This window comes from Pseudomonas sp. FG35 (genome assembly GCF_057809295.1).
Genome location: NZ_JBMDJR010000008.1, coordinates 57672 through 113192, shown reverse-complemented (window position 1 = coordinate 113192; position 55521 = coordinate 57672). Strand labels below are relative to the sequence as shown.

The following is a 55521-nucleotide window of genomic DNA, read 5'->3' as shown; positions in this document are numbered from 1 at the left end:
CGCCGTGGCGCAGTTTCAAACTGCGTAAAGGGCAGACCTTGACGTTCACCCAGCCGTTGCTGGGGGCTCGGGCCTATCTGGCTGCGCCTGGCGGTTTCAGCGCGCCGCCAGTGTTGGGCAGCAGTGCCACGGTAGTGCGCGAAGAACTCGGCGGGCTCGATGGTTTTGGCCTGCCGCTGGCCAAGGGCGCTTCGCTGAGTTATCAGGGCGAAACCTTGCTGGTGCGCGAGGTGCCGGCGGAGCATCGACCGGATCTGCGCCTTGACGCACCGCTCGATCTGGTGCTCGGCGCGCAGATCGGTCAGTTCAGCGGGCAGAGCCTGTTCGATGCATTCAACAGTGCCTGGACGCTGGACAGTCGTGCCGATCGCATGGGTATTCGTCTGTTGGGCACGGCGTTGCAATATCAGGGTAAACCGATGATTTCCGAGGGCATTCCGCTGGGGGCGGTGCAGGTGCCGCCGGACGGGCAGCCGATCGTGTTGCTCAATGATCGGCAGACCATTGGCGGCTATCCGCGATTGGGAGCGTTGACACCGTTGGCGTTGGCCCGCCTGGCACAGTATCTGCCGGGGGCGAAGGTCAGGTTGCGCCCGGTGGTGCAGGAAGTGGCACACCGGGAACACATCGAATATCTGAAGCGCTTTTGATTGTTCTCCCGCCGCTGGCGGGGGAGCCGTTGCGGACTACTTGGACAGAAACCGCATCCCTTCTTCCAGCCCGCGCAACGTCAACGGATACATCTGATCCTCGATCAAATCCCGCACGATATTCGTCGATGAGGTGTAGCCCCACGTATCTTTCGGGTACGGATTGATCCAGATGAGCTTCTTGTACTTCTCCATGAAGCGCTGCATCCACACGTAACCCGGCTCTTCGTTCCAGTGCTCGACGCTGCCGCCGGCCTGGGTGATTTCATAAGGCGCCATGGCGGCGTCACCGATGAAGATCACTTTGTAGTCGGCGCCGTACTTGTGCAGCAGGTCCTGGGTCGAGGTGCGCTCGGAGGTGCGGCGCATGTTGTTCTTCCACACCGACTCATAAATGAAGTTGTGGAAATAGAAGTACTCCAGATGCTTGAACTCGGTCTTGCAGGCCGAGAACAGCTCCTCGCAGATCTTCACGTGGGCGTCCATCGAACCGCCGATGTCGAACAGCAGCAACAGCTTCACCGTGTTGCGCCGTTCCGGGCGCATCTGGATGTTCAGCAAGCCTGCATCCTTGGCGGTGTGGTCGATGGTGCCGTCGATGTCCAGCTCTTCCGCCGCGCCCTGACGCGCGAATTTGCGCAGGCGGCGCAGGGCGACCTTGATGTTGCGGGTGCCCAGTTCCACGGAATCATCGAGGTTCTTGTACTCGCGTTGATCCCAGACTTTCACCGCTTTGCCCTGGCGTTTGCCGGCGTCGCCGACCCGAATGCCTTCCGGGTTGAAACCGCCGGAGCCGAACGGGCTGGTGCCGCCGGTGCCGATCCACTTGTTGCCGCCGGCGTGGCGTTCCTTCTGTTCTTCCAGGCGTTTCTTGAACTCCTCGATCAGCTTGTCCAGGCCGCCGAGGGACTGGATCTGCGCGCGTTCCTCGTCGCTCAGCGAACGCTCGAATTCCTTGCGCAGCCAGTCTTCGGGGATCAGCGCCTGCAAGTGATCATCGAGCTTTTCCAGGCCATTGAAGTAGGCGCCGAACGCACGGTCGAACTTGTCAAAATGCCGTTCGTCCTTCACCAGAATCGCCCGCGACAAGTAGTAGAACTCGTCCATGTCGGCGAAGGTCACGCGCTGTTTCAGCGCGTTGATCAGGTCGAGCAGCTCGCGCACCGACACCGGTACCTTGGCTGCACGCATTTCATTGAACAGGTTGAGCAACATGGCGTCAGCCTCTTAGCGGGTGCCGCGACGGCTCATGAACGCCAGGCGCTCAAGCAGTTGCACGTCCTGTTCGTTCTTCACCAGTGCACCGGCCAGCGGCGGGATGGCTTTGGTCGGATCGCGTTCGCGCAGCACTGCTTCGCCGATGTTGTCGGCCATCAGCAGTTTCAGCCAGTCCACCAGTTCGGAGGTCGAAGGCTTCTTCTTCAGGCCCGGCACCTTGCGCACGTCGAAGAACACGTCCAGCGCTTCGCTGACCAGGTCTTTCTTGATGTCCGGGTAGTGAACATCGACGATCTTCTGCAGGGTGGTGCGGTCGGGGAAGGCGATGTAGTGGAAGAAGCAGCGGCGCAGGAAGGCGTCCGGCAGCTCTTTCTCGTTGTTGGAAGTAATGATGATGATCGGACGCTTTTTGGCCTTGATGGTCTCGTCGATCTCGTAAACGTAGAACTCCATCTTGTCGAGTTCTTGCAGCAGGTCGTTGGGAAACTCGATGTCGGCCTTGTCGATTTCGTCGATCAGCAGAATGACCCGCTCTTCGGACTCGAACGCTTCCCAGAGCTTGCCCTTCTTCAGGTAGTTGCGCACGTCGTGGACTTTTTCATTGCCCAGTTGCGAGTCGCGCAGACGGCTGACCGCATCGTACTCGTACAGGCCTTGATGGGCCTTGGTGGTGGACTTGATGTGCCAGGTGATCAGCTTGGCGCCGAACGATTCGGCCAGTTGCTCGGCGAGCATGGTCTTGCCGGTGCCCGGTTCGCCCTTGACCAGCAGCGGCCGCTCCAGAGTGATGGCGGCGTTGACCGCCAGCTTCAGGTCATCGGTGGCGACGTAGGCCTGGGTGCCTTCGAACTTCATCTGCTAATCCTCGAACGGTAACGCCGACCTGAACGGGCAGGGCGGGGGCGAAATAATCGGATGCCCGACTATAACGCGCGGCCCGGTCGACTGTGAACGCAGACGGCTTATTCAGTCTCTGAATGGGGCGTCACATGTTGACTCAGTTTCGGCACGAGGCCAGTATTTCAGGTATCGCCGATTTGGCGATAGCCTTCGGGCATGACTACCAAATACCGATTTCGCGAAAAATACCGCATTCAGTTGCGCGAGAAGGATCACCCGCCACCCCATGTTCACCTGACCGGTGGTGGAATGGATGTGATGCTTAGCCTGGAAACCGTCGAGGTCATGATGGGCAAGGCACCGCCACTGATCATCAAGGAAGCGTTGGCGTGGGTTTCGGCCCATCAGACGCAATTGCTGGAGGACTGGAAACGATGTTACCCATGAAGCGGCCACGATTGGCCGCAGTGCAGGCTGCTGGCGATGCTTGCCTGTCGCTGACCTTTATTGATGGCCAACGGCTGAACCTGGATTTGAGCCGCGATCTGCAAACCTATCCTGGGCTCGCTCCGCTACTGGACGCTGAAGTGTTCGCAAGCGCTGAGTTGGGTGACGACGGCTGGAGCGTGGAGTGGCTGGAGCCGGATATCCAGATTGGTGCCGATACCTTGTACCGGGACGCGCTCGCGCAAAATGCGCCCGACGAAAACACACGGATTTTCATGGATTGGCGCGCTCGCACCGGTCTACCGTTGAATGAGGCGGCCGAAGCGTTGGGTGTCAGCGCCCGCAGCATCAGTCGCTACAGTAATGGTCGGGAAGCGGTGCCGCGATCATTGGCCCTGGCCTGTCTGGGTTGGGATTCGTTGCAGGAGAAGCCTGCACTGATCGCGGCAGAGGATACCGGGCACTACATCGTCAACCGAAAAACTTAGCCCGCATCCGGCTTCGGCCGTTCATACCGGGCATTGAAGGCCTGGATGAACCCATTGCGCAAAATCTGCAAAAACGCTTCGAACGCGTTGATATCTTGCTGGTGCATGCTGCCGCTGAGTTCGACCCGGGTGGCAAACTGGTTTTTGCCCTGGTTTTTCAGCACGGTTTCGGTGCCCCCGACCAGCGCTTCCCAGATCGAGCGGAAGATCCCCTTGTTCTTGTTCTCGACATCCTGGTGCCAGTTGAAGACGTCGACGTCGCGCAGCAGCGGTTTGATGTAGCCCTTGAGCTGGCCCTTGTTGGCGGCGGCTTCGATGACCACGTCGCCGCGGCCGGCGTTGAAGTCGAATTTGCCGTAGGCCGAGGCGAAGTCGTTCATGCGCTTGAGTTCAATGTCGCGGGCCCGCAGGCGAAATTCGAAGTCTTCGAAATTGCTCAAGGGGTCGAAGGTGGCTGTGGTTTCCAGCGGGGCATGCCCCAGCAGCAGAGCCTTGCCTTCGAAGCGAGCGTCGCGTTTGCCCTCCTTGTCGACCACGTTGGTCAGGTTATAAATGCTGGCGTCGACGTTGGTTGCATTCATGTTTACCGGTGGTTTGGAGTTGAAGTTGCGAAAGCTGATCCGCCCATCGCTGATCTGCACTTCGTCGAGCGTGATAGGCAACAGTTTGCCCAGTTGCTCACGCCAGTCGGTGCCCTGACCGGTCTGGGAGTTCTGCTTGTTGGCACCACCATCGACGAAGTTTACCTGAGGTTTCAAGAATTTCACCTGTGCCACGACAGCATGGTCGTACCAAAGCGAGTGCCAACTGACAGACAGGTCGATAACCGGCGCATCGACGAATGGCACCGGCACCTTCCCGTCGGCCTTGACGATTTTCAGGCCATTGATCTTGTAGGCCCCGCGCCAGAGCGCCAGGTCCACGTCGGTGATCTGGCCGCGGTAATCGCCCATGTTGGCCAGTTTGTCATTCAGATAGTCGCGCACCAGATAGGGCAGGGCGATGTGCAGGGCGATCAGCAGAACAACGGCAGTGGCAATAGTCCACAATGGCCAGCGGTAGCGACGCTTCATGGCAATAGATCCCGAACGGTATAAGGCGGTTGACTGCCGCCTGCCGCAGACGTTCGACCGAACTGGACTGAAAAAGGCAACAGGCTTACCTTGGAGAGCTGAATTCAACGCTGCACAAGGACCCAGCCATGAGCCGTATTTTTGCTGACAACGCCCATTCCATCGGCAACACGCCGCTGGTGCAGATCAACCGCATTGCGCCCCGTGGCGTGACCATTCTGGCCAAGATCGAGGGTCGCAACCCGGGCTACTCGGTCAAGTGCCGGATTGGCGCCAACATGATCTGGGACGCCGAAAGCAGCGGCAAACTCAAGCCGGGCATGACCATCGTCGAGCCGACCTCCGGCAACACCGGCATCGGTCTGGCCTTCGTGGCGGCCGCTCGCGGTTACAAATTGCTGCTGACCATGCCGGCCTCGATGAGCATCGAGCGGCGCAAGGTGCTCAAGGCGCTGGGTGCCGAGCTGGTGCTGACCGAACCAGCCAAAGGCATGAAAGGCGCTATCGAAAAGGCCAACGAAATCGTAGCCAGTGACGCGGGCAAATACTTCATGCCGGCCCAGTTCGATAATCCGGCCAACCCAGCCATTCATGAAAAGACCACCGGCCCGGAAATCTGGAATGACACCGATGGCGCCATCGATGTGCTGGTGGCGGGCGTCGGGACCGGCGGAACCATCACCGGCGTGTCGCGGTATATCAAGAATACGGCAGGCAAACCGATTCTGTCGGTGGCGGTGGAACCGGTGTCTTCGCCGGTGATTACCCAGGCGCTGGCAGGTCAAGAAATCAAGCCGAGCCCGCACAAGATTCAGGGCATCGGTGCCGGGTTCGTGCCGAAGAACCTTGATCTGTCGATGGTTGACCGGGTCGAGTTGGTGACGGATGACGAGTCCAAAGCCATGGCCCTGCGCCTGATGCAGGAGGAAGGGATCCTGTGCGGTATTTCCTGCGGTGCGGCCATGTCGGTGGCGGTGCGTCTGGCGGAGACGCCGGAAATGCAGGGCAAGACCATTGTGGTGGTGCTGCCCGACTCCGGTGAGCGTTATCTGTCGAGCATGCTGTTCAGTGATCTGTTCACCGATCAGGAGAACCAGCAGTAAGTGGCGTGTTGATTCAGGTCAGCCAGGGTTCAGGATCGTTATGTTAATAAGTGCTTTGTTGCGCAATTCTTAACACTGAATCTTGAGTCGGGCGGGTTTTTCCCGGAGCCGGTAGTGTTTATCATGGCCGGCCGCCATCTCGGGCAAATGACATGGCGTGGCGTTGTCTTATTTCAAGGAGTTGTTGATGACCTTTTCGTTAGCCGCCAAGGTGTCGGTGTTGCTGCTGTTTGTGGGCAGCATCCTCTACGTGCATTTGCGCGGCAAGGCGCGTTTGCCGGTGCTGCGGCAGTTCGTCAACCACTCGGCGCTGTTCGCCCCGTATAACGCCTTGATGTACCTGTTCTCGGGCGTGCCGTCCAAGCCGTATCTGGATCGCAGCAAGTTTCCGGAACTGGACGTTCTGCGCGATAACTGGGAAACCATTCGTGACGAAGCCATGCACCTGTTCGACGAGGGTTATATTCGCGCCGCCGAGAAAAACAACGACGCCGGTTTCGGCTCGTTCTTCAAGAAAGGCTGGAAGCGTTTCTACCTCAAGTGGTACGACAAACCGCTGCCTTCGGCCGAAACTCTGTGCCCGAAAACCGTGGCGTTGGTCAGTGCCATTCCCAACGTCAAAGGCGCGATGTTCGCGCTGTTGCCGGGTGGCAGTCATTTGAACCCGCACCGCGATCCGTTCGCCGGTTCCCTACGTTATCACCTGGGCCTTTCGACGCCGAACTCCGACGACTGCCGGATTTTCGTCGACGGTCAGGTCTACGCCTGGCGCGACGGTGAAGACGTCATGTTCGACGAAACTTACGTGCACTGGGTGAAGAACGAGACTGACAAGACCCGCGTCATCTTGTTCTGCGACATCGAGCGGCCGTTGAGCAACCGCCTGATGACCCGCATCAACCGCTTCATCAGCGCCTGGCTGGGCCGTGCCACGGCACCGCAGAACCTCGACGACGAACGTGTTGGCGGGATCAACCAGGCTTATGCGTGGAGCAAGAACTTCAGCGACAAGTTCAGTGGTGCGGTCAAACAGTGGAAACGCCGCAATCCGAAGGCCTACCGCGTAATGCGGCCGGTGCTGGCGGTGGTGGTGTTGACGTTGCTGGGGTATTGGCTATTTGGTTGAGGCTGGATTTAAAAGCATAAAAAACCGCTCTTTTGAGCGGTTTTTTATGCGGGGAAGGTAAAGGATGCGCCGGCGAGAACACCTCCCGGCTCCTCCGCTGCTGGATTAGCCAATGCCTCTCTGATTCGGAGTAACTCCTTTTCAGATAATTCTCCAGCAGAGCGCTTTCCTTTGGCCCTGGTCAATTTGGCGCCTGGCGCTTTGTTCTCAGCAACAGCTTTCATGGCGTCTCCGGCGTTGATCATTTAATGAACAGTGATCCGATACTAGACTTAGTCAATGGGCTTCACAAGACGACCTTCCGAGTCCAACTCAAACCCCAGTTGCCGATAAAGCGGTATTACTCCGGGAACAGGCTCCTGAATTTCGATTTGCTTGCTGCCTACGATTCGCGCGAAGTGCGTCACGGCGGTCAATGCAAATGTTGCGATTCGGCTCTTGAGCGGGTGATCGTTTCCCGGCTTTCCTTCCAGGCGCACGATTTTTACTCTCAATCGGCTCTGGTTCGGATTCGCAAAGCAAAGTCCGCATAGCTCATGATCAAACCAGATTGCTAAATCGAATCCCAGTGGTTCTCTGGCCTTCCACCTGACAACTTCCTGCCAGGAGAAATAAGGGTTCAGCCATTGTTCATAGGCATTCAGTGCCAAAGCGTCGATAGCTTCGAAACGAACTCTGGAGTGATCGACATCTACGATCCCTTTTTGCTTCAGGTCTTCCTGCAGCTTTGCGAAGGTGATGCCCGCGTACTTCCTGGCTTGCGATTTGTACAACTGATACCGCAGATGATTACGTTCCCTTGGCATATGATCTCGCGCATTCCATGTCCCCCATCAATGGTCGTTGCAATTGCAAACGAGCCTATGCGCCTGCCTCCTGCCTGTCGCTACTGGCCCTTTGTCCAATTCATTGCAATCCATGTCGCGGGCTGGTTATAGTCGGCGCTCGTGAGTCCCACGACTCACCTTTCAACCCTTCAAAAAAGATCAGCCCAGATGCCTGCATCCCTCATCAACGCGGTAGTCGATTCAGCGGTCAACGCTGGCGTCGTGCCGTGCGGGAATCAGCAGCCTGTGCAGATCAGTCATTACCCTCCACCTGTCAGTAGCACGCCGGTGTGCGCAGTCGTATCACCGCCGGGCGTTGGTGTTTCGGGCTGATCAGCGTTTCCTGCTGACCCCTGTGCCCGCCTGAAAAAAAACCTACTGAATTTCAGCTTCGGCTGAGTTGGCTATTTGCCTGACTACAGGTGGTATTCATGTTTGTCCTTTCGAAAAAGTCCGCGCTCGCGGCGGCGTCCACGAGCCTGTTCGTTCTACTGTGGAGCAGCGGGGCGATCTTCTCCAAGTGGGGGCTGGCCCACGCTTCGCCCTTTGCCTTTTTGCTGATCCGTTTTGTCATTGCCCTGTGCGGGCTGGTGCTGCTGGTGCCGTTGCTCAAGCTGAAACTGCCCAAGGGCGGCAAGCCGATGCTGTATGCGATGGCCACCGGCGTGGTGCTGTTGGGGGCTTATCAGATCTTCTATCTGCTGGCGCTGGATCTGAAAGTCACGCCCGGAGTGATGGCGACCATCATGGGCGTGCAGCCGATCCTCACGGTGGTGATCATGGAGCGGCAGCGCTCGGCGAGCCGGATGTTTGGTCTGGCGTTGGGATTGGCCGGTCTGATCATGGTGGTTTACCAGGGCATCGGTCTGGCCGGGATGTCGCTGGCGGGGATGCTGTTCGGGCTGCTGGCGCTGGCGAGCATGACCTTCGGCTCGATCATGCAGAAACGCATCACCGACAATCCCCTCGGCACGCTGCCGGTGCAGTATCTGGCCGGTCTGCTGCTGTGCGGGATTTTCGTGCCGTTCCAGCCGTTTAACTTCGAGCACAGCGCCGGTTTCATCGTGCCGGTGTTGTGGATGGGGCTGGTGGTTTCCGTGCTGGCGACGTTGCTGCTGTATCGACTGATCGCGCGGGGCAATCTGGTAAATGTCACCAGTCTGTTCTATCTGGTGCCGGCCGTGACGGCGGTGATGGACTACCTGATCTTCGGCAATCGCCTGGCGGCGTTGAGCGTGCTGGGGATGCTGTTGATCATCGTCGGTCTGGTGTTCGTGTTCCGTAAATCGGCGTAACCGCCGCGCATGAAAAGGCCCGGGAGGAAACTCCCGGGCCTTCGTGCATCTGCAAATCAGCGAGTGGCGATTTCTGCCGGTTTCACCGCCGCCGGTTTCAACACCAGCCACAGCGCAATGGCGATCAACACCCCGCCATACACGTGGGCCATCGACAGCGGCTCATCGAGAAACAGCGCCCCCCACAACACGCCGAACGGCGGAATCATAAAGGTCACGGTCATCGACTTCACCGGCCCGATGGAGCTCAGCAGGCGGAAGTAAATGATGTAGGCAAACGCGGTGCAGCCCAGCCCTAGGCCCAGCAGCGACAACCAGACACTCCAGCCGCCCCAGCTCACCGGCGGCGCAGTGATGACGCTGTAACCGAACAGCGGCAACAGAAACAGGGTTGCTCCGAGCATGCTGCCCAGCGCCGACAGACGGCTGTCGAGCCCGCCGGCCTGATCCAGCCAGCGTCGGGCGAGGAACCCGGCGAAGCCGTAGCAGGTGGTTGCGAGCAGACAGGCAACCGCACCCATCAGCAGCTGCAGATCGAAGGCGACCGGGCCGGCGCGAGTCAGCACGCCCACCCCGAGCAGACCGAGGAACACCCCGGCGAGTTTGGCCAGCGTGAGTTTTTCACTGAAAAACAAACCGCCGATCAACACACCCATCAATGGTGTGGTGGCATTGAAGATCGCCGAATAACCGGCGGGCAGCACCTGGGCGGCGACGGAGTACAGCGTCGCCGGCACGCCGGAGTTGATCACGCCCAGCAGCATCACGGTCTTGAGCTTGCCTTTGAAATCCCAGCTGATGCGCATCAGCCCGAGGATCACCAGCAGGCCGACAGCGGCAATCGAAACGCGGAAGAAACCGGTCGGAATCGTACCGATCGCCGGAGCGATGATGCGCATGAACAGGAAGCTCGCGCCCCAGATGGCGGCCAGCGACAACATGCGGAATATATCGACAGGGCTCACGGGCCACTCCTTCCTTGATCGGGACGAGAGTGTTGCCGAGGGCCCCGGCGATGGCAACCGTTAATCGGGCATTTAATTTTCTGATCAGATCACGAAGCGCGTCACCAGCCCGTTGAGGTCTACGGCCAGTCGCGACAGTTCCTGGCTGGCGGCAGACGTCTGGGTGGCGCCGGCAGCGGTCTGGGTCGACAGGTCGCGGATGGTCACCAGATTCTGATCGACTTCCCGCGCCACCAGCGCCTGCTGCTCGGCGGCTCTGGCGATCATCAGGTTGCGCTGGTTGATCTGCGAGATCGACGCGGTGATTTTCTCCAGGGCCTGGCCGGCGCTGTTGGCCCGGCGCAGGGTGTGGCTGGCCTGCTCGGCGCTGGATTGCAAAGCGCCGACGGTGGCGCTGGTGCCTTGCTGAATGCTGCTGATCATCAGCTCGATTTCTTCGGTGGAGTTCTGCGTGCGCTGGGCCAGCGAGCGGACTTCATCGGCGACCACCGCAAACCCTCGTCCGGCCTCGCCGGCCCGCGCCGCTTCAATGGCGGCGTTGAGTGCCAGCAGGTTGGTCTGCCCGGCGATGCCGCGAATCACCTCCAGTACCTTGCTGATGTCCTGGGCCTGAGTCGCCAGGCCCTCGGCCTGTTCGGACGCACCCAGCACTGCGCTGACCAATTCCTGAATCGAACTGATGGTCTCGCTGACCTGCACATGCCCGTGCTTGCTGTCCTCGTTCGAGGCTTCGGAGGCTTCGGCACTGGACACCGCATTGGCGGCCACCTCATCGACCGCCGTGCTCATCTCGGTGACCGCCGTGGCAGCCTGTTCGATCTGGTCATTCTGCTGTTGCAGGCCGCGGGTGCTCTGTTCCATCACCGAACTCATTTCCTCGGCGGCGGAGGCCAGTTGCTGGGCCGACTCGCTGATGCCGCGAATGGTCGAGCGCAGATTGCTCTGCATCTCGGCCAGAGCGATCAGCAACTGCGCCGCTTCATCCTTGCCGTTGCTGTCGATGCGACCGCTGAGGTCTCCCGAAGCAATCCGTCGTGCCACGTTCAGCGCCTGATTGATCGGCGCGGTGATGCTGCGGGTCAGCAACCAGGCCAGCAGCAACGTGGCAATCAGCGCAATGACGATGATCATCGCGACGATCCACAGCGCCTGCTGGTACATCGCCGCCGCGGACTTGGCGGCGGTATCCGCGCCTTGTTGGTTGAGCGTGATCATTTGCTCCAGCGTTTTGTCGAGCACCGTGCCCTGGGGCGCCAGTTCATTGGTCAGGCGCGCGTAGGCCTGATCGTTTTGTCCGGCGTCGATCTGTTTGATGATCTGGTCAAGGATGCTCAGGTACTTGGCGGTGTCCGCGCTCAGTCCTTCCAGCATCGCCTGTTCCTGATCGTTGGCGATCAGGGCTTTGTGATCGTCGAGGCGCTTGAGCAACTCCTGGCGTTGCACCGTGAGAAGGCCTTTGCTGCGTTCGCGCACGGCAGCCTGGGTGCTGGTGATCAGGCGCAGGGATTCGAGACGGATGCTGGCGATGTTCGCCGCTGTGTCATGGATGCTTTCGATGCTGGGCATCCATGCTTCCTCGATCACCGCCGCGCTCTCGCGCAGGGTTTTCATCTGGCCCAGACCGAACAGGCCGACCACCACCAGCAGACTGGCCAGAACGGCAAAACACAAACTGGCGCGCAAACCGATGCGCAGATTCCGGATAGTCATCAATGTGCTCCTTGGGCATTTGGGGAGAGGTCGTCCTCGTGAGCCGAGGATCTTGTTGTGAGGCGGGTGATGGCGGGCTGTATATCAAAGTGCCACTATCTTGGTAAGACCAGTCATTGGCTATTGGCAGATGGAATGGACAGGAATGAACAAGCCGGGCAAAAGTGCAAGCTAGAGATGTCGCCGTTGAATTGGATCCGAAACCCAGAGAAATCACGGGCTGGCGCCCGGCGCTGGGGAGCACCTGAGGGGATGTTTATTGACCGAACGGTCGATTAAAAAAACTTTGATAAAAAACTGTGTCGTTGTACAACCCGCAAGAGGATTTGGCCGAAATTGCGCTTCTCCTGCAGCCGCTTCCGTGGCTAAGCTCAGGCCTTCGAGCACAGATTCTCCAATTCCCGCAGAGGTCTCATCTATGCCGCAGCAATGGCCAGCCACCGACATCGCCCGCCTGATCCTCGATGGGTTTGACGATTACCGCGAGCATTTCCGGCGGATCACCGACGGCGCCCGGGAGCGCTTCGAGCAGGCCCGCTGGCAGGACACGCAAACCGCGTCGGCGGCCCGGATCAACCTCTACGAAGAAAAGGTCGGTGAAACCGTCGCCCGCCTGCGCGAGTATTTCGAGCCGGACACCTTGATGGATGTCACCTGCTGGCCGCTGGTGAAAAGTGCCTACATCAGCATCATCGACCTGCGCTTCGACGATGAACTGTCCGAGACCTGGTACAACTCGATTTTCTGCAGCCTGTTCAGCCACGACCTGATCAGCGACGGCTGCATGTTCATCCACACCACGCGCCCGAGCCTGCGCCGAGCGCGGGCCGCACAGACCCGCACCTACAAGCCCCATGGACAGATCTCGAGCATGCTCGCGAGCATCTTTGCCGATTATCGCTTCAGCGAGGCCTACGCCGATTTGCCCGGCGACTTGCAACGCCTGGAAGCGCAACTGCGCGAGAACCTGCCGGACTGGGTGTGCAAGGATCCGGAGTTGAGTGTCGAGCTGTTTTCCTCGGTGCTCTACCGTAACAAGGGCGCATACCTGGTCGGGCGCATCTACACCAACGACGATCAATGGCCGCTGGTGATTCCATTGCTGCACCGCGAAGGGCGGGGGATTCAGATCGACGCGTTGATCACCGACGAAGCGGAGGTGTCGATCATCTTCTCCTTCACCCGTTCGTATTTCATGGTGGATGTGCCGGTGCCGGCGGAGTTTATCGGCTTCCTCAAGCGCATCCTGCCGGGCAAGCACATTGCCGAGCTGTACACCTCGATCGGCTTCTACAAGCACGGCAAATCCGAGTTCTATCGCGCGCTGATCAACCATCTGGCCAGCACCGACGACCAGTTCATCATGGCCCCGGGCGTGCGCGGCATGGTCATGAGCGTGTTCACGCTGCCGGGTTTCAACACCGTATTCAAGATCATCAAGGACCGGTTCTCGCCGTCGAAAAACGTCGACCGCGCCACGGTGATCGAGAAGTATCGACTGGTAAAAAGCGTCGACCGGGTCGGACGTATGGCCGATACCCAGGAATTCGCCGACTTCCGTTTTCCGTTGAGCAAATTCGAGCCAGCCTGCCTGGCGGAACTGCTGGAAGTCGCGCCGTCCACGGTGTCGCTGGAAGGCGAAACCGTGCTGATCCGCCACTGCTGGACCGAGCGCCGGATGACCCCGCTCAACCTGTATCTGGATAACGCCAACGAAGCCCAGGTGCGCGAAGCGCTGGAGGATTACGGGCTGGCGATCAAGCAACTGGCGGCGGCCAACATCTTCCCCGGCGACATGCTGCTGAAGAACTTCGGCGTCACCCGCCATGGCCGGGTGGTGTTCTACGACTACGACGAGATCTGTTTCCTCACCGAAGCCAACTTCCGCCACATCCCGGCACCGCGCACGCCGGAGGACGAAATGGCCTCCGAGCCTTGGTACTCGATCGGTCCGCTGGATGTGTTCCCCGAGGAGTTTCCGCCGTTCCTGTTTGCCGATTCGGCGCAGCGCAAATTGTTCGATCAGTTGCATGGCGAGTTGTACAACGCTGATTACTGGAAGGGATTACAGGAGGCGATTCGGGCGGGGAAAGTGATTGATGTTTTCCCGTATCGGCGCAAGGGCCTAGATAACGAATAACCCGTTAATGATCGTTCCCATGCTCTGCGTGGGAATGCCTCACCGGACGCTCCGCGTCCGCTTTTGGGACGCGGAGCGTCCTTGGCTGCATTCCCACGCAGAGCATGGGAACGATCACAGTCAGGCGTAAATCTGCGACAATCGCGTCCTTGCGCCACTAGACGACCGAATTGCGTACCCGATGACCGACGAATCGCCCTCCATCGACAAACTGCTGAAAAACCTCGATCACGCCATGCTCGCCGACCGCCACCGGCTGCGGCGGCAGTTGCTTGAGCTGCGCAAGAAACCCGACGAGGCCAAGCTGGCCCAGTGGGTGGCGCGCATGCAGGCTTCCTGCGATCAGGTGCTGGCGCGCAAGGCCAGCCTGCCAGTGATCCGTTACGACGACAGCCTGCCGATTGCGGCCAAGCGTGACGAAATCATGAAGGCCCTGGAAAAGCACCAGGTGCTGATCATCGCGGGCGAAACCGGATCGGGTAAAACCACCCAGTTGCCGAAAATCTGTCTGGAGATCGGTCGCGGCCAGCATGGTCTGATCGGCCACACCCAGCCTCGGCGAATTGCCGCGCGCAGCGTGGCCAGTCGGGTTGCCGAAGAACTCGGCACGCCGCTGGGTGCACTGGTCGGCTATCAGGTTCGATTCGAGGATCAGAGCGATTCCAATACGCTGATCAAACTGATGACCGACGGCATCCTGCTGGCGGAAACCCAGAACGACCGGTACCTCGAGCGCTACGACACGATCATCGTCGACGAAGCCCACGAACGCAGCCTCAACATCGACTTCCTGCTCGGTTACCTGAAAACCCTGCTGCCGCGTCGTCCGGACCTGAAAGTCATCATCACGTCGGCGACCATCGATCTGGAGCGTTTCTCCAAGCATTTCGATGACGCGCCGATTGTCGAGGTTTCCGGCCGTACCTTCCCGGTGGAAACCTGGTATCGCCCGCTGACGCTTGAGCAGGACGAAGAGGGCAACCGTGTCGAAGACGACCTGACCGTGGATCAGGCGATCCTCGCCACCCTCGACGAAATCGCCGCCTATGAGCGCAGCGAACGGCGCAGTCCTGGTGACGTGCTGGTGTTCCTGCCGGGCGAGCGTGAGATCCGCGACGCCGCCGACATGCTGCGCAAGGCCCAGCTCAAACACACCGAAATCCTGCCGTTGTACGCGCGCCTGTCGCCGGCTGAACAGCAGCGGATTTTCCAGTCGCATCCGGGCCGTCGCGTGGTGCTGGCAACCAACGTCGCCGAAACCTCGCTGACCGTGCCGGGCATCCGTTACGTGATCGACAGCGGCACCGCGCGCATCAGTCGCTACAGCTACCGCGCCAAGGTCCAGCGGTTGCCGATCGAAGCGATTTCCCAGGCCAGCGCCAACCAGCGTAAAGGTCGCTGCGGTCGGGTCGAGCCGGGTATCTGCGTGCGCTTGTACAGCGAGGAGGATTTCCTCGGTCGCCCGGAATTTACCGATCCGGAAATCCTGCGTACCAACCTCGCGGCGGTGATTTTGCAGATGCTCCATCTGCGCCTCGGCGAGATCACCGATTTCCCGTTCATCGAGCCGCCGGACGGCAAGGCGATCAGCGACGGTTTCAACCTGCTGCAAGAACTCTCGGCAGTGGATCGCAACAGTCAGCTGACCCCGCTCGGCCGCCAGTTGGCGCGCCTGCCGGTGGATCCGCGCATGGGCCGCATGCTGCTGGAAGCCGCCAAGCTCGGCAGCCTGCAGGAAGTACTGATCGTCGCCAGCGCCATGTCGATTCAGGACCCGCGCGAGCGTCCGCCGGAGCGTCAGCAGGCCGCTGACCAGGCCCACGCTCAGTGGAAGGACGCCGATTCGGACTTCGCTGCGCTGGTCAATCTGTGGCGTGGCTTCGAAGAACAGCGCCAAGCGTTGACCGCCAGTCCGCTGCGCAACTGGTGCCGGAAGAATTTCCTCAATTATCTGCGCCTGCGCGAGTGGCGCGATTCCCATCGCCAGTTGAGTCTGATCTGCCGATACTTGCAGCTGAGCCTGAACAAAGAGCCGGCGGACTATCCGAAGCTGCACAAAGCGGTGCTGGTCGGCCTGCTCAGCCAGATCGGTCAGAAAACCGAGGACGGCGATTACCTTGGCGCCCGTCAGCGGCGGTTCTGGATTCACCCGTCGTCGGGCATCGGCAAGAAGCGCCCACAGTGGGTGATGACCGCCGAACTGGTGGAAACCACCAAGCTCTACGCGCGGATGGTGGCGAAGATCGACGCCGACTGGATCGAACCGCTGGCCGGGCACCTGATCAAGAAAAACCACTTCGAACCGCACTGGGAGAAAAAGCGCGGCCAGGTCGTGGCGTTCGAACAGATCACCCTGTTCGGCCTGATCGTGGTCGGTCGTCGACCGGTGCATTACGGGCCGGTGGACCCGGTGGTCTCGCGAGAACTGTTCATCCGCGAAGGTCTGGTGCGCGGCGAGATTCAGTCCCGGGCCAAATGCCTGACTGCCAACAAGCAATTGCTCGAACAACTCGACGAACTGGAAGCCAAGGCTCGTCGTCGGGACATTCTGGCCGACGAGGAAACCCTCTACGCGTTCTACGACGCGCGACTGCCGGCGGAGATCCACCAGACCGCGACGTTCGACAGCTGGTATCGGGTCAACAGCCAGAAAGATCCGCAACTGCTGATCATGCGCGAGGAAGACGTGCTGGCCCGCGAAGCCAGCGAAGTCACCGCCCAGCATTATCCTGACACGCTGCACATCGGCGATCTGGAACTGGCCCTGAGTTACCACTTCGAACCGAATCACCCGCGCGACGGTGTGACCCTGCGTGTGCCGGCGCCGCTGTTGCCGATGCTGCCGCCGGAACGCCTGGAATGGCTGGTGCCGGGACTGATCGAGGCCAAGTGCATCGCGCTGGTGCGCAACCTGCCCAAGGCTTTGCGAAAAAACTTCGTGCCGGTGCCGGACTTCATCAAGGCCGCGCTGCAACGCATGACCTTCGCCGAAGGTTCGTTGCCGCAAGCGCTGGGTCGCGAACTGCTGCGCATGACCGGCGCGCGGGTCAGCGATGAAGCCTGGGCCGAAGCGGCGCAGCAGGTCGAAAGCCACCTGCGGATGAACCTGGAAATCGTCGACGGCCAGGGCAAGTTCCTTGGCGAAGGCCGGGATCTGGCCGAACTCACTGCACGTTTCGCCGAAGCCAGCCAGGCCGCACTGGCGGTGCCGCAAAGTGCGAAAAGCCAGCAACCGGTGGAGGCCAAGGTCTTCGCGCCGGTGGCGGAAAAGACTCAGCAGAAGATTGCCGGGCTGTCGATGACGGTCTATCCGGCGCTGGTGGAGGAGGGCGGCACGGTCAAGGAAGGTCGTTTCTCGACACCGGCCGAAGCCGAGTTCCAGCACCGTCGCGCCTTGCAGCGCCTGCTGATGCAGCAACTGGCGGAACCGGCGAAGTTCCTGCGCGGCAAGTTGCCGGGCCTGACCGAACTGGGCCTGCTGTACCGCGAACTGGGGCGGGTCGATGCGCTGGTGGAAGACATTCTGTTGGCCAGCCTCGACAGCTGCATTCTCGACGGCGAAGACCCGTTGCCGCGTGACGGCGCAGGGCTGGCGGCACTCGCCGAGCGCAAGCGCGGCAGCTGGACCGAGCACGCCGAGCGCGTGGCACGCCTGACGCTGGAAATCCTCAAGCTCTGGCACGGTCTGCAAAAACGCTTCAAGGGCAAGATCGATCTGGCTCAGGCCGTGGCGCTCAACGACATCAAGCAGCAGCTCAGCCATCTGGTGTATCCGGGCTTCGTCCGCGAAACGCCGATGCTCTGGCTCAAGGAGTTACCGCGCTATCTGAAAGCGGTCGAGCAGCGTTTCGAGAAGCTGGGCGCGCAGGTGCAGAAGGATCGGGTCTGGAGCGGCGAACTTGCCGGCCTTTGGACGCAATACCAGACCCGCGCCGCCAAACATGCTCAGGAAGGCAAACGCGATCCGCAGCTCGAGCTGTATCGCTGGTGGCTGGAGGAGTATCGGGTTTCGCTGTTCGCCCAGCAGTTGGGCACGAAAGTGCCGATCTCCGACAAGCGCCTGAACAAACAATGGACGCAGGTCGAGGCATGACCTTGGGGGGACGAAATTCCCCTTGTGGGAGCAAGCGCGCTCCCACATTGGTCAGGCGTTGTACTTGAGAATGGGGCCAAAACCTTGGGTTTATGGCAAACTTCGCCACCATAAATGCCGTTTTCGCGTCCCAGAGCCTTTGCCGGGCCGCGCAGCGGAATAAAGCGATGCCTGGTTTTTGCGTCCCTTGATACGGGAATGGACCCTTTGCGTGTTGGCACGTCGGTGCCAGCACTTTCTGCCTGAACAGATTAGAGAAACGACCATGCATAACGTCGTCATCAGCGGCACCGGCCTGTACACCCCGGCCAACAGCATCTCCAACGAAGAGCTGGTGCAGTCTTTCAATACCTACGTCGCCCAGTTCAATGCGGACAACGCCGAAGCCATCGCCAGCGGCGAAGTCCAGGCCCTGACCGAGTCCAGCGCCGCGTTCATCGAAAAAGCTTCCGGCATCAAGAGCCGCTTTGTCATGGACAAGGATGGCATCCTCGACCCTGCGCGCATGGCGCCACGCCTGCCGGAGCGTTCCAACGACGAATGGTCGGTGCTTTGCCAGATGGCCATCGGCGCTGCCGAACAAGCCCTGCAACGTGCCGGCAAGACTGCCGCCGACATCGACGGCGTGATCGTCGCCTGCTCCAACCTGCAGCGTGCCTACCCGGCCATCGCCATCGAAGTCCAGGAAGCGCTGGGCATCCAGGGGTTCGGTTTCGACATGAACGTTGCCTGCTCGTCGGCGACCTTCGGCATCCAGCAAGCGGCCAACACCGTGCAACTGGGCCAGGCCCGGGCGATCCTGATGGTCAACCCGGAAGTCTGCACCGGTCACCTGAACTTCCGCGACCGCGACAGCCACTTCATCTTCGGTGACGCGGCCACCGCCGTGATTATCGAGCGCGCCGATCTGGCAACCTCCAAGCACCAGTTCGATGTGGTCAGCACCAAACTGCTGACCAAGTTCTCCAACAACATCCGCAACAACTTCGGCTTCCTCAACCGCGCAGCGGAAGAGGGCATCGGCGCCCGCGACAAACTGTTCGTGCAGGAAGGCCGCAAGGTGTTCAAGGATGTTTGCCCGATGGTGGCCGAACTGATTGGCGAGCATCTGGAAGAGAACAAGCTCAATGTCGGTGACGTAAAACGCTTCTGGCTGCACCAGGCCAACCTGAGCATGAACCACCTGATCGTGCGCAAGCTGCTGGGCCGCGAAGCCACCGAAGAAGAAGCCCCGGTGATTCTCGACACCTACGCCAACACCAGCTCCGCCGGTTCCGTGATTGCGTTCCACAAATATCAGGACGATCTGGCGGCCGGTTCGCTGGCGGTGCTGAGTTCGTTCGGTGCCGGTTACTCGATTGGTAGCGTGATTCTGCGTAAACGCTAACAGCGGGTTCATTTCCTCTTAATCGCGCTGACGTTTCCTACATCCGAATCGGCGCGAACGCTGTAATTTTCGAAAGTGGCGGCAGGCGAAGTCCTGCCGCTATCATTTTCGAAGTCAGGAACAGGGGATTGATGGATGGCAGTTGACGACACCCGATTGCTTGAGCGGCTGCTCGCCGGTGAGCAGAAGGCTTTCAAGGAGCTGGTCAGCACCTATCAAAGCCCCATGCGCGCGGTGGCCTACGCGATTGTCGGCCAGCGCCATGTCGAAGAAGTGGTGCAGGACGCCTGGCTGTCGGTGGTGCGGAATATCAGTCGCTTCGAGGGGCGCTCCAGCCTCAAGACCTGGCTGCTGACCATCACCGCCAACTCGGCCAAGAGCCGCTACAAACTCAATCGTCGCGAAGTGCTGCTGGATGATCTGCCGTCCCCCCACGGCACCATCGATGACGATCGTTTTTCTCCCGGCGACGGCCATTGGCTGGTAGCACCGTTCGCCTGGCACCAGGACACACCCGAGGCATTGCTGACCGAAGGCGAGCTGCGTGAATGCCTGGAGCATACGTTGCTCAGCCTCTCCGAACTTCAGAGCAGTGTGCTCACGCTGCGCGAGCGCCAGGGCCTGGAGCTGGAGGAGATCTGTAATCTTCTGGAGATCTCGCTCTCCAATGTCCGCGTGCTGCTGCACAGGGCACGTTTGAAGGTCTTTGCGACCGTGGAGCATTTTGAGGAGACGGGAGAATGTTGACCTGCAAGGAGCAAGTGGCGCGATCCAGCGATTATCTCGATGGCCAGTTGAGCTTTCGCGAAAAACTGATGGTGCGTCATCACCTGATGTTCTGCCGCAATTGCCGGCGTTTCATTCGCCAGATGCGTTTGATGCAGGCGACGCTGCGGGCGATGCCGCAAAAGCCTGAAGAGGGCGTGGACGCGTTGGCCGAGCAGTTGGCAGAGCTGCGGCGCAAGGACAGTCCCTGAAAACACAGACTGGCGCGGCCGCAGCGAACGGATGATGGGGATCGCTGCGGTCGCGCCAGTCTGTTGAAGCCTCTTCAAACGATGGAACCGGATGTACAACCCATCGTTTGAAGTCTGTTGCCGGGTTGCTTAGAACTTCGCTTCCGCGTCCAGCTGCAGGGTGTTGGTGTCTGCATCACGCTGGGTACGGCTGGAGAAGTCGGCCTTGGTCAGGAAGTAAGTCGCACCAATGGCGAAGTTCTTGTCGATGTCGTAACCGACCTTGAACTTGTGGCCACGGGAACCGGTGGTGCCGTTGGCGAAGTCCGAATCGGTGAAGGCGCCGACCACAGCGTTGCGCTGCACATCACGATAGTTGTAGTCGAGGTTCAGGCCGAAGACTTTCGACTTGGCACCGACCAGCCATGCGGTGTCCTGATCGGTCACTGCATCGTTGTTCTTCACGTACTGACCGTAGAACGACAGCGGCATTGGCAGGCCGCCGATGTCGACCTGGCTGAAGCCTTCGTACAGACGGAATTCGTTGTTCGCCGAGTTGCCGTTGACGGCCAGGGCGCACGGCGTGGAGGTGCCGGTGCAACGGCTGTCTTCGTCGTTCTGGTAGGCGTAGACGCTGCCGCCCAGGGTCAGTTTCAGGTTGTCGGTGATGGCGAAGCGGCTGCCCAACTGGCCGGCGGTCAGACGCAGGTCATGACGGAATTGCACGCCGTCGCCATCCACGTTGTCCTTGAGATTATAGTTACCCAGGCTGCCGAACAGCTCGACGCTGCTGCCCAATGGATACTTGTAGGTAACGGCCAGACCTTCCGGGTTGATGTCGCTGTCCCAGATCACGTCGCCCATGCTCACCCACGGTTGCAGCATCTTGCCGCCGATGATGTGCAGGTTCTTGATCTGGTCCGGGTGGTAGTCGATGTAGCCCAGGTCGAGCCAGATCTGCTTCTTGTCGAAGTAGTTGTCCTGGTCCTGGTTGGTCGAACGGGCGTCGTCGCCGCCCCCGGTGGCGATACGGATGCCGGTGTCGACTTGCGGGTTGATCTCGGTGTAGGCACCCAGACGGGCACGGATGCGCTGGCGATCCTTGTCGCGGCCGCCGTTGTTCGGTTCGCCGTCGATCTTGATGGTTTCCTGACGGATACGCACATCGCCCTTGAACTGGGTCTTGGCGGCCCAGGCCAGTTTCTGGTCGAAACTGCTGAGCTCGTTGGTTTTCTTCGCGGTCGCCGCGATTTGCTCGTTGGTCTCTTGCTGCGCCTGCTGCGCGATTTGCTGGGCCTTCTGATCCTTGGCCAGTTCAGTTTGCAGTTCAACGTACTGCGCCTGGGAAATCGAACCGTTAGCCTTGAGCATGTCGAGCAGTTTGGCGTCGACTGCGGCACTGGCCGGTACACTCATGGCCAGCAACAGGCCACCGCACAGGGCCGCCGCAGTTTTCGTGGAAGCAAGACGCATAGCAATCTCCGAAGATGAAAAGGGGATGGCTGAACCATCCTGGGCACAACCGACGGTTTGACGGTCGGAAAACAGTGTCCGGGGTAGAACCCGGCGCTCTAAAAACAGGCGCCAGTATCGCGATGGTTTATGACAGAGCAGTGGCACGATGATGGCAGGTTGATGACGATACAAAACTGCCGTGAACTATTGATCTAGAGCGCTGTCGCGCATTCGGGCGTGGGCAACGCCCGGCCGATCAGCGATACTCGCTGGGCGTTCACGCCCGAAAGTGGAGAGGAAAATGCCGCTGCAACGTCTGCACAAACTGTCGGAAATTCCAGCCTCCGACTGGGATGTTATGGTCCCGCAAAACCAGCCGTTTCTGCGCCACGCCTTTCTGGCTTCGCTGGAAGACAGTGGCAGCGTCGGCCCGCACACGGGCTGGCAAGCGGAGCATTTGCTGCACGTCGAAGCGGGACGTGTGATCGCTGCGCTGCCCGGTTATCGCAAGTGGCATTCCTACGGCGAATACGTGTTCGATCACGGCTGGGCCGATGCCTGCGCCCGGGCCGGCATCGATTACTACCCCAAGTTTTTGAGCGCGGTGCCGTTCAGCCCGGTCAGCGGCCCTCGGTTGCTGGCAGCGAATGTCGAAGACGGATTCGAACTGCTCAAGAGCCTGCCGGGGTATCTGGAAATCGAAGAACTCTCCAGCGCCCACATCAACTTTACCGACGCGTTTACCGATGCTGCCATGGCCGAGCAGCCGGGCTGGCTGCAGCGCATTGGCTGTCAGTATCACTGGCAGAATCGCGGCTACCGCGACTTTCAGAACTTCCTCGACGTGCTCGCCTCGCGCAAGCGCAAACAGATGCGCAAGGAGCGCGAGCAAGTGGCGGGGCAGGGCTTCGAGTTCGAATGGCTGGAAGGCCGCGAGCTGGACGAGGCGCAGTGGGATTTCGTCTACGCCTGTTACGCCAACACCTACGCGGTGCGTCGGCAGGCGCCGTACCTGACCCGGGAATTCTTCAGCCTGCTGGCCGAGCGCATGCCGGAATCGATTCGCGTGGTCCTGGCCCGACAGGGCTCACGGCCGGTGGCGATGGCGTTCAGCCTGGTGGGCGGCGACAGTTTTTACGGACGCTACTGGGGATGCCTGGCCGAGTTCGACCGGCTGCACTTCGAGACCTGTTTCTATCAGGGCATGGACTATGCGATTGCCAATGGATTTCAACGTTTCGATGCCGGTGCCCAGGGCGAGCACAAACTGATTCGCGGCTTTGAACCGGTGATCACCCATTCTTGGCATTACCTGCGCCATCCCGGTTTGAAAGCTGCGGTCAAAGACTTCCTGCACCAGGAGCGCGCCGGTGTGCTGGCCTATGCCGAAGAGGCGAGGAACGCCTTGCCGTATCGGCAAGCCTGATCCTCGCCGGCTCCTTCAGCTGTCTTCCTTGCCCAGCCAGCGATAGAGCACGCCGCCGACCACCGCACCGAGCAGCGGCGCGACCCAGAACATCCACAACTGGGCGATGGCCCAGCCGCCGACCATCAGCGCCGGGCCCGTGCTGCGGGCCGGGTTGACCGAGGTGTTGGTCACCGGAATCGAGATCAGGTGGATCAGCGTCAGGGCCAGGCCGATGGCGATCGGTGCCAGTCCTGCCGGAGCGCGCTTGTCGGTGGCGCCGAGGATGATCACCACGAACATGGCGGTCATCACCAGTTCGGTGACGAAGCCGGACGCCATCGAGTATTTGCCCGGCGAGTGTTCGCCATAACCGTTTGAGGCAAGGCCCGCGGCGATGTCGAAACCTTCCTTGCCGCTGGCGATGTGGTAGAGCAGGGCCGCTGCCAGAATCCCGCCGAGCACCTGGGCGATGACGTAGGCAGGCAGTTCCTTGGCCGGGAACCGACCGCCGACGACCAGACCGACCGACACGGCCGGGTTGAGGTGACAGCCGCTGATGTGGCCGATGGCAAACGCCATGGTCAACACCGTCAGACCGAACGCCAGGGCGACCCCCAGCACGCCGATTCCCAAGGGTGAAGACGCGGCAATGACCGCACTGCCGCAGCCGCCCAACACCAACCAGAACGTACCCAACAACTCAGTGACTGAACGTTTGAAAAGAGACATGACAGAGTCCTTGATAGGCGTGCTATCGAGACTGCATCGAGTGATGCTTCCCTGCAGATTTACGACAGGTTCCGTTCCGGAGCCTTCGCTGATTACAGCAGGGTTTCAGGGGATTTCCAGCAGGCGATAAAAAACCGCCAGAGCCCGTGGTTAAAGGGCTCTGGCGGTTTTTGTGTTTTGACGCAGGATCAGTCGATGCCGACAAACCCTCCCGTCTGGTGCGCCCACAACCGCGCATACAATCCGCCGTGCGCCAGCAGTTCGGCATGGTTGCCGCTTTCGGCGATCTTGCCGTTCTCCAGCACCACCAGTCGGTCCATGCGGGCAATGGTCGAGAGGCGGTGGGCGATGGCGATCACGGTCTTGCCCTGCATCAAAGTTTCCAGGCTTTCCTGAATCGCCGCTTCGACTTCCGAGTCCAGCGCCGAGGTCGCTTCGTCCATGATCAGGATCGGCGCATCCTTGAGCAGCACCCGCGCGATGGCGATCCGCTGACGCTGACCGCCGGACAGTTTCACCCCGCGTTCGCCGACATGCGCATCGAACCCGGTGCGTCCTTCGGCGTCCGACAACAACGGGATGAACTCATCGGCGCGAGCCTTGCGCACCGCTTCCCAGAGCTCCGCGTCAGTGGCGTCGGGCTTGCCGTACAGCAAGTTGTCGCGGATCGAGCGGTGCAGCAGCGAGGTGTCCTGAGTGATCATGCCGATCCGTGCGCGCAGGCTTTCCTGGCCGACTTCGGCGATGTTCTGGCCGTCGATCAGGATCCGCCCGCCCTCGACGTCGTACAGGCGCAGCAGCAGGTTGACCAAAGTCGATTTGCCGGCGCCGGACGGGCCGATCAGACCGATTTTCTCGCCGGGTTTGATGGTCAGGTTGAGGTCGCCGATGATGCCTTTCTTCTTGCCGTAGTGAAAATCCACGTGCTCGAAACGCACTTCGCCACGGGCGACGGCCAGCGGTTTGGCCTGCTCCCGGTCGGTGACGCTGACCGGTTGCGAGATGGTCTGCAGACCATCCTGAACCATGCCGATGTTTTCGAAGATCCCGGTGACCACCCACATGATCCAGCCGGACATGTTGACGATGCGGATCACCAGACCGGTGGCCAGGGCGATCGCGCCGACGCTGATCAGCGATTGTGTCCACAGCCACAGGGCCAGCGCCGTGGTGCCGACGATCAACAGGCCGTTCATGGTGGTGATGGCCACGTCCATGCTGGTGACCACGCGGCCGGCCAGCTGGGCTTTTTCGGTCTGTTCCTGGATCGCTTCGCGGGCGTAGTGCTGTTCGAAATTGGTGTGGGCGAACAGCTTCAGGGTGGCGATGTTGGTGTAGCCGTCGACGATCCGGCCCATCAGCTTCGAGCGCGCATCGGAGGCTTCCACCGAGCGGTTCTTGACCCGTGGCACGAAGTAATAGAGCGCGCCGATGTAGGCGGCGATCCACGTCAGCAGCGGGATCATCAGGCGCCAGTCGGCCTCGGCGAACAGCACCAGCGAACTGATCGCGTAGATCAGCACGTGCCACAGCGCATCCACCGCTTGCACGGCGGAATCGCGCAGCGAGTTGCCGGTCTGCATGATGCGCTGGGCAATGCGCCCGGCGAAGTCGTTCTGGAAGAAATTCAGGCTCTGCTTGAGCACGTAACTGTGGTTCTGCCAGCGAATCATGCTGGTCATGCTCGGGCTCAGGGTCTGGTGCACCAGCATGTCGTGCAGCGCCAGGAACAGCGTGCGCAGCAGTAACGCTACCACCGCCATCCACGCCAGTTCGACGCCGTGCACCTTGAAGAAGTCGACGTTCGGCGTGCCCTGGGCGAGGTCGATGATGCGACTCAGGTAGCTGAACAGCGCCACTTCGATCAGTGCACCGAACAGGCCGACGATCAGCAGGGCGGCGAAACTCGGCCAGACCTGCTTCAGGTAATAGGTATAGAAGGGCAGAACGCGGTCCGGCGGGGATGCCGTCGGGGCATCGCGGAATATGTCGATCAGTTGTTCGAAACGGCGATAGAGCATCAGATAACCGCCCGGAGCACGGGCTCTCCTTTTATCAGTGTGAGCGGCGTGACATCAGGTCAGCGCCGCTCGATATGCCCTGTAAAGCTTAGTCGATGCGCTTGGCCGACTTGATGATCACAGGGTCGACCGGCACGTTTTGCATGCCCTGTTTGGTGGTGGTCTGGGAGTTGACGATGATGTCGACCACGTCCATGCCCTTGACCACTTTGGCGAACACCGCGTAACCGGCGTCACGGCCCGGATCGAGGAAAGCGTTGTCGGCCACGTTGATGAAGAACTGGCTGGTGGCCGAATCCGGGTTGGAAGTACGGGCCATCGACAGGGTGCCACGAACGTTATGCAGGCCGTTGCTGGCTTCGTTCTTGATCGGGGCCTTGGTGTCTTTTTGTTGCATCTGCTGGGTGAAGCCGCCGCCCTGGGCCATGAAGCCCGGGATCACGCGGTGGAAAATCGTGTTGTTGTAAAAGCCGCTGTCGACGTACTCGAGGAAATTCTTGGTACTGATCGGCGCCTTGACCGGGTCCAGCTCGATTTCGATCTGGCCGTTGGTGGTGTCCAGCAGCACGTGCGGTGCTTTTGCCGGCGTGGCAGCCATCAGGTTGGCAGCGAACAGCACGGTGCCGGCGGCGAGGGCGAGTTTTTTCAGCATGGGTCAGTGATCCTGAGGGTGATTATCGGCTGTGGCGAGGAACTCCAGCAGCGTTTGATTGAAGCGTTCGGGCTGATCGAGCGGGGTGGCATGGCGCGAGTCGGCGATCACCACCAGCCGCGCATCGGGCAGCAGTCTGACATAGGTTTCTTTCAGCGAAACGGGGGTGTAGTCCCGGTCGGCGCTGACGACGAGGGTTGGACAGGTGACCCGGGAAAGTCGTTCCTGGACGCCCCAGCCAACAATCGCATCGAAGCTGGCGAGATAAGCACGTTTGTCGTTTTTTGCCCAGCGTTCGGCCATCTTCTGACGCAAATCGGCCTGCTCCGGTTTGGGGAACAGCTTGGCGCCAAGGGCCTTGCCGATGGTGGCGAGGCTGAGCAGGCGCATCAGGCTCCAGCGTTTGAACCACTGCCAGTAATCGTCGCGGCTGCGCACCTTGACCTCGGGCGCGCTGTTGACGATGGTCAGGCTCTTGAGCATCCGCGGGTGATCGACGGCGAACTGGAAGCCGATCATGCCACCCATGGACAGCCCGGCGTAGTGCACCGGGCCGAGTTTCAAATGCTCGATCAGGGCGACGATGTCGGCGCTGAAACCGGCGATGCTGTAGCGCTCGCGGGGCTTGTCGGAGCGGCCGTGACCGCGCACGTCCGGGACGATCACCCGGTAATGCGCGGCCAGGGCGGGAATCTGCATTTCCCAGTCCAGGGTGCTGGAGCCCAGACCGTGAACCAGCAGCAACGGATCGCCGTGGCCATATTCCTCGTAGTGCAGGTTGCAACCTTCATGCTCGAAATACGCCATCGGTGAACTCCGTGTCAGGCTTGTTCGGGGGCGGCGAACGGTGCGTCCAGCGGCAGGGTGTCGAAGGTGCGCAGCAGTTCGATCAGGATTTGCGTCGCTGGGCCCAAGGGTTTGTCCTTGTTCGAATACAGATAGAAACTGGAGTTGCGGTTGCCGCCTCTGTCCAACGGTAGCAGCTTGAGCGAGCCGTCTTTCAGTTCCCGCTCGATCATGTGGCGTGGCAGCCAGGCGAATCCCAGGCCGCTGCTGACGAACGTCGCGGCCGTGGCGAGGCTGCCTACGGTCCAGCGCTGCTCGGCGCCGAGCCAGCCGACGTCCCGGGGTTGCTGGCGGCCGGAGTCGCGGATCACCACTTGCATCTGGGTTTCCAGGTCCTGAAAGCTCAGCTCGCGGTTGAGCCGGTGCAGCGCATGGTCAGGATGGGCGACGGCGACAAATTCGACATCGCTCAATTCCGCGCCAAGGTAACCGGGAATGCTCAGGCCGGTGATGGCCAGGTCGGCCACGCCTTCGAGCAGCACTTCTTCGACGCCCGACAACACTTCCTCACGCAGCCGCACCCGGCAGCCGCGACTCTGCGGCATGAAAGCGGTCAATGCGCGCACGATACGGGCGCTCGGGTAGGCGGCGTCGACCACCAGCCGTACTTCGGCTTCCCAGCCCTGCTCCATGTGATGGGCAAGGTCTTCCAGCTGGCTGGCCTGTTTCACCAATTGCCGCGAGCGGCGCAGCAACACGCCGCCGGCTTCGGTCAGCACAGCCTTGCGACCGTCGATGCGCAACAGCGGCACGCCGAGCTGATCCTGCATGCGGGCGACGGTGTAGCTCACCGACGATTGCGAACGGTGCAGGGCCTCGGCGGCCTGGGCGAATCCGCCGTGGTCGACCACGGCCTGCAACGTTCGCCATTGATCAAGGGTCACGCGGGGCGCTTTCATCAATAGCTCCTCTTGTCCTAAGCTGGCGGTCCCTCATGGAGACTGCCGAATGAAAAAATTCTGTTGTGTGTTGCTGGCGCTGCTTCCGCTGACTGCGTTCGCGTACCCGATCGATGTGGAAAAGGACCTCAACGGCCTGAAGATCGACTACAACGCGTTCGACACCGATAACGACATCGGCTCCATACAGGTCAACAACTACGGCGACGTCGACGCAACCTGCAAGGTGGTATTCACCAACGGCCCGGAAGCGCCGCGTACCCGCAACATCGAAGTGGCTGCGGGTAAGCATAAGAACGCCACGGCCAAGTTCACCCGGACCATCATCAAGCTGCGCATCAAGCTGAGCTGCACCCCGAAATAGCGTCATGGGCCTGTGGGAGCGGGCTTCCACAGGCTAAGGCTTGCATCTAAACGAATTTTTCGATGCTTTGCAGCAATTATTTGCGCTTTTTCATCGATACGACACTGTTTAACCTTCACTCCATCGACTTACAACATTCTCGGATGGAGGCTACACAACATGTCCCGCGTTCTGATCATCGAAAGCAGCGCCCGCCAGCAAGACTCGGTTTCCCGTCAACTGACCCAGACCTTTATCGGTCAATGGAAAGCGGCGCATCCGGCCGATCAGATCACCGTACGTGACCTCGCCGTGAACCCGGTGCCGCACCTGGACATCAACCTGCTGGGCGGCTGGATGAAGTCCGCCGAGCAGCGCAACGACAGCGAGCAGGCCTCGCTGGACCGTTCCAACGAATTGACCGATGAATTGCTGGCCGCCGACGTGCTGGTGATGGCTGCGCCGATGTACAACTTCGCCATCCCGAGCACCCTGAAAGCCTGGCTCGACCACGTCTTGCGTGCCGGCGTGACCTTCAAGTACACCGAAACCGGCCCGCAAGGCCTGCTCAGCGGCAAGCGTGCCTACGTGCTGACCGCTCGCGGCGGCATCTACGCCGGCGGCCCGGCGGATCATCAGGAACCGTACCTGCGTCAGGTGATGGGCTTCATCGGCATTAATGACGTGACCTTCATCCACGCCGAAGGCATGAACCTGGGCGGCGACTTCCAGGAGAAAGGCCTCAACCAGGCCAACGCCAAACTGTCCCAGGTCGCCTGATATGTTAATCGCCAGATAATCGCCGATTGTTCTAGTGACCTGGCGCAACCCCTTCAAGGCTCTACGCGCATCGAACCTCCCTTTGCACTTGTTGCTCCTGAGTGCTGTAGCCCGATTGAACGCTTTAGCGAGATCGGGCTTTTTTTTGCCCGGGATTTAGCGATGGCCGGCAAAAACCGCTATCGTCGCCGCCATTCGAAATCGAGGCGAGCATGGGCTATCTACTTTTTGTCACGCTGATCCAGGCGTTTTCCTTCAGTCTGATCGGCGAATACCTGGCCGGTCATGTCGACAGCTACTTCGCGGTGCTGGTGCGTGTGGTACTGGCCGGGCTGGTGTTCATTCCGCTGACCCGCTGGCGCTCGGTGGAGCCGGCGTTCATGCGCGGCATGTTGCTGATCGGCGCGTTGCAGTTCGGCGTGACTTACGTCTGCCTGTACTTGAGCTTCCGGGTGCTGACGGTGCCGGAAGTTTTGCTGTTCACCATTCTCACGCCGTTGCACGTGACGCTGATCGAAGATGCGCTCAACCGACGCTTCAATCCGTGGGCGCTGATCGCCGCACTGGTGGCGGTCGCCGGCGCGGCGGTGATTCGCTACGACCGGATCAACCCGGACTTCTTCATGGGCTTTCTGCTGCTGCAACTGGCCAACTTCACCTACGCCGCCGGGCAAGTGCTGTACAAGCATCTGGTGGCGAAGCACCCGAGCGATCTGCCGCATTACCGTCGTTTCGGTTTCTTCTACCTCGGCGCACTCGCGGTGGCGCTGCCGGCGTTCCTGCTGTTCGGTAAATCCAACTTCCTGCCGGAAGCGCCGCTGCAATGGGGCGTGCTGGTGTTCCTCGGCCTGGTCTCCACCGCACTCGGTTTGTACTGGTGGAACAAGGGTGCGTGCCTGGTCAACGGCGGCACCCTGGCGGTGATGAACAACCTGCACGTGCCGGTGGGGCTGCTGCTGAACCTGCTGATCTGGAATCAGCATGAAGAACTCGGGCGGTTGTTCCTCGGTGGCAGCGTGATTCTGGCGGCGGTGTGGATCAGCCGCTTGGGGATTCGCCAGTCGGCGCCAATTGCTCCACCAGAAACGCGATAAACGCCCGAGTCTTCTGCGGCACTCGTCGCGCTGACGAGTACACCGCGTTGATGGTGATCGCCGGCGCCTGCCATTCGCACAGCACCGGCACCAGCCGCCCGGCCGCCAGTGCCTCTTCGACGATGAAGTCCGGCAGCAGCGCAATGCCCATCCCGGCCTCGGCCGCTTGCGCCAGCAGGTCGCCGTTGTTGGCGTGCAACGGCCCGGTGACGTTGACTCGCTGGGTCTCCTTGCCGTTGCACAGTTGCAGGCTGACCCCGCTCTGCAGATAGCCGTAGTTCAAGCATTGATGTGAGCGCAGATCCTGCGGGGTCTGCGGCGTGCCCGCGCGTTCGAGGTAAGCGGGGGAGGCGACCATGATCCGTGGGGCCGGCGCCAGTTGCCGGGCGATCATGGTCGAGTCGGGCAGGCTGGCGATGCGGATGGTCACGTCGAACCCGCCGCGCACCGGATCGACCTGCTGGTCGCTGAGCACCAGTTGCAGTTCGATGTTCGGGTGCTGCTCGTGAAACAGCGGAATCAGCTTGCCCAGCCGCCGCAAGCCGAACGACATCGGTGCGTTGACCCGCAACACACCACGCAATTCACCCACCCCGTCCCGCGCCCGCTGCTCGGCCTCGTCCAGTGCCGCAATCACTTCCCGCGCCGCTTCGAAATACTCGGCACCTGCTTCGGTCAGGTGCAGGCTGCGGGTGGTGCGTTGCAGCAGTTGCACACCGATGGCTTCTTCCAGCGCCTGAATCTGTTTGCTGACTTTCGAGCGGGGCACGTCCATGGCCCGGGCGGCGGCCGCGAAGCCGTTCTCGCCGACCGTCACCACGAAGGCGCGCATGCATTCGATGCGATCCATGATTGTCCCTATTTTAGAATCAATGATTCTCGATTTTAGGGAATTGTCCCTTTATCGGCTAGCCCCTAAAGTGACATCCAAGCCGAGACAACAACGCCGCAGACGGCAAAACGCCTCGACTCACCAATACCCAATCGAAACTTTGAATCGACATCAAAAGGAACGCGCCATGTCTATCCGTGAACTGCTGAACCCAACCAACTCCGCCCTGATCCTGATCGACCACCAGCCGCAAATGGCTTTCGGCGTACAGTCGATCGACCGTCAGACCCTGAAGAACAACACCGTTGGCCTGGCCAAGGCTGCCAAGATCTTCAACGTGCCGACCATTTACACCTCGGTCGAAACCGAAAGCTTCAGCGGCTACATCTGGCCGGAATTGCTGGCAGTACACCCTGAGCAGAAGCCGATCGAGCGCACCTCGATGAACTCCTGGGAAGACAAGGCGCTGGTTGACGCGGTGAAGGCCACCGGTCGCAAGAAACTGATCATCGCCGCGCTGTGGACCGAGGTCTGCCTGACCTTCCCGGCTCTGGAAGCTTTGGCTGAAGGCTACGAGGTGTACATCGTCACTGACGCGTCCGGCGGCACTACCAAAGAAGCCCACGACATGTCGGTACAGCGGATGATTCAGGCCGGCGCGGTGCCGGTGACCTGGCAGCAAGTGCTGCTCGAGTACCAGCGTGACTGGGCGCACAAAGACACTTATCAGGCAGTGATGGACCTGGTGCTGGAACACAGCGGCGCATACGGCATGGGCGTCGACTACGCCTACACCATGGTGCACAAGGCACCGCAGCGGCAGGCCTGATAAATCGGCGGGAAAAAAAAGACGCAACCAAGGTTGCGTCTTTTTTTGCATTTGAAGAAAGCGCTACATCAGATGTTTTTCGGCTTCTGGAATGTGGCTCGCGCCAAGGACTGCCGGCAACAACCCCGACCGCAAATCCCCACCGCTCGGCTGCTGATACAGGCTCAGCCCGAACTCCGGCAGCACCGCCAGCAGGTAATCGAAAATATCCCCCTGGATCCGCTCGTAATCGGCCCACACCGTGGTGGTGGTAAAGCAGTAGATTTCCAGCGGAATGCCCTGGGCGGTGGTTTGCATCTGGCGGACCATGCAGGTCATGTTCGGCTGGATTTCCGGATGGCTCTTCAGGTAAGCCAAGGCATAGGCGCGGAAGGTGCCGATGTTGGTCATGCGCCGGCGGTTGGCCGACATCGCCGCGACGTTGCCCTGGGCTTCGTTCCAGGCCTTGAGCTCGGCTTTCTTGCGCCCCATGTAAGCGGTCAGCAGGTGCACCTGGGAGAGTTTTTCTTCTTCGTCGTCGCGGATGAAGCGCACACCGCTGGCGTCGATGAACAGGCTGCGCTTGATCCGCCGCCCGCCGGACTGCTGCATGCCGCGCCAGTTTCTGAACGACTCGGACATCAGGCGCCAGGTCGGGATGGAAACGATGGTCTTGTCGAAGTTCTGCACCTTGACCGTGTGCAGGGTGATGTCGACCACGTCGCCATCGGCGCCGACCTGCGGCATTTCGATCCAGTCGCCGACCCGCAGCATGTCGTTGCTGGTCAGTTGCACGCTGGCGACGAACGACAGCAGGGTGTCCTTGTAGACCAACAGGATCACCGCCGACATCGCACCGAGACCGGACAGCAGCAACAGCGGCGAACGGTCGATCAGGGTGGCGACGATGATGATCGCGCCGAACACGTACAGGACCATTTTCGCCAGTTGCACATACCCCTTGATCGAGCGGGTGCGGGCGTGTTCGGTGCGGGCGTAGATGTCCAGCAGCGCATTGAGCAGGGCGCTGACCGACAGCAACAGGAACAGAATGGTGAACGCCAGCGCCACGTTGCCGAGGAACACCGTGGCGGTCTTGCTCAGTTCCGGCACCAGGTGCAGGCCGAACTGGATCACCAGCGATGGCGTCATCTGCGCCAGACGCTGAAACACCTTGTTATGGCGAAAGTCGTTGATCCAGTGCAACGCGGGCTGGCGACCGAGCATGCGGCTGGCATGCAGGATCAGATAACGCGCCACTCGTCCGAGTACCAGCGCGATCACCAATAACAGGAGCAGTGCCAGGCCGGCGTGCAGGAGCGGGTGCTGTTCGAGGGCACCCCAGAGGTCTTGGGCATTGAGCCAGAGCTGTTTGAAATCCATGAGTGAAACGATTCTTCTGTAAGACGCGACGGGCGATTAGAGCATTTAAGACGCTGTGTATTACCGTTGGAGACAAATCGAGCAACAAAAAAGCCACTGATTACGGCGGATTTCACAAAGAAACTCGGCCTGAGCGCTCGAAACCGGTAACCTATGCAGCTGATTTTTTGCATATCTTCGAGGTAGCACCCGTGTTTTCCCAATTCGCCCTGCACGAACGCCTGCTCAAAGCCGTGGCCGAGCTGAAATTTGTCGAGCCAACGCCTGTGCAAGCCGCGGCCATTCCGCTGGCGCTTCAGGGGCGTGACCTGCGGGTGACGGCGCAAACCGGTAGCGGCAAGACCGCCGCTTTCGTCCTGCCGATCCTCAACCGGCTGATCGGCCCGGCCAAGGTTCGCGTCAGCATCAAGACCCTGATCCTGCTGCCGACCCGCGAGCTGGCCCAGCAGACCCTGAAGGAAGTCGAGCGCTTTTCGCAGTTCACTTTCATCAAATCCGGCCTGATCACCGGCGGTGAAGACTTCAAGGTCCAGGCCGCCATGCTGCGCAAGGTGCCGGACATCCTGATCGGCACCCCGGGCCGGATGATCGAGCAACTGAACGCCGGCAACCTCGACCTGAAAGAAGTCGAAGTGCTGGTGCTCGACGAAGCCGACCGCATGCTCGACATGGGTTTCGCCGAAGACGTGCAGCGTCTGGTCGACGAATGCCCGAACCGTCAGCAGACCATGCTGTTTTCCGCCACCACTGGTGGTTCCGGCCTGCGCGAGATGATCGCCAAGGTGCTGAACAACCCTGAGCACCTGCAGCTCAATGCGGTCAGCCAACTGAACGACACCACCCGTCAGCAGATCATCACCGCCGACCACAACCAGCACAAAGAACAGATCGTCAACTGGCTGCTGGCCAACGAGACCTATCAGAAGGCCATCGTCTTCACCAACACCCGGGCCATGGCCGACCGCATCTACGGTCGTCTCGTCGCCCAGGAATACAAGGCGTTCGTGCTGCACGGAGAAAAAGACCAGAAGGATCGCAAACTGGCGATCGACCGTCTGAAGCAGGGCGGCGTGAAGATCCTGGTGGCTACCGACGTGGCGGCCCGTGGTCTGGACGTCGACGGTCTGGATCTGGTGATCAACTTCGACATGCCACGCAGCGGCGACGAATACGTGCACCGTATCGGTCGTACCGGCCGAGCCGGCAACGACGGTCTGGCGATCTCGCTGATCTGCCACGGCGACTGGAACCTGATGTCGAGCATCGAGCGTTATCTGAAGCAGAGCTTCGAGCGCCGCACCATCAAGGAAGTCAAAGGCACCTACGGCGGACCGAAAAAGGTCAAGGCCTCGGGCAAAGCCGTCGGCGTGAAGAAGAAAAAGACCGACGCCAAGGGCGACAAGAAGAAAACTGCCGCCAAAACCCCGACCAAGCGCAAGAGCGCCAACCGTCCGAAACCGGACGCTCTGGTGAGCAGCGACGGCATGGCCCCACTGAAACGCCGCAAACCGGCAGCGCCAGCGGCTGAGTAAGCCGTTTCAGGCAGGCAAAGAAAAACCCGGACATGGTCCGGGTTTTTTTATTGCCAGCGTTTATCAGCTGCCCAGCAGGCCTGTGGTGTCGGCATCAAAGCGCCCCTTGGCCTGATCGGCTGCCGGTTTGAGCTGTGCGAGCAGGGCGGCCTCGCTGTACAGCCCGGTCAGCGCCAGCTCTTTTGGCGTTGGCTCGATCGGGATCAACACGTCTTCGCCCGCCGCATGCAGCCAGATCGCCACAAGGTGCAGCGCAGAAACAAACAACATCCGCAGTTCAACGGTTTTGCCCTTCAGCTGCGGCGATTGCTCGGCCAGTTTCAGCGCATCGACCGTGGCGCTCGCCAGATTGCCGTGGTTCAACGAGGCAAACTCGACGTGACCGTGTACTTCGGCCAATTGCGCATCGGCAATCGACACACCGCCGGAAAACACCAGGTAATGCCAATCGCCGACTCGGGCGTTTTTCAGGCCTTTGCCCTGGCTCAAGTCGTCCAGACTGAGCGAGTAACCGCGATAGGCCTCGCTGAGGCTGATCCCGGCGGGCGCGGCGCTGGCGAACTGGCGATTGACGCCAAAACCCTGGGTCTGCAACGCGGCCTGCAGGGCCGGACGCAAGGTCTGTACGCCGTTGGAAGGCGCCTTTGGATAAGTCAGTTTCATGCTGCCGCCCCCTGGTTTTTCGCCGTGAAGTAAGTGTGAGTCCAGTTACCGCCGCCGTTGTAGGAGCCGGGGAACGAGTTCAGGGAGCGGGTCGAATAGCCGTAGATCGAGTCCGCGACCAGCACGTAATTGCCGTTGGTGCCGTAGATCGCCAGAAAGTGCGCACCGCCGCCGTACCAGGCACAGCGCAGGCCGATCGGGCGGCCCATGTTGATCTGGTTCTGGATGGCCGACATTTGCAGCGAACCCGAATTCATGCCGTTGAAACTGCGGGTGATTTTCAGCGCAACGTCGAGATAGCCATACACGTTGCACGGCCCCGGTTGATTGCAGCAGTTGCGATCCAGCGCGGCGCTGGCAACGGCGCATTGGATCCAGGACCCGGTGCCGTAATAATTGCCGACCGAGGCGGAAGCGGCGGCCCAGCACCAGTTGGTCTGGGTCTGTTGTTGCATGGTGAAGTTCAGGCTGGCGGCCGCCAGGGCACGTTGTTGTGCAGCTGCCTCGACCTCGACCAGTTGCGGGTCGAGCAGATGGCCGATCAGACATTCGGGCAGGGTGTTGCCGGTGAATGCCGTTGTTTCAGTGGTTAACATTTTTCAATCCTCCATGAATGAAAACAAACGTTCCGCGTTTGCGGGATAACGCTATTGCCGAGCGATCAGTGCTAAAGGGGTGCCATCTCTGATGGCCGGTTACGATCAGGCTCGGGGGTAACCCTAGGTTTGAATATGCATTTGTGCAAATAATAAATGCACCAGTGCAATTTTCCGGACAAAAGGAAGCAGGCTCTGGTATCGATCCAGCCTGATCGATGCCAAAGCCTGCCGTTGTCTGCGCGGGTCTATCCCTCGGTTTTCTTCTCGGCCGAACCCAGTTCCTTCAAGCGCTGATCAATCAACTGGCATTTGTCCGGCAGATCGGCGGAGGCCGTACCCAGATCCATTTTCTGCAACTCGGCGTTGATCTCCTTGGCCTTGGTCGGGTTTTGCTCAGTGAGCTTCGCGACTTCCTTGGCCAGTTGCTCGCGTTTGGCGGTGGCTTCTTCCGGCGTACAGGCCCAGACGGGCAAGGCGCAGGCAAGCGTCGCGGCGAGGGTGAGCTTGAGCAGGTTTTTCATGGGGGGCAGGCCTCAGTTCCGGTTAAGGCGGGTTAACCGGTTGAGGGCTGTGGCCGGTGAAAAGTTCAGTGTGTTTGGGGCTCAGTCTCCATGGCAGCAACTGGATTTTGCGGCGCCGTCGTAGCGGTCATGATGCCGCACCCATTCCATGATCTCGTCCTCGTTCCGGCCCTTGGGCGTGAGGTCGAGGTAATTGTAGGCGCCGACCAGCATGTCCAGGCCTCGCGCGTAGGTTGAGTAGGTGTGGAAAATGTCGCCGTTGTCGGCGCGATAAAACACGCTCAGCCCCGGCATTTCTTCCTCGACGCTGTCGGTCTTTTCGTAGTTGTACGTAGCCTTGCCTGCCTCGACATCTTCAGCGCGGGCGCACACGCCAAAGTCGTAGTTGAAATCGCAACCGGCCGACGACACCCAGTCGAATCTCCAGCCCATCCGCCGCTTGAAGGCCTGGAATTCGGCGAACGGTGCGTGGGACACCGCCACCAGCGCAATGCCGTGATGGGCCAGGTGTTGGTTGGCGCCGTCGATGTGGTCGCTGAGGAATGAACAGCCCGGGCAGCCTTCCTCCCAGCCCTTGGCGAACATGAAGTGGTAAACGACGAGTTGGCTGTGTTTGCCGAACAGGTCGGCAAGTTTCAATTCGCCATTCGGCCCCATGAAGCGGTAATCCTTGTCCACCTTCACCCAGGGCAGGGCGCGGCGTTTGGCGCTGAGGCGGTCGCGTTCCCTGGTGAAGGCTTTTTCATCGGCCAGATGCTGCCTGCGGGCGGTGAGCCATTCTTCTCGCGACACCACTGGATGATTCTCAACGTTCATGATGATTTCTCCTGCGGGGTTGAAACCGTCTGTCTCAGACTAGTCGCTCAACCCCCCGGAAAATCGACAGACCGCCGGTCGGTCGGGGCGCCGAATAATCCTGAACGGTGGCGCAGCGCTCCGGTCACAACCTTGAACGCGCCAAAAAATCACGCGCACCGGAGGTTGAATCAGGATGACGACTTATAACTGGGATTTGATTGAACGCCTGCTGCATGAAGTGCAGAACGGCGCGGGCCACAGCTTTGCACCACGGTCTTTTGCCGAAGACTATGCGGCGGAGAAAGCGGCGGCGGGCGAGCCGATCGAGAATCTGGATCACCTGAAAACGCTCGCCTGCGACTATGAACAATTGCTGCTGTTGCGCGGTTACATCCAACCCCGTGGCGAAGACGAGGGCAGTACCGGCAACAACTTCAGCCTGACCCCTCGCGGCTCCAGTCTGCTGAGCCTGATCGACAGCAGCATTCCCGGCAACGATCATCCGCGCGAAGTGCTGGATGATCAGGAAGACGCGCTGGATGAGCTGACGTTCGATGAGGTGGCCTCCAAGGCGCAGGTTGCCTGAGGCTTTGCACAAAAAAATGTGGGAGCGACCTTGCTCGCTCCCACATGGTTTTTTCGGTGTTCTCAGCTTTTTTGTGCGGCCTTCAGGCACTTCAAGTCATTGAAATCCTTGCGCACCCCCTCGATCTTTTTCAACAGGCGCTGGCGCTGCTGCGGCGTGCTGTCGGCCATCAGATCGACGAACAGCGAACGGGCCTGCGCCTCGGTATTGGCGTAAGCCTTTTGGTAATCCGCTGTCCATAAACGCTCGCGATTGACCAGAAGCGTCTCGATCCGTTGTGGGAATTCGGGACTTTTGCGTTGCGCCACCGCCGCGCTGAACTGCTTCTGCCAGTGAGCACGGTTGGCGATCCACTGGGTGTTCTGATCGCCCAGGGCGGTCGACCAGGCCATCACCCGTTGCTCCTGCTCCGCGCTCAACGGGCCGAGCCAATCGTTGAGACGCTTGTCCATGCGCGCGCCACGTTCGGCAATCTGCTGCGACAGCGGAGGCTTGAGGTATTCCTGCTGGCGCTTTTGCAGGTCTTTGGCAAAGGCGTCGTTCATTTCAGCGACCTGCCGATCATCCAGGCCTTGCAGCAATTCAATCGCCGACGGGGTGATTTCCCGGGCGGTTTCGGCGATTGCCTGCTTGGCCTCTGCGGTGCGGGCCTGCAGCGCGGTGTCGGTGACCTGATTGTTCTCGACCATGGTTTGCAGGCGATCGAGCCAGTCCAGATAACCCGGTAACTGCGTGGTGCAGTGCCAGCTCAGGTGTTCCCTGAGGCGTTCGTTGAACCAGCCTTTCTGCTCGCCGTTCATGTCCAGGTAGTCGCTGAGTGTCCACGGAATGATCACGTCGAGATTGCGATAGGCCAGGCCGACGCGGCTGCAGGCGCCGAGGGCGAGGGTCAGGATCAGTAGAATCGCGATGCGTTTGAACCAGCTAGACATGGGCGAGTCCTTGCGAAAGCCAGCCTTGAGGGTCTGATGCTCATGTGAACGCAGGATGGCCCCGGCAGTTCAGCCAATCAATAGAACGCGCGTTCGGCCTTGAGCGTGACCAGCCCGTCGCACTGACTGTTATGCCCGGAATAGGCCGAGCAATCGCTGCCGCTTAGGCTTGAATTGCTGTAGATCAGGTCGAGGTCGATGCCCATGAACGGCCGGGAAAACTTCACCGACCAATCGGTAAAACTGCTGACATAACCGCCGTCCACCGAGACCGGCGTGTTGAGCTGATGGGTGGTGTATTTCATGCTGATCCCGATGCCGAACGGCTGATTGCCGCCCAGGTCGGCAAACAGGGTGTTGTTCTGTTTATCCGGATCGTTGCTCAGGGCGATGCCGATCCGGCTGCCGAGCAGGGTCAGGCCACCGAACAGTTCCTGGCTGTCGAGGGTGTCGACCTTGGGGTAGCTGTAATGGATCATCCCGACTTCGTAGCCGAGGGTCTGATCGAAAGGTTGTTTGAAGCCGACGTAGGAATCGATTTCGAGATTCTTCCCCGGCGTGAGGCCCATGCTCGGTGCGTACTGGCCGACATACAGGCCGCTGTCGTGGCTCAGGTCCAGGCCCCCGTGGAACGAACCGACCGCCGAAGGCTTGACCAGCCCTTGGGCCATGCTGCGGCTGGGCGTGGTGCCGAGCTTGAGGTCGAAGTCGCCGAGCTCACGCTGGAAAATCTGCGCATGCGCCGCCGGGCTTGTCAGCAGGCCTACAAGTAATAAACAGAAGGGTTTGAGCATGCGTCACTCCTTGAATAGCGAGCGCAGGCTGGTAAACCTGCTGAAACGCTTGATCCAGACGCGTGCAAGGATACCGGCGAATGATCGGCATCGAGGGCCGTTCGTCGATTTCTGCGGTTTTGAATGTTTGATTAAACGCGAGAAGGGTCTTGCGAGGGATCCGGTCCAGACGCTTCGAAACTCAAAGCGCCTTTGGACTGGTGTGCTGCGGGGGTGTTACTTCTTGCCCAGGCTGATCTGCTTGGACGGGCCGAACGTCTGGCCGCTGACGCCCTTGGCAATTTGCTGGATCTCGCCGCCGGACTTGAGGAATGCCGCGATCTGATCGTTGATCGATTCGCTGGTTTCAACGGCTGGAGCTGGCTTTGCTTTGCTGGTGGATGCTTTTACACGCATGGCGGCCATTAACCTGTAGAAAAGTAACTCGGCCAGGCATCGTACAGGAATAACTTGACAATTGCTTGGTAAATATCCCCCGGAATAACCCAGTGCGCAGGTGGATTATTCGCGATTAATTATTCGAAATATCCCGCTAACCTGCTGTTTTAAATAACAACATTTATTCGATTTCGGGATGCCAGACCGGCTCGGGATCAGGCAAAAGCCGTCACGCTGGCCTGACGAGCGGGGCAAAATGCTGGAAAATCAAGGCCTCCCACAGATTTTTACTCGGCGGTCCGATCTGGCGACCGACGAATCCGGCAAAACCGGGTAGAATGCCGCCCACGCAATGAGGGTATTGGAAATGGCTTTAGTCGGGCGTTACAACAGTTTGCAAGTGGTGAAACACACTAACTTCGGTTTATATCTGGACGGCGGTGCCGACGGCGAAATTCTTTTGCCCAACCGTTACATCCCTAAAGATATTCCCAGCGAAGATGAAGACTGGCTCAATGTTTTCATTTATCTGGACAGCGATGACAAACTTATTGCCACCACTGAAAAACCAAAAGTTCAGGTCGGTGAGTTTGCCAGTTTGAAAGTTGTTGAAGTCAACAGCATCGGCGTGTTCCTCGACTGGGGCCTGCCGAAGGATCTGCTGCTGCCGTACTCCGAAGAAAAACGCCAGATGACTGCCGGCGAGTACTGCGTGGTGCACGTCTACCTCGACAAGCACACCCGCCGCATCACCGCCACCGCGCGCCTGGATCGTTATCTGGACAAGACCCCGGCCAACTACAGCGCGGGCCAGGAAGTTGATCTGCTGGTCGCCGAAGCCACCGACATGGGCTTCAAGGCGATCATCAACAACAAGCACTGGGGTTTGATTCACAAGAATGAAATCTTCAAGTTCATGCGGGCCGGCATGCGCGAGAAAGGCTTCATCAAGGAAGTGCGCGCCGACGGCAAGATCAGCCTGAGCCTGCAACCAGTGGGGCAGGAAGCAGCCAGCAGCCTGAACTCGAAGATCCTCGCGAAGTTGCGCGAAAGCAACGGCACCCTGGCCGTCAGCGACAAGAGCGATCCGGCACTGATCAGCAGCCTGTTCGGTGTCAGCAAGGGCAACTTCAAGAAGGCTATCGGTTCGTTGTACAAGAACGGCCAGATTGTCATTCACGCCGATCGCATTGAACTAACCTGAGTCTCCCGTGGCCCATGTTGCATGGGTTCACTTGAGGTCGGGCAGATGAAAAAAGCGCTGATTGCCTACGTTGCCACATTGCTGGCGTTTCTTCTGCTCGACGGTATCTGGCTCGGAGTGTTGATGGCGCCGACCTATCGCGAACTGCTCGGTTCGCTGATGCTTGAAAAACCGTTGCTGGTGCCGGCAGCGGTTTTTTATTGCCTGTACGTCTTCGGCTGTGTGGTGTTTGTGGTGCTGCCATCGCTGACCTGGCAACGCGCCGCCCGGATGGGCGCGCTGCTCGGGCTGGTCGCTTATGGCACCTATGACCTGACCAACTGGGCGACATTGCGCGGCTGGTCAGCACAGGTGTCGCTGATGGATTGGGCCTGGGGGACGTTTGCCACGGCGCTGGCCTGTACGGTCGGGTTCCGGGCCGCTCGCCGAAGCTGACGGCGGGCATGACGCAACAGGGCAATTGCATGTCTTTGCCGGGCGGCAATTTCTGTCCGACTGGTTGATAATTCCTGCCATTCTTCTTCGCCCCGGACAAAGAGCCGGGGCTTTGCTTTGACCATTGGAAAAACTGCCATGTCGTGTGTGTTCGAGGTGTCGAGGTGAGCGTCAGTCGGCGCAGTGCCGACGGGTTCGCCCTGCAAGTGATGATCGGCCTGTGCCTGATCTGGGGCGTGCAGCAGGTGATGATCAAGTGGGCGGCGACCGACATTGCGCCGGTAATGCAGGCGGCGGGGCGGTCGGGAATTTCCGCGTTGCTGGTAGGACTGCTCATCTGCTGGAAGGGCGGCTGGGATCAGGTCGGTGCTACCTGGCGCGGCGGCTTGCTGGCCGGTGCCTTGTTCGGTCTGGAGTTCCTGTTCATCTCCGAAGGCTTGCAGTTGACCACGGCGGCGCACATGTCGGTGTTCCTCTACACCGCGCCGATTTTCACCGCGCTGGGCGTGCATTTCCTGTTGCCGAGCGAGCGCTTGCGGCCGGTGCAATGGCTGGGGATCTTCATGGCGTTTGTCGGGATTGCCGTGGCGTTTGCCGGCGGCGTGTCGTGGGACAACCTCGACCGCCGCATGCTGATGGGCGATGCCCTCGGCGTGCTGGCCGGCGCCAGTTGGGGCGCGACCACCGTGGTGGTGCGCGCCTCGCGCCTGTCGGAAGCGCCGGTGACCCTGACCCTGTTCTATCAACTGATCGTCGGCTTCATCGGCCTGTTGCTGATCGCGCTGCTCAGCGGCCAGATCACCCACGTCAGCCTGACCGTCGTAGCCGTGGGCAGCGTGCTGTTCCAGGGACTGGTGGTGTCGTTCTTTAGTTACCTGACCTGGTTCTGGCTGCTGCGCCGTTATCTGGCGGCCAACCTCGCCGTTTTTTCCTTCATGACGCCGTTGTTCGGCGTCACGTTCGGCGTGGTACTGCTCGGCGAAGAATTGAGCCTGAACTTCATCATCGGCGCCGTGCTGGTGTTGCTCGGCATTACCTTCGTCAGCGCGGAACAGTGGGTGCGTCGGCGCCTGCGCAAAGCCCTCGGTCAGCCGTAACCGATTTGCACGCCAGACCGCCGGCAATCAGCAGGCCGCTGCCGGCGATCACCAGCGCCGGTTGCAGGCCACCGCTGAAGTGGCTGCTGACCGCCGCCAGCAACGGCCCGCTGAGCTGACCGACGGCGAAGCACGCGGTGAGCAGGCCGGCGTTGCGCTGGGTGGCGTGGGGCGCCAGTTCCCGGGAGCGTTGCATCACCAGTTGCATGCAGGCCAGGAACGGCGCGCCGCACAGGAGCACACCCAGTGCCAGGCCGAGGCCGCTGCCCAGCAGGCAGGCAAAGACACCAGCAGCCTGCAGCCACAACGTTGCCATCAACCAGTGCCGGGTGGTTTGCGGATCATGCCGACGCAAACTCACCAGCAACACGCCAATGGCGGCGCCGAGGCCGAAGCACGGCCAGAACAGATCGGCCTGCCACTGTCCGTGAAACTGCGCGTTAGCCATCTGCGACAGAAACGTGGCCGGGATGATGTAGCCCACGCCATACAAGGCATACACCACCGCCAAACGCCCAATGCCGCGATTCGACGAACTCACGGCAGTCGGTGTGGCCGGCACACCGACGCCCGGTTGCGGCAGGATCCGTACGATCCCCAGCAACATCAGCAGCGCCACAGCAGCGTAAATCAACCACAGGGTAGCGGAAGTCTGCTGCGCCAGATGTGAGAACAGCGCCAGCAACCCCGTCAGAAAAATTCCCAACCCCGGCCCGGCAAACACCAGCGCGCCCAACCGTGGACGACCCGCCGCCGCAGCCAGCGGCTGACTCAGCGCAGTAATCATCACCAGCACCCAGGCGCTCGCGACACCGGTGCCGAAACGCAGCAGCAAGTGCGACCAGAAACCGTTGGCCCAGAACGACGCCAGCGTCAGCAACACACACAACCACAGACCGCCATGCAGGCGCCGCTGCACCTGATCCGGCCGCCGGGAAAACATCGCATCCACTGCGCCGAGCAGGTAACCGAGGTAGTTGGCCGCCGCAATCAGACCGGCGGCGGTCAGGTCGATCTGGCCTTCGCTGAGCAGGTGCGGCAGTTGCGGGGTGAGGGCGAAACGCCCGATGCCCATGGCCATCATCAGGGCAATGAAACAGGCGGATAAGCGAATCAGCGGGGACATGGTCTGAATTCCGTTGCAGGTTCAATGACCGTCAGGCTAGGACTGATTGACTTTCTTTAAAATTGAATAATAGTGAGTAACTTGTTCAGTTCAGGAGAAAGGTTGTGGAGTTCAGCCAATTGCGGATCTTCCAGGCCGTGGCGGAGGAGGGCTCGATCACCCGCGCCGCCGAACGTTTGCATCGCGTGCCGTCGAACCTGTCGACCCGGCTCAAACAGCTGGAGGAGCAACTGGGTGTCGAACTGTTCGTCCGTGAGCGTCAGCGTTTGCAGTTGTCGCCTGCGGGAAAAGTCCTGCTGGACTACACCGGCAAACTGTTCGCCCTGCGCGATCAGGCCAGTGCGGCGGTGATGGGCGGGCAACCGGCGGGGGATTTCGTGCTCGGCACGCTGTACAGCACCGCCGCGATCCATTTGCCGGCGCTGCTCGCGCGGTATCACAAGCAATATCCGGCGGTGAATCTTCAGGTGCAGTCCGGGCCCAGTGGTGAATTGCTTGAAGGCCTGCTCACCGGTCGTCTCGACGCCGCGCTGGTGGATGGCCCGCCGCAACTGGCCGGGATCGACGGTGTGCCGCTGTGCAACGAGCGGCTGGTGCTGATCAGCGAGGCCGATCACCCGCCGATACGCAGCGCCAGGGATGTCGAGGGGCGGGCGGTTTTCACCTTCCGTCATGGCTGCGCCTATCGCGCGCGGCTGGAAGCGTGGTTCGCCCACTATCAGGCGGCGATGGGCCGGGCGATGGAGATCGAGTCCTATCAGGGCATGCTCGCCTGCGTGATTGCGGGCAGCGGTGTGGCGCTGATGTCGGAGTCGATGCTCGCCAGCCTGCCGGGGCGCGAAAGCGTGGCAGTGCACCCGCTGGCCGAGCCTTTTGCCAGTGCGACAACATGGCTCATGTGGCGCCGGGGCATGGTCGGTGCCAACCTCAATGCGTGGATCGAACAGCAGCAGGCGCTCTATCCCGTGGCTGGCGAAGACGTGCGGGAAACGGCTTGAACGAACGGTCAGGGATTTGGATCAATTCAGTAACAGATCATTGCGGATTTGGCCGAGCATTGCGTAGGACTTCGGACTATTATCAGTGCGAAGCGGCCTCAGAATTCCGGACGCTCAGCACCACCCTGAAGGGGGCATGACGATGAAAGAGAAAATTCAAAACTGGCTGCACGATTTGGGTGTTGCCCTCGGCTTGATCGAACCGCCTCTGCAACCGGTCCCGATTCGCACCGATGACGAACAGCGTCGGCGTCAGCCACGTCGGCGGTAATGCCCCGCTTTGAAGGGTCAAAGGTTTTAAACGACAAAAGATCGCACCCGGTCGTCACTCCATGGAGTGGCGGCCGGGTGCGATCTTTTGTTTTCAGTGACGCCCGATTTCCATCAGAAACCGGCTCAGGTCATTCGCGGTTTTCGCGGTCTTGAGCATCCGGTCCTCTTCGGCGGTGAATGCCGTCAGTCCGAATTCATCTTCCAGATGGAAGATCAGATCCTCGATATCCGCTTTTTCCAGCCCCAGCTGCGCGAGGCTGGTGTGGTCGTCGAATTCACGATTTTCCAGCAGGCGCAGGATGAAGCGGTGCACGGCAGCACGCACGGCAGCTCTTCTCATGGCAGATCTTTGTGTCGTTAGTCTGACTGAAGTACAGCAGGCCTCAGGCGTGCCGGCGCAGCCATTCGTCAATCATCCCGCGCAGATGCTCTCCGGAAAAACTGCCGAAGTGCCCGCCATGCACCGTGCGGATCTTCAACTCATGCAAACGGCGCAGGCTGGCAGCGTAGTCGTCGAGGTTGGAATGGTAGGCGTCTTCGATCAACGGCCCGTCGTAGATGATGTCACCACTGAACAGTGTCTCTGTGGCCGCTTCGTAAAGGCTGATCCCGCCCGGTGAATGCCCCGGCGTGTGCAGCACCTGCAACGTGCGGTTGCCCAGGTCCAGCACATCGCCATCCTCGACAAACCCGGTGGCCGGCGCCGCCTTGACCCGGTATTCGGCATAGCACAAAGGGCAATCCGGGTGCGCTTCGAACATGTCGTCGCCGACGAAGGCCCGGCTCAGATCGTTCTCGCCATCCGGCGCTGCCAGAATGTCCGCCTCGGCGGGATGCACCAGCCGTTCGGCAAATTCGTGATGCCCGGCGATGTGGTCGAAATGGCAATGACTGGCCACCGCCACCAGCGGCCGCTCGGTCAGCCACGGCAGTTGCTCGCGCAGGCTGACCAGCCCGGAACCGCTGTCGAGCAGCAGATCCTTGTCCCGCCCCTGAACGTGCCACAGGTTGCAGCGGTAGAAGGGGCGGATGAACGGCTCGTGAATCAGCCGAATGCCGTCGCTCAGGGTTTGCACTTCGAACCACTGATCGCGAGAAACAATCTTCATAAGCACTTTCCTTGAGACGAAAAAAACGGGTGTGGCAACCGACGCCACACCCGCCGAAGAAAGCATCAAGTCGTTATAGCGAGCTTAGACCGCGCTAGCCACCGGGGCAGGGCGACGGGAAAACAGGCTGACCACCACAAAACTCACCAGACCCACAGCCAGGCTGTAGTAGATCGGCGTGTTGGCATCCAGACCATCCTTGAACATGAACAGCAGGGCGGTGGCGAAACCCAGGCCCATGCTGGCGATGGCGCCGGCAGTGGTCGCGCGTTTCCAGAAGATCGCACCGATCAGCGGGATCAGCATGCCGCCCACCAACAGGTTGTAAGCGAGGGTCAGAGCGCTGATCACGTCGTTCACCACCAGCGCGATGCCCAGCACCACGACACCGGTCAGCAGGGTGAACAGACGGTTCACACCCAGGCTCGACTGTTTGCCGCCACGCAGTTTCGGCAGCAGGTCTTCAGTCAGGGTGGTGGCCGCGGCGAGCAGGCCGGCGCTGGCGGTGGACATCATCGCGGCCAGGGCAGCGGCGATCACCAGACCACGGATGCCGTCCGGCAGCGACAGTTTGACGATCGCGGCGAAGGCGTTGTTGACGTTGTCCAGATCCGGGATCAGCACGTGTGCAGCCATGCCGATCAGGGCGCAGGCCAGACCGTAGAGGATGCAGTAGATGCCCGCGAAGCTACCGGCGTACTGAGCCACTTTTTCGTTCTTGACGGTGAACACCCGTTGCCAGATGTCCTGACCGATCAGAATGCCGAAGAAGTAGATCATGAAGTAGGTAATGATCGTGTCCCAGCCGATGGTGGTGAAATTGAATGCCGCCGCCGGCAGCTTCAGCACCAGTTCGTCCCAGCCGCCGACGCGGTACAGGCAGATCGGCAACAGGATGAACATCAGGCCGACGGTCTTGATGATGAACTGGACGATGTCGGTCAGGGTCAGCGACCACATGCCGCCGATGGCCGAGTACACCACGACCACGCCACCGCCGAGCAGTACCGAGATCCAGAACGGCAGGCCGAAAAGAACCTGAAGAACGGTGCCGATGGCGAGGATCGAGGTCACGCCGATCATCAGCGCGTAGGCCAGCATGATCGCCGCGCTCGCCGAGCGGGCCATCGGGTTGTAGCGTTTTTCCAGGACCTGGGTAACGGTGTAGATCTTCAGTTTCAGCAGCGGCTTGGCCAGGAACAGGTTCAGCGCCACGATGCCGCAACCCAGTGCCGCGCACAGCCAGAAACCGGAGATGCCATGCACGTAGCCCAGACGCACGGTGCCGACGGTGGACGCGCCACCGAGAACGGTCGCAGCCATGGTGCCCATGTACAGGCTAGGGCCGAGGTTACGCCCGGCGACCAGGAAGTCCTCGTTGGTCTTGGCCTTGCGCATGCCGAAGTAGCCGAGCAAGAGCATGCCGGCGGCGTAGATGAGGACGACGAATAAATCCAAAGCCATGATGGCGTGTCTCCGATTGTCTTTTTTATGGGGTGGAACACTGTGGGAGAAGGCTGACCCCCACAGGCGATTCGTTTATCAGGCAGCCTGGCGCAGCGCCGCTTCAGCCGGCGCATGCGCGCCTTTGCTCCGTGGATCCTTCGGGCCGTAGACCAGCGCCGGTTCCGGAAACAGGCTCAGCAACATCAGGTACATCACCGACGCCAGACCGAGGGTCACCAGCAGGCTGATGTCGATGCCGCCGGCCAGTTCACCGAGCGGGCCGACGAACTGCCCCGGCAGGTTGACGAAGCACAGGCCGACCGCCGCGCTCGGGATCCACGCACCCAGACCGCGCCAGTTCCAGCCGTGGCTGAACCAGTAGCGTCCGCCTTGCTCGCCGCGCGTGAACACTTGCAGGTCGTCCGGGCAGTAGAAGCCGCGACGTACCACCAGGCCGATGATCATGATCACCATCCACGGGGTGGTGCAGGTGATGATCAGCACGGCGAAGGTCGACACGCTCTGCACCAGGTTCGCCGCAAAGCGCCCGATGAAGATGAAGGCAATCGACAGCACGCCGATCAGCAACGTCGCCTTGACTCGCGATAGCAGTCGCGGGAACACGCTCGACATGTCCAGCCCGGTGCCATACAGCGACGTGGTGCCGGTGGACATGCCGCCGATCACCGCAATCAGGCACACCGGCAGGAAGAACCAGCTCGGCGACACCGCCAGCAGACCGCCGACGTAGTTGTTGGCCGCAATGTAGTCCGGCGCCTGAATCGCGACGATGGTCGCAGTGGTCAGGCCAAACAGGAACGGGATGAACGTCGCGATCTGCGACAGAACCACCGCCGCCATGATCCGCTGACGCGAGGTTTCACGCGGGATGTAGCGGGCCCAGTCGCCGAGGAACGCGCCGAAGGAAATCGGATTGCTCATCGCCACCAGCGCGGCGCCGATGAACGCGGCCCAGAAGCCCGGCTGGCCGAGGCTGACAGTGCCGGCGTAGTGCGAATCGAAAGGACCGGCGAAGGCAAAGATGCCCAGCAGGAACAACAGGCTCGCGCTCCACACCGCGACCTTGTTCACCCACAGCAGGAAGCGGAAGCCGTAGATGCACACGGTCAGCACCAGAATCGCGAACAGACCGTAGGCCAGGCCCAGGGTCAGGTCGGTTTCCGGCAGGCCGATCAGGCGTTTCGCACCACCGATCAACGCATCCCCCGAACTCCACACCGAGAGCGAGAAGAAGGCGATGGCGGTCAGCAGCGACAGGAACGAACCGACGATCCGCCCGTGCACGCCGAAATGTGCACCGGACGACACGGCATTGTTGGTGCCGTTGAGCGGGCCGAACAGGCCCATCGGTGCAAGGATCAGCGAGCCGAGCAGCACGCCCGAGACAATCGCCCAGACGCCCGCCTGAAAGGACAGGCCGAACAGCACCGGGAAACTGCCGAGCACGGCGGTGGCAAAGGTATTCGCGCCGCCAAAGATCATGCGGAACAAGTCCACGGGACCGGCGGTGCGTTCGTTGTCCGGGATCTGTTCGACCCCGTGGGTTTCAATCTGCGTAAGGCTTTGGTCTTTGTTGTTGTTATTCATGATCTGCTCCGATCATAAAGGCGCGCTCATCGTGCGTGAGCGTCACCTGTCTTGGCTAAGGGGATGGCAGCCCTTCCGGCATTGCGGACAAATGTTCGTGGCAGGCCAGCCAATGGCCTTGTTGTTCTAGGCTCGACGCTTGTTTTCTGAAAACAATCGTCTCGCGCTCCTGGCTGAAGTGTTGCTCCCCTTGCATGCGCAGCTCGGTGGCCACGTCATGGATGAAAATCGCCACGTCACCCTGCAGGCTGACGAAGGCGTTGCTCGAGGTGCAGGACAGCACCTCGAAGCCATCCTCGGCGCGCCAGCTGTCCCACAACGCCTGATAGGCATCGCGCGACAGCAGGGGCTGTTCGAGGGTGTAGAACACGAAGCTCGCATCGGCGCTGAAGGCGCCGAAGTAGGCTTCGCGATCGTTGCGGGCGAAGGCGGACACCAGATCGGCGGCCGCTTTCAGAACCTGATCACGTTCGTTCATGACCCGACCCTCAGCGGTGGACCACGCCCGGCAGTACGCAGAGCATTTCGTACAGCAGGTTGGCGGCCAGCAGCGAGGTGTTGCCGGTGGTGTCATAAGCGGGCGAGACTTCTACCAGATCGCAGCCGATCAGGTCGAGGCCCTGGCAGCCGCGAACGATTTCAATCGCCTGAATGGTCGTCAGACCACCGATTTCCGGGGTGCCGGTGCCAGGCGCCCAGGCCGGGTCGATGCCGTCGATGTCGAAGCTCAGGTACACCGGGCCGCCACCGACTTTCTCGCGCACTTCGGCCATCAGCGGTGCCAGCGACTTGTGCCAGCACTCTTCGGCCTGCACCACGCGGAAGCCCTGATCGCGGCTCCAGTTGAAGTCGTCAGCGGTGTAGCCCTGCGCACGCAGACCGATCTGCACCACACGGTCGCAGTCCAGAAGACCTTCTTCGACCGCACGACGGAAGGTCGTACCGTGGGCGATCTTCTCGCCGAACATGTGATCGTTGACGTCAGCGTGGGCGTCGATGTGTACCAGACCGACCTTGCCGTGCTTTTTGTGGATCGCACGCAGGATCGGCAGGGTGATGGTGTGGTCGCCGCCCAGGGTCATCGGGATCACGTTGTGCTCGAGGATGTTGTCGTAGGCTTCTTCGATGATGCGCACGGCGTCGAGCAGGTTGAAGGTGTTGATCGCCACGTCACCGATGTCGGCAACCGACAGCGAGTCGAACGGCGCAGCGCCGGTGGCCATGTTGTACGGGCGGATCATCACCGATTCGGTGCGGATGTCGCGAGGCCCGAAGCGGGTGCCGGGGCGCAGCGAAGTACCGATGTCCAGTGGCACGCCAACAAAGGCAGCGTCCAGGCCGGCAGCGGTCGGAACATGGGGGAGTCGGAGCATGGTGGCGATGCCGCCGAAGCGCGGCATTTCGTTGCCGCCCAGTGGTTGGTGAAGAATCTTGTCCACGGGTAGGGCCTCATCGTCTTTGTTTTATTTATGTCGGCGCACCGCATTCGCAAGGTCACGGGCACCGCTGTGGGCCGATTCTGCGAAATGTAGTGGGGCGGAAGAATCGCTACGGGCAAATACTTAGTTCAGAAATTTCTAAACTAATGGAAGGGGTGGAGATAGACTTCTCGCCTATGCTCGTTGCCCGATCAGTGGAGTAGACATGGCCAACGCTTTACCCGACCTGAAACTGTTGCGCATCTTCGTCAGCGTCGTGCGCCATCAGGGGTTTGCCAACGCGCAGCAGGAACTCAACCTGTCGACCTCGGCGATCAGCACCTACATGAGCCAGCTCGAAGCCGCGCTCGGTCTGGTGCTGTGCCATCGCGGGCGCGGTGGTTTCAGCCTGACCAGCAAGGGCGAACTGTTCCATCAGGAAACCCTGCGTCTGCTGGCCGAACTCGAAGGTTTCGAGCAATACGCGGCAGCGCTCAAGGGCGAACTGCGTGGCACGCTCAACCTCGGGGTGATCGACTCCACGGTCAGCGACAAGGCCCTGCCGTTCGCCGAAGCCATCGGCGCCTACAGCCAGGAACACCCGGCGGTGCATTTGCATCTGTCGGTGATGAGCCCGTATGAACTGCAACTCGGCGTGCAGGACAACCGCCTCGATCTGGCCATCGGCGCATTCTCCACGCGCATGAGCGGTCTGGTGTACATGCCGCTGTACCGCGAGCAGCACTGGCTGTATTGCAGCAGCCGTCACCCGTTGTTCAACGAACGGCGGATTCCCGAGCAGGTCATCACCCAGCAACGCATGGTCGGGCGCGGTTACTGGAGCCAGGCCGAACTGGCGCGCCACGGTTTCAAGCACAGCGCCGCGACGGTGGAAAGTATGGAAGCGCAGCTGATTCTGGTGCTGTCCGGTGCCTACATCGGTTACCTGCCGGAGCACTACGCCCAGGCCTGGGCCGACAAGGGCGACCTGCGGGTGCTGCTGCCGGCCACCTTCGGCTATCAGGCGCCGTTTTCCATGATCATGCGCCGTGGCCGCAGCCGCGAGCCGCTGATCCAGACTTTCCGCGATCTGCTCAAAGCGCAGCTCAATCAGGCCTGAGAACATGTCCAGACCCCAATGCCTGCGCTGCCTGCGCCCACAAACCCATTGCCTGTGCCCGCTGATCCCCAGCCTCGACAGCCGCACCCGGGTGTTGCTGTTGCAGCACCCGAGCGAGGTCAATCACGCGCTCAACACCGCACGGCTGGCAGCGCTCGGGTTGAACAATGCCGAGCTGATGGTCGGTGAGGTTTTCGAGGATTTGCCCGCGCTGCTGAACCGACCGGGGTATCGGGCGCGGTTGTTGTTTCCGGCGGACGATGCGCAACCGATGCAGGCGTACACCGCGTCCGATGAACCGCTGTTGCTGGTGGTGCCGGACGGCACGTGGCGCAAGGCGCGCAAGATGTTGCACCTCAATCCCTTGTTGGCGGCGTTGCCACGGGTGACGCTGGCCGAAGGCGGGATTTCCCGGTATCGGCTGCGCAAGGCGCCGGGGCCGGGGGCGCTGTCGACCATCGAGGCGATTGTTCAGGCGTTGCAGACGCTGGAAGCGCCGGCGTCTTTCGAGCCGTTGCTCAAGCCGTTCGAGGCGTTGATCGAAGGGCAGATTGCGGCGATGGGGGAGGAGACTTTCCAGAAGAATCACGGTGGCTGATCGGACTCAGACCGATCGGACTCGCCCTGATCGTTCCCACGCAGAGCGTGGGAACGATCAATTCACCGCAAAGTCCGGATCATCACTAGCGCTCGCGCATCGCCTCGGTCCGGGCCTTGAGCACCGGTTTTAGCAGGTAATCCAGCACGCTTTTCTCCCCGGTAATGATGTCCACCGTCGCCACCATCCCCGGAATGATCAGCAGCGGTTTCACATCCCCGCCCAAGTGGTTTTTGTCGGTGCGCACCTGGATCAGGTAGAAGCTGTTGCCCTTGTCGTCGGTGATGGTGTCAGCGCCGATCAGCTCAAGTTTGGCACTGAGCCCGCCGTAGATCGTGTAGTCGTAGGCGCTGAACTTGACCATGGCTTTCTGGCCCGGGTGCAGGAACGCCACGTCCTGCGGCCGGACTTTGGCTTCGATCAGCAGGTTGTCTTCCAGCGGCACGATTTCCACCATGTCGCTGCCCGGCTGCACCACGCCGCCGATGGTGTTGACCTTCATTTGCTTGATCACCCCATGCACCGGCGAGGTCACCGTGGTACGGCTGACGCGGTCGTCGATGGCGATGCTCGAAGCAGTGATTTTCGACAGGTCGGTACGTTTCTCATTGAGCTCCTTGGCCGCTTCCGAGCGGAAAGTCTGTTCCGATTCGTCGATCTTGCTGCGGATCTCGGCGATGGCCGATTCGGCGCGGGGAATGGCCAGGGTCGTGGCGTTCAGGGAACCGCGGATTTCCACGGCACTGCGCTTGAGCCGCAGGATCTCCACCGGCGACACGGCGCCAGTCTTGACCAGCGGTTCGGACATGTTCATTTCCTGATTCACCAACGCCAGGCTTGAGCTGTACTGACCCTGTTTCGAGCGAAACTCCGCCAGCTCCTGAGTCTTCTGCCGCAGCTGTTCGCTGAGGGTGCGTTGCTCGCTGGCCAGCCGCCGCTGCCGTTGTTCGTACAGCGAACGCTCGTCCTCGGCCACTTGCGGGGCCTTGGCGATCACTTCGTCCGAGAGCTTGAATGGCCGGCCTTCGGCTTCGGCGGACAAGCGTTCGACCTGCGCGGTCAAGGCATAACGATCAGCCTCGCTCTCACCCTTGTTCGACAGAAACCGCGTGTCGTCCAGGCGCAGCAGTTTGTCGCCCTTGTCGACCATCTGCCCTTCGCGCACGAAGATCTCGGTGACGATCCCGCCCTCGAGGTTCTGGATCACCTGAACCTTGCTCGACGGAATGGCCTTGCCTTCGCCCATGGTCACTTCCTGCAGCACCGCGAACTTGGCCCAGACCAGCGCACTGATCAGCAGCGCCGCCGCCAGCCACACGGTGATGCGCGACCAGCGTGGCGAATCCTGCAGCGAGGCACCGGCGGTTTCCGGCATGAATTCAGCCTCGGCGCTTTTGCCGAAACTGTCGAAGTAACCGCGCGGTTTTGAAGAGGAGGAAGCAGACATGGGGCAACTCCTAGACCGCTGCCGAGCCGACCCGGCCCTTGCGCAGCGCATCGATGACCGCTTCTTTCGGACCGTCGGCGACGATCCGGCCGTTGTCCAGCACCAGCAACCGGTCCACCAGGCTCAGCATCGAGGTGCGGTGGGTGACCAGCAGCAAGGTTTTGCCCTGCACCCAGCCGTGCAGCTTCTGGCGCAAGACGTCTTCGCTGCTGTTGTCCATGGCGCTGGTGGGTTCGTCGAGCAGCATGATTGGCGGGTCGAGCAACAGCGCTCGCGCCAGCAGGACTGCCTGGCGTTGCCCGCCGGAGAGCAATTGCCCGCGCTCGCCAACCGGCCGGTCGAAGCCTTGCGGGTGTTGCCGTGCAAGCTCGGTAACGCCGGTCAGTTCGGCCACTTCAAGCATCCGCGAATCGCTGATGTAGCGCGCGCCGAGGGTCAGGTTGTCGCGCAGACTGCCGGCCAGCAGCGGCAGGTCATGGGCGACGTAACCGATCTGCTGGCGCAGGTCGGCGACATCCAGTTGCCGCAGGTCGAGGCCATCGAGCAGCAACTGGCCTTCTTCCGGTTCGTAGAAGCCCATCACCAGCCGCGCCAGGGTGCTTTTGCCCGAGCCGCTGCGGCCGATGATGCCGATCCGTTCGCCGGGTTTGACGCTGAAGCTGACGTTGCTCAGGGCCGGAGTGTTCTGGCCGTTGTAGTGGAAGGTCACGGCATTGGCGTCCAGCGCGCCTTGCAGCTGCGTGCGCTCCAGCGGCCGCTGTTTGCCGTCACGTTCCTGAGGCAGCGACATCAGCGCATCGGTGCTTTTCATGGTCAGTTGCGCTTGCTGGTAGCGGGTGATCAGCCCGGCGATCTGGCCCAGCGGCGCGAGCACGCGGCTGCCGAGCATGTAAGTCGCTACCAGCGCGCCGACGCTGAGGTTGCCGGCGATGATGCTGTAGACCCCGGCCACAATTGTCGCCATCCCCGAAAACTGCTGGATGAACAGCGTGCCGTTGGTGGCCAGCGCCGAGAGATTACGCGCGTGGCTGTCGAGGCGGGTGAGGGCGCCGTGGGTGCTCTCCCATTTGTGCTGGCGCTCGCTTTCGGCGCTGCACGCCTTGAGGGTTTCCAGTCCGCCGAGGGTTTCGATCAGCAACGCCTGACGCTCGGCGCCGAGGCTCAGGCTTTTCTGCACGGTGTCGCGCAGGCGGGCCTGAATGATCATCGCGAACACGATCGTGATCGGAAACGCCAGCAGCGGAATCACCACCAGCCAGCCACCGAGCAGG

The 55521-nt window shown here is 60.7% G+C and carries 55 protein-coding genes (2 of these 55 running past the window's edge); 25 read left to right on the top strand and 30 right to left on the bottom strand.

Features of this window, described 5'->3' with window-relative positions; genetic code table 11:
* Positions 1-650: the 3' portion of a 5-oxoprolinase subunit C family protein gene (locus tag ACODTD_RS17195; RefSeq protein ID WP_221615188.1), read on the top strand. It extends 265 nt beyond the left edge of the window; the window shows 650 of its 915 coding nt (coding positions 266-915); its start codon lies off the left edge, out of view; it ends in the stop codon at positions 648-650.
* A 36-nt stretch (positions 651-686) separates the two neighbouring features.
* Here the strand turns inward: ACODTD_RS17195 and ACODTD_RS17190 are convergent, their stop codons facing one another.
* Positions 687-1865, bottom strand: coding sequence for a vWA domain-containing protein (locus ACODTD_RS17190; protein ID WP_016771218.1), 1179 nt, complete (start codon positions 1863-1865; stop codon positions 687-689).
* 12 nt (positions 1866-1877) lie between these two features.
* A complete protein-coding gene (locus ACODTD_RS17185; protein WP_007911294.1) occupies positions 1878-2723 on the bottom strand; it encodes an AAA family ATPase in 846 nt (281 codons plus the stop codon).
* A 201-nt stretch (positions 2724-2924) separates the two neighbouring features.
* On the opposite strand from ACODTD_RS17185, the gene ACODTD_RS17180 reads away from it, so the two are divergent.
* Both ACODTD_RS17180 and ACODTD_RS17175 read left to right on the top strand, forming a co-directional pair.
* Positions 2925-3155: a DUF4160 domain-containing protein gene (locus tag ACODTD_RS17180; RefSeq protein ID WP_201819556.1), complete on the top strand. Its 231-nt coding sequence runs from the start codon at positions 2925-2927 to the stop codon at positions 3153-3155.
* Positions 3143-3643 (top strand): helix-turn-helix domain-containing protein, encoded by a 501-nt coding sequence (locus ACODTD_RS17175; RefSeq protein ID WP_041475170.1) that lies wholly within the window; start codon positions 3143-3145, stop codon positions 3641-3643. The genes ACODTD_RS17180 and ACODTD_RS17175 overlap by 13 nt, the downstream gene beginning before the upstream one ends.
* On the opposite strand, the gene ACODTD_RS17170 is transcribed toward ACODTD_RS17175, so the two are convergent.
* Entirely contained in the window at positions 3640-4716 is a 1077-nt protein-coding gene (locus ACODTD_RS17170) for a DUF748 domain-containing protein (protein ID WP_489105045.1), read from the bottom strand. The two genes, ACODTD_RS17175 and ACODTD_RS17170, sit on opposite strands and share 4 nt — an antisense overlap.
* A 128-nt stretch (positions 4717-4844) precedes the next feature.
* On the opposite strand from ACODTD_RS17170, the gene cysK reads away from it, so the two are divergent.
* A complete protein-coding gene (gene cysK / locus ACODTD_RS17165; RefSeq protein ID WP_011332943.1) occupies positions 4845-5819 on the top strand; it encodes a cysteine synthase A in 975 nt (324 codons plus the stop codon).
* 187 nt (positions 5820-6006) lie between these two features.
* Positions 6007-6945 (top strand): aspartyl/asparaginyl beta-hydroxylase domain-containing protein, encoded by a 939-nt coding sequence (locus ACODTD_RS17160; protein WP_197871680.1) that lies wholly within the window; start codon positions 6007-6009, stop codon positions 6943-6945.
* 272 nt (positions 6946-7217) lie between these two features.
* Here the strand turns inward: ACODTD_RS17160 and ACODTD_RS17155 are convergent, their stop codons facing one another.
* The gene (locus tag ACODTD_RS17155) at positions 7218-7751 is read right to left on the bottom strand and encodes a hypothetical protein (RefSeq protein WP_489105044.1); all 534 of its coding nucleotides are present in this window, start codon (positions 7749-7751) and stop codon (positions 7218-7220) included.
* A 452-nt stretch (positions 7752-8203) separates the two neighbouring features.
* On the opposite strand from ACODTD_RS17155, the gene ACODTD_RS17150 reads away from it, so the two are divergent.
* Entirely contained in the window at positions 8204-9067 is an 864-nt protein-coding gene (locus ACODTD_RS17150; RefSeq protein ID WP_201819554.1) for a DMT family transporter, read from the top strand.
* Positions 9068-9123: 56 nt separating this feature from the next.
* Here the strand turns inward: ACODTD_RS17150 and ACODTD_RS17145 are convergent, their stop codons facing one another.
* On the bottom strand, positions 9124-10032 hold the full coding sequence (locus tag ACODTD_RS17145) for a DMT family transporter (protein WP_011332947.1): 909 nt from the start codon (positions 10030-10032) through the stop codon (positions 9124-9126).
* An 84-nt stretch (positions 10033-10116) separates the two neighbouring features.
* Positions 10117-11742, bottom strand: coding sequence for a methyl-accepting chemotaxis protein (locus tag ACODTD_RS17140; RefSeq protein ID WP_489105043.1), 1626 nt, complete (start codon positions 11740-11742; stop codon positions 10117-10119).
* A 418-nt stretch (positions 11743-12160) separates the two neighbouring features.
* On the opposite strand from ACODTD_RS17140, the gene aceK reads away from it, so the two are divergent.
* The 5 genes from aceK to ACODTD_RS17115 all read left to right on the top strand — a co-directional run bounded on the left by aceK (position 12161) and on the right by ACODTD_RS17115 (position 20339).
* Complete coding sequence (gene aceK, locus ACODTD_RS17135; RefSeq protein WP_221615191.1) at positions 12161-13882, top strand: bifunctional isocitrate dehydrogenase kinase/phosphatase; 1722 nt, start codon at positions 12161-12163, stop codon at positions 13880-13882.
* Between the two features lie 181 nt (positions 13883-14063).
* Entirely contained in the window at positions 14064-17975 is a 3912-nt protein-coding gene (gene hrpA / locus ACODTD_RS17130; RefSeq protein WP_489105042.1) for an ATP-dependent RNA helicase HrpA, read from the top strand.
* A gap of 265 nt (positions 17976-18240) precedes the next feature.
* On the top strand, positions 18241-19362 hold the full coding sequence (locus ACODTD_RS17125; protein WP_011332951.1) for a beta-ketoacyl-ACP synthase III: 1122 nt from the start codon (positions 18241-18243) through the stop codon (positions 19360-19362).
* A gap of 135 nt (positions 19363-19497) precedes the next feature.
* Positions 19498-20109: an RNA polymerase sigma factor gene (locus ACODTD_RS17120; protein WP_197871696.1), complete on the top strand. Its 612-nt coding sequence runs from the start codon at positions 19498-19500 to the stop codon at positions 20107-20109.
* Positions 20103-20339, top strand: coding sequence for an anti-sigma factor family protein (locus tag ACODTD_RS17115; RefSeq protein ID WP_011332953.1), 237 nt, complete (start codon positions 20103-20105; stop codon positions 20337-20339). The genes ACODTD_RS17120 and ACODTD_RS17115 overlap by 7 nt, the downstream gene beginning before the upstream one ends.
* A 129-nt stretch (positions 20340-20468) precedes the next feature.
* Here the strand turns inward: ACODTD_RS17115 and ACODTD_RS17110 are convergent, their stop codons facing one another.
* A complete protein-coding gene (locus tag ACODTD_RS17110; protein ID WP_011332954.1) occupies positions 20469-21791 on the bottom strand; it encodes a putative porin in 1323 nt (440 codons plus the stop codon).
* 283 nt (positions 21792-22074) lie between these two features.
* Here ACODTD_RS17110 and ACODTD_RS17105 point away from each other — a divergent pair, with 283 nt between their 5' ends.
* Entirely contained in the window at positions 22075-23199 is a 1125-nt protein-coding gene (locus ACODTD_RS17105; protein ID WP_489105041.1) for a GNAT family N-acetyltransferase, read from the top strand.
* A gap of 15 nt (positions 23200-23214) precedes the next feature.
* Here the strand turns inward: ACODTD_RS17105 and aqpZ are convergent, their stop codons facing one another.
* The 5 genes from aqpZ to ACODTD_RS17080 all read right to left on the bottom strand — a co-directional run bounded on the left by aqpZ (position 23215) and on the right by ACODTD_RS17080 (position 28328).
* Complete coding sequence (gene aqpZ, locus ACODTD_RS17100) at positions 23215-23910, bottom strand: aquaporin Z (RefSeq protein ID WP_011332956.1); 696 nt, start codon at positions 23908-23910, stop codon at positions 23215-23217.
* A gap of 188 nt (positions 23911-24098) precedes the next feature.
* Positions 24099-25931, bottom strand: a complete 1833-nt coding sequence (locus ACODTD_RS17095) for an ABC transporter ATP-binding protein (RefSeq protein WP_489105040.1) — start codon at positions 25929-25931, stop codon at positions 24099-24101.
* Between the two features lie 88 nt (positions 25932-26019).
* On the bottom strand, positions 26020-26583 hold the full coding sequence (locus ACODTD_RS17090; RefSeq protein WP_011332958.1) for a peptidylprolyl isomerase A: 564 nt from the start codon (positions 26581-26583) through the stop codon (positions 26020-26022).
* A gap of 3 nt (positions 26584-26586) precedes the next feature.
* Positions 26587-27390 carry an alpha/beta fold hydrolase gene (locus tag ACODTD_RS17085; RefSeq protein WP_201819540.1) on the bottom strand — a complete coding sequence of 268 codons (804 nt, stop codon included), beginning with the start codon at positions 27388-27390 and terminating at the stop codon, positions 26587-26589.
* A gap of 14 nt (positions 27391-27404) precedes the next feature.
* Complete coding sequence (locus ACODTD_RS17080) at positions 27405-28328, bottom strand: PA3225 family LysR-type transcriptional regulator (RefSeq protein ID WP_011332960.1); 924 nt, start codon at positions 28326-28328, stop codon at positions 27405-27407.
* A 49-nt stretch (positions 28329-28377) separates the two neighbouring features.
* On the opposite strand from ACODTD_RS17080, the gene ACODTD_RS17075 reads away from it, so the two are divergent.
* The 3 genes from ACODTD_RS17075 to ACODTD_RS17065 all read left to right on the top strand — a co-directional run bounded on the left by ACODTD_RS17075 (position 28378) and on the right by ACODTD_RS17065 (position 30545).
* Entirely contained in the window at positions 28378-28692 is a 315-nt protein-coding gene (locus ACODTD_RS17075; protein ID WP_011332961.1) for a hypothetical protein, read from the top strand.
* Between the two features lie 159 nt (positions 28693-28851).
* Complete coding sequence (locus ACODTD_RS17070) at positions 28852-29451, top strand: FMN-dependent NADH-azoreductase (protein WP_064383187.1); 600 nt, start codon at positions 28852-28854, stop codon at positions 29449-29451.
* Positions 29452-29663: 212 nt separating this feature from the next.
* On the top strand, positions 29664-30545 hold the full coding sequence (locus tag ACODTD_RS17065; protein WP_102685997.1) for a carboxylate/amino acid/amine transporter: 882 nt from the start codon (positions 29664-29666) through the stop codon (positions 30543-30545).
* Here ACODTD_RS17065 and ACODTD_RS17060 read toward each other — a convergent pair.
* A complete protein-coding gene (locus tag ACODTD_RS17060) occupies positions 30490-31395 on the bottom strand; it encodes a LysR family transcriptional regulator (RefSeq protein ID WP_236196710.1) in 906 nt (301 codons plus the stop codon). The genes ACODTD_RS17065 and ACODTD_RS17060 overlap by 56 nt on opposite strands.
* A 169-nt stretch (positions 31396-31564) precedes the next feature.
* On the opposite strand from ACODTD_RS17060, the gene ACODTD_RS17055 reads away from it, so the two are divergent.
* The gene (locus ACODTD_RS17055) at positions 31565-32206 is read left to right on the top strand and encodes a hydrolase (protein ID WP_007956548.1); all 642 of its coding nucleotides are present in this window, start codon (positions 31565-31567) and stop codon (positions 32204-32206) included.
* A gap of 63 nt (positions 32207-32269) precedes the next feature.
* On the opposite strand, the gene ACODTD_RS17050 is transcribed toward ACODTD_RS17055, so the two are convergent.
* Positions 32270-33568, bottom strand: a complete 1299-nt coding sequence (locus tag ACODTD_RS17050) for a mechanosensitive ion channel family protein (protein WP_011332965.1) — start codon at positions 33566-33568, stop codon at positions 32270-32272.
* A gap of 191 nt (positions 33569-33759) precedes the next feature.
* Here ACODTD_RS17050 and ACODTD_RS17045 point away from each other — a divergent pair, with 191 nt between their 5' ends.
* Positions 33760-35100: a DEAD/DEAH box helicase gene (locus ACODTD_RS17045; protein ID WP_011332966.1), complete on the top strand. Its 1341-nt coding sequence runs from the start codon at positions 33760-33762 to the stop codon at positions 35098-35100.
* A 63-nt stretch (positions 35101-35163) separates the two neighbouring features.
* Here ACODTD_RS17045 and ACODTD_RS17040 read toward each other — a convergent pair whose 3' ends face one another.
* From ACODTD_RS17040 to ACODTD_RS17025, 4 genes are all read right to left on the bottom strand, one after another.
* The gene (locus ACODTD_RS17040; RefSeq protein WP_011332967.1) at positions 35164-35763 is read right to left on the bottom strand and encodes a hypothetical protein; all 600 of its coding nucleotides are present in this window, start codon (positions 35761-35763) and stop codon (positions 35164-35166) included.
* Positions 35760-36359: a papain-like cysteine protease family protein gene (locus tag ACODTD_RS17035; RefSeq protein WP_489105039.1), complete on the bottom strand. Its 600-nt coding sequence runs from the start codon at positions 36357-36359 to the stop codon at positions 35760-35762. The genes ACODTD_RS17040 and ACODTD_RS17035 overlap by 4 nt, the downstream gene beginning before the upstream one ends.
* Before the next feature lie 248 nt (positions 36360-36607).
* On the bottom strand, positions 36608-36883 hold the full coding sequence (locus tag ACODTD_RS17030; protein ID WP_011332969.1) for a hypothetical protein: 276 nt from the start codon (positions 36881-36883) through the stop codon (positions 36608-36610).
* Between the two features lie 81 nt (positions 36884-36964).
* Positions 36965-37699 carry a DUF899 domain-containing protein gene (locus tag ACODTD_RS17025; RefSeq protein WP_011332970.1) on the bottom strand — a complete coding sequence of 245 codons (735 nt, stop codon included), beginning with the start codon at positions 37697-37699 and terminating at the stop codon, positions 36965-36967.
* 175 nt (positions 37700-37874) lie between these two features.
* On the opposite strand from ACODTD_RS17025, the gene ACODTD_RS17020 reads away from it, so the two are divergent.
* Positions 37875-38267: a transcriptional regulator gene (locus ACODTD_RS17020; protein ID WP_489105038.1), complete on the top strand. Its 393-nt coding sequence runs from the start codon at positions 37875-37877 to the stop codon at positions 38265-38267.
* Between the two features lie 62 nt (positions 38268-38329).
* Here ACODTD_RS17020 and ACODTD_RS17015 read toward each other — a convergent pair whose 3' ends face one another.
* The 3 genes from ACODTD_RS17015 to ACODTD_RS17005 form a co-directional block, all read right to left on the bottom strand.
* On the bottom strand, positions 38330-39199 hold the full coding sequence (locus ACODTD_RS17015; RefSeq protein ID WP_011332971.1) for a DUF6279 family lipoprotein: 870 nt from the start codon (positions 39197-39199) through the stop codon (positions 38330-38332).
* 77 nt (positions 39200-39276) lie between these two features.
* Positions 39277-39993, bottom strand: coding sequence for a TorF family putative porin (locus ACODTD_RS17010; RefSeq protein ID WP_221615195.1), 717 nt, complete (start codon positions 39991-39993; stop codon positions 39277-39279).
* 216 nt (positions 39994-40209) lie between these two features.
* Positions 40210-40398, bottom strand: coding sequence for a hypothetical protein (locus tag ACODTD_RS17005; RefSeq protein WP_016985943.1), 189 nt, complete (start codon positions 40396-40398; stop codon positions 40210-40212).
* A 340-nt stretch (positions 40399-40738) separates the two neighbouring features.
* On the opposite strand from ACODTD_RS17005, the gene ACODTD_RS17000 reads away from it, so the two are divergent.
* The 3 genes from ACODTD_RS17000 (at position 40739) to ACODTD_RS16990 (ending at position 43107) form a co-directional block, all read left to right on the top strand.
* Complete coding sequence (locus ACODTD_RS17000) at positions 40739-41575, top strand: CvfB family protein (protein ID WP_011332973.1); 837 nt, start codon at positions 40739-40741, stop codon at positions 41573-41575.
* 45 nt (positions 41576-41620) lie between these two features.
* Complete coding sequence (locus ACODTD_RS16995) at positions 41621-42010, top strand: DUF2177 family protein (protein WP_011332974.1); 390 nt, start codon at positions 41621-41623, stop codon at positions 42008-42010.
* 164 nt (positions 42011-42174) lie between these two features.
* Positions 42175-43107 carry a DMT family transporter gene (locus ACODTD_RS16990; protein ID WP_011332975.1) on the top strand — a complete coding sequence of 311 codons (933 nt, stop codon included), beginning with the start codon at positions 42175-42177 and terminating at the stop codon, positions 43105-43107.
* Here ACODTD_RS16990 and ACODTD_RS16985 read toward each other — a convergent pair.
* Positions 43052-44233: an MFS transporter gene (locus tag ACODTD_RS16985; protein ID WP_011332976.1), complete on the bottom strand. Its 1182-nt coding sequence runs from the start codon at positions 44231-44233 to the stop codon at positions 43052-43054. The two genes, ACODTD_RS16990 and ACODTD_RS16985, sit on opposite strands and share 56 nt — an antisense overlap.
* A gap of 104 nt (positions 44234-44337) precedes the next feature.
* On the opposite strand from ACODTD_RS16985, the gene ptrR reads away from it, so the two are divergent.
* Positions 44338-45231 carry a putrescine utilization regulator PtrR gene (gene ptrR, locus ACODTD_RS16980; protein ID WP_007956575.1) on the top strand — a complete coding sequence of 298 codons (894 nt, stop codon included), beginning with the start codon at positions 44338-44340 and terminating at the stop codon, positions 45229-45231.
* Between the two features lie 142 nt (positions 45232-45373).
* Entirely contained in the window at positions 45374-45502 is a 129-nt protein-coding gene (locus ACODTD_RS16975; RefSeq protein WP_003184145.1) for a PA1414 family protein, read from the top strand.
* Between the two features lie 93 nt (positions 45503-45595).
* On the opposite strand, the gene ACODTD_RS16970 is transcribed toward ACODTD_RS16975, so the two are convergent.
* From ACODTD_RS16970 to speB, 6 genes are all read right to left on the bottom strand, one after another.
* On the bottom strand, positions 45596-45844 hold the full coding sequence (locus ACODTD_RS16970; RefSeq protein ID WP_108560177.1) for a phosphopantetheine-containing protein: 249 nt from the start codon (positions 45842-45844) through the stop codon (positions 45596-45598).
* Positions 45845-45887: 43 nt separating this feature from the next.
* On the bottom strand, positions 45888-46613 hold the full coding sequence (locus tag ACODTD_RS16965; RefSeq protein WP_285356958.1) for an MBL fold metallo-hydrolase: 726 nt from the start codon (positions 46611-46613) through the stop codon (positions 45888-45890).
* 84 nt (positions 46614-46697) lie between these two features.
* Complete coding sequence (locus ACODTD_RS16960) at positions 46698-48077, bottom strand: sodium:solute symporter family protein (RefSeq protein WP_285356960.1); 1380 nt, start codon at positions 48075-48077, stop codon at positions 46698-46700.
* A gap of 78 nt (positions 48078-48155) precedes the next feature.
* The gene (locus ACODTD_RS16955) at positions 48156-49667 is read right to left on the bottom strand and encodes a purine-cytosine permease family protein (protein WP_007956582.1); all 1512 of its coding nucleotides are present in this window, start codon (positions 49665-49667) and stop codon (positions 48156-48158) included.
* Between the two features lie 55 nt (positions 49668-49722).
* Positions 49723-50145, bottom strand: coding sequence for a YybH family protein (locus ACODTD_RS16950; protein WP_007956584.1), 423 nt, complete (start codon positions 50143-50145; stop codon positions 49723-49725).
* Positions 50146-50155: 10 nt separating this feature from the next.
* Positions 50156-51106, bottom strand: a complete 951-nt coding sequence (gene speB, locus ACODTD_RS16945; RefSeq protein WP_003222717.1) for an agmatinase — start codon at positions 51104-51106, stop codon at positions 50156-50158.
* A gap of 205 nt (positions 51107-51311) precedes the next feature.
* Here speB and ACODTD_RS16940 point away from each other — a divergent pair, with 205 nt between their 5' ends.
* Positions 51312-52205 carry a LysR family transcriptional regulator gene (locus ACODTD_RS16940; protein ID WP_007956593.1) on the top strand — a complete coding sequence of 298 codons (894 nt, stop codon included), beginning with the start codon at positions 51312-51314 and terminating at the stop codon, positions 52203-52205.
* A 4-nt stretch (positions 52206-52209) separates the two neighbouring features.
* Positions 52210-52803, top strand: a complete 594-nt coding sequence (locus ACODTD_RS16935; protein WP_011332983.1) for a tRNA-uridine aminocarboxypropyltransferase — start codon at positions 52210-52212, stop codon at positions 52801-52803.
* A gap of 85 nt (positions 52804-52888) precedes the next feature.
* Here the strand turns inward: ACODTD_RS16935 and ACODTD_RS16930 are convergent, their stop codons facing one another.
* Both ACODTD_RS16930 and ACODTD_RS16925 read right to left on the bottom strand, forming a co-directional pair.
* A complete protein-coding gene (locus ACODTD_RS16930; RefSeq protein WP_011332984.1) occupies positions 52889-54250 on the bottom strand; it encodes an HlyD family type I secretion periplasmic adaptor subunit in 1362 nt (453 codons plus the stop codon).
* 10 nt (positions 54251-54260) lie between these two features.
* Positions 54261-55521: the 3' portion of a type I secretion system permease/ATPase gene (locus ACODTD_RS16925; RefSeq protein ID WP_011332985.1), read on the bottom strand. The gene runs 899 nt beyond the window's last position; the window shows 1261 of its 2160 coding nt (coding positions 900-2160); the start codon falls outside the window, past its right edge; the stop codon is at positions 54261-54263.

What these genes read in the sequence shown, in the direction of transcription:
- ACODTD_RS17190 (WP_016771218.1), bottom strand. Translation starts at nt 1,865, where the DNA reads ATGTTGCTCAACCTGTTCAATGAAATGCGTGCAGCCAAGGTACCGGTG.
- ACODTD_RS17185 (WP_007911294.1), bottom strand. Translation starts at nt 2,723, where the DNA reads ATGAAGTTCGAAGGCACCCAGGCCTACGTCGCCACCGATGACCTGAAG.
- ACODTD_RS17180 (WP_201819556.1), top strand. Translation starts at nt 2,925, where the DNA reads ATGACTACCAAATACCGATTTCGCGAAAAATACCGCATTCAGTTGCGC.
- ACODTD_RS17175 (WP_041475170.1), top strand. Translation starts at nt 3,143, where the DNA reads ATGTTACCCATGAAGCGGCCACGATTGGCCGCAGTGCAGGCTGCTGGC.
- ACODTD_RS17170 (WP_489105045.1), bottom strand. Translation starts at nt 4,716, where the DNA reads ATGAAGCGTCGCTACCGCTGGCCATTGTGGACTATTGCCACTGCCGTT.
- cysK (WP_011332943.1), top strand. Translation starts at nt 4,845, where the DNA reads ATGAGCCGTATTTTTGCTGACAACGCCCATTCCATCGGCAACACGCCG.
- ACODTD_RS17160 (WP_197871680.1), top strand. Translation starts at nt 6,007, where the DNA reads ATGACCTTTTCGTTAGCCGCCAAGGTGTCGGTGTTGCTGCTGTTTGTG.
- ACODTD_RS17155 (WP_489105044.1), bottom strand. Translation starts at nt 7,751, where the DNA reads ATGCCAAGGGAACGTAATCATCTGCGGTATCAGTTGTACAAATCGCAA.
- ACODTD_RS17150 (WP_201819554.1), top strand. Translation starts at nt 8,204, where the DNA reads ATGTTTGTCCTTTCGAAAAAGTCCGCGCTCGCGGCGGCGTCCACGAGC.
- ACODTD_RS17140 (WP_489105043.1), bottom strand. Translation starts at nt 11,742, where the DNA reads ATGACTATCCGGAATCTGCGCATCGGTTTGCGCGCCAGTTTGTGTTTT.
- aceK (WP_221615191.1), top strand. Translation starts at nt 12,161, where the DNA reads ATGCCGCAGCAATGGCCAGCCACCGACATCGCCCGCCTGATCCTCGAT.
- hrpA (WP_489105042.1), top strand. Translation starts at nt 14,064, where the DNA reads ATGACCGACGAATCGCCCTCCATCGACAAACTGCTGAAAAACCTCGAT.
- ACODTD_RS17125 (WP_011332951.1), top strand. Translation starts at nt 18,241, where the DNA reads ATGCATAACGTCGTCATCAGCGGCACCGGCCTGTACACCCCGGCCAAC.
- ACODTD_RS17120 (WP_197871696.1), top strand. Translation starts at nt 19,498, where the DNA reads ATGGCAGTTGACGACACCCGATTGCTTGAGCGGCTGCTCGCCGGTGAG.
- ACODTD_RS17115 (WP_011332953.1), top strand. Translation starts at nt 20,103, where the DNA reads ATGTTGACCTGCAAGGAGCAAGTGGCGCGATCCAGCGATTATCTCGAT.
- ACODTD_RS17110 (WP_011332954.1), bottom strand. Translation starts at nt 21,791, where the DNA reads ATGCGTCTTGCTTCCACGAAAACTGCGGCGGCCCTGTGCGGTGGCCTG.
- ACODTD_RS17105 (WP_489105041.1), top strand. Translation starts at nt 22,075, where the DNA reads ATGCCGCTGCAACGTCTGCACAAACTGTCGGAAATTCCAGCCTCCGAC.
- aqpZ (WP_011332956.1), bottom strand. Translation starts at nt 23,910, where the DNA reads ATGTCTCTTTTCAAACGTTCAGTCACTGAGTTGTTGGGTACGTTCTGG.
- ACODTD_RS17095 (WP_489105040.1), bottom strand. Translation starts at nt 25,931, where the DNA reads ATGCTCTATCGCCGTTTCGAACAACTGATCGACATATTCCGCGATGCC.
- ACODTD_RS17090 (WP_011332958.1), bottom strand. Translation starts at nt 26,583, where the DNA reads ATGCTGAAAAAACTCGCCCTCGCCGCCGGCACCGTGCTGTTCGCTGCC.
- ACODTD_RS17085 (WP_201819540.1), bottom strand. Translation starts at nt 27,390, where the DNA reads ATGGCGTATTTCGAGCATGAAGGTTGCAACCTGCACTACGAGGAATAT.
- ACODTD_RS17080 (WP_011332960.1), bottom strand. Translation starts at nt 28,328, where the DNA reads ATGAAAGCGCCCCGCGTGACCCTTGATCAATGGCGAACGTTGCAGGCC.
- ACODTD_RS17075 (WP_011332961.1), top strand. Translation starts at nt 28,378, where the DNA reads ATGAAAAAATTCTGTTGTGTGTTGCTGGCGCTGCTTCCGCTGACTGCG.
- ACODTD_RS17070 (WP_064383187.1), top strand. Translation starts at nt 28,852, where the DNA reads ATGTCCCGCGTTCTGATCATCGAAAGCAGCGCCCGCCAGCAAGACTCG.
- ACODTD_RS17065 (WP_102685997.1), top strand. Translation starts at nt 29,664, where the DNA reads ATGGGCTATCTACTTTTTGTCACGCTGATCCAGGCGTTTTCCTTCAGT.
- ACODTD_RS17060 (WP_236196710.1), bottom strand. Translation starts at nt 31,395, where the DNA reads ATGGATCGCATCGAATGCATGCGCGCCTTCGTGGTGACGGTCGGCGAG.
- ACODTD_RS17055 (WP_007956548.1), top strand. Translation starts at nt 31,565, where the DNA reads ATGTCTATCCGTGAACTGCTGAACCCAACCAACTCCGCCCTGATCCTG.
- ACODTD_RS17050 (WP_011332965.1), bottom strand. Translation starts at nt 33,568, where the DNA reads ATGGATTTCAAACAGCTCTGGCTCAATGCCCAAGACCTCTGGGGTGCC.
- ACODTD_RS17040 (WP_011332967.1), bottom strand. Translation starts at nt 35,763, where the DNA reads ATGAAACTGACTTATCCAAAGGCGCCTTCCAACGGCGTACAGACCTTG.
- ACODTD_RS17035 (WP_489105039.1), bottom strand. Translation starts at nt 36,359, where the DNA reads ATGTTAACCACTGAAACAACGGCATTCACCGGCAACACCCTGCCCGAA.
- ACODTD_RS17030 (WP_011332969.1), bottom strand. Translation starts at nt 36,883, where the DNA reads ATGAAAAACCTGCTCAAGCTCACCCTCGCCGCGACGCTTGCCTGCGCC.
- ACODTD_RS17025 (WP_011332970.1), bottom strand. Translation starts at nt 37,699, where the DNA reads ATGAACGTTGAGAATCATCCAGTGGTGTCGCGAGAAGAATGGCTCACC.
- ACODTD_RS17020 (WP_489105038.1), top strand. Translation starts at nt 37,875, where the DNA reads ATGACGACTTATAACTGGGATTTGATTGAACGCCTGCTGCATGAAGTG.
- ACODTD_RS17015 (WP_011332971.1), bottom strand. Translation starts at nt 39,199, where the DNA reads ATGTCTAGCTGGTTCAAACGCATCGCGATTCTACTGATCCTGACCCTC.
- ACODTD_RS17010 (WP_221615195.1), bottom strand. Translation starts at nt 39,993, where the DNA reads ATGCTCAAACCCTTCTGTTTATTACTTGTAGGCCTGCTGACAAGCCCG.
- ACODTD_RS17005 (WP_016985943.1), bottom strand. Translation starts at nt 40,398, where the DNA reads ATGGCCGCCATGCGTGTAAAAGCATCCACCAGCAAAGCAAAGCCAGCT.
- ACODTD_RS17000 (WP_011332973.1), top strand. Translation starts at nt 40,739, where the DNA reads ATGGCTTTAGTCGGGCGTTACAACAGTTTGCAAGTGGTGAAACACACT.
- ACODTD_RS16995 (WP_011332974.1), top strand. Translation starts at nt 41,621, where the DNA reads ATGAAAAAAGCGCTGATTGCCTACGTTGCCACATTGCTGGCGTTTCTT.
- ACODTD_RS16985 (WP_011332976.1), bottom strand. Translation starts at nt 44,233, where the DNA reads ATGTCCCCGCTGATTCGCTTATCCGCCTGTTTCATTGCCCTGATGATG.
- ACODTD_RS16975 (WP_003184145.1), top strand. Translation starts at nt 45,374, where the DNA reads ATGAAAGAGAAAATTCAAAACTGGCTGCACGATTTGGGTGTTGCCCTC.
- ACODTD_RS16970 (WP_108560177.1), bottom strand. Translation starts at nt 45,844, where the DNA reads ATGAGAAGAGCTGCCGTGCGTGCTGCCGTGCACCGCTTCATCCTGCGC.
- ACODTD_RS16965 (WP_285356958.1), bottom strand. Translation starts at nt 46,613, where the DNA reads ATGAAGATTGTTTCTCGCGATCAGTGGTTCGAAGTGCAAACCCTGAGC.
- ACODTD_RS16960 (WP_285356960.1), bottom strand. Translation starts at nt 48,077, where the DNA reads ATGGCTTTGGATTTATTCGTCGTCCTCATCTACGCCGCCGGCATGCTC.
- ACODTD_RS16955 (WP_007956582.1), bottom strand. Translation starts at nt 49,667, where the DNA reads ATGAATAACAACAACAAAGACCAAAGCCTTACGCAGATTGAAACCCAC.
- ACODTD_RS16950 (WP_007956584.1), bottom strand. Translation starts at nt 50,145, where the DNA reads ATGAACGAACGTGATCAGGTTCTGAAAGCGGCCGCCGATCTGGTGTCC.
- ACODTD_RS16940 (WP_007956593.1), top strand. Translation starts at nt 51,312, where the DNA reads ATGGCCAACGCTTTACCCGACCTGAAACTGTTGCGCATCTTCGTCAGC.
- ACODTD_RS16935 (WP_011332983.1), top strand. Translation starts at nt 52,210, where the DNA reads ATGTCCAGACCCCAATGCCTGCGCTGCCTGCGCCCACAAACCCATTGC.
- ACODTD_RS16930 (WP_011332984.1), bottom strand. Translation starts at nt 54,250, where the DNA reads ATGTCTGCTTCCTCCTCTTCAAAACCGCGCGGTTACTTCGACAGTTTC.